The sequence below is a fragment of the Dietzia sp. 2505 genome (assembly GCF_040546785.1).
Lineage (GTDB): Bacteria > Actinomycetota > Actinomycetes > Mycobacteriales > Mycobacteriaceae > Dietzia.
In genome coordinates, this window is the sequence record NZ_JBEPON010000001.1 from 398,959 (window position 1) to 456,629 (window position 57,671).

The following is a 57,671-nucleotide window of genomic DNA, read 5'->3' on the forward strand; positions in this document are numbered from 1 at the left end:
GGGTGGCCACGAGATCACCCACGAGGTCCTGCATCTGGAGCCGTGTGAGCGCGTCCAGCGCGGCGAAGGGTTCGTCGAGCAGGAGTAGGTCCGGCTCCCTGACCAGGGCTCGGGCCAGGGCGACGCGCTGTGCCTCGCCGCCGGAGAGTGTGGCGGGCCACTGGCCGGCGCGGTCGGCCAAGCCCACCTCCCCGAGTGCCCGCAGCGCGGCCGCTCGGGTGGAGGCCGACCGGCGCTGACCGAGGGTGACGTTTCCGAGCACCTTCTTGGACGGGATGAGCCGCGGCTCCTGATAGACGGTGGTCCGGGCGCGGGGGACGCGGATCTCGCCGGAGTCGGGGCCCTCGAGCCCGTCGAGCAGGCGGAGCAGGGTCGTCTTCCCGGTGCCGCTGGGGCCCAGCAGCACCACGAACTCCCCGCTGTGGATGTCGAGGTCGATGTCCTGCAGTACGACCTTGGCGCCGAAACTCTTGTTCAGGCTCCGCAGAGAGACGGCGACGGGGCGGCCTCGCCGCCGTTCCTGCGCGGTGTTCGCGGTGGGGGTGCGGTCGCGGAGCGGCGGTAGCTCTGTGCCGCTGCCCGAATCGACGCTGCCCGAATCGACGCTGCTTGAATCGACGCTGTTCGCGTCGGTGCCGACCGGGGTGACGCTCATCGGTTCGCCACCTGTCCCCGCCACGGCATGGCGGTCTTCTCGATGACCCGGACGACCGCGTCGAACGCCAGGCCCAGCAGGGCGTACAGGGCCACACAGAGGACCATGTAGTCGGTCCGGTTGTACTCCTGCGCCATGGTGGCGAGGTAGCCGATGCCCTCCCGGGTGCCGATCTGCTCGGCGGCGATGAGGCCGGTGATGCTGATGGAGAGGCAGATCCGCAGTGCCATGAGGATGCTCGGCAGCGCCGAGGGGAGGATGGCGCCGAAGATCAGCGCCGGTCCGGTGAGCCCGTAGCTGCGGGCGGCCTCGACCATCTTGCGGTCGACGTTGCGCACGCCCAGGTAGGTGTACGCGTACATCGGGCTCACGGTCGCCACTGCGATGAGGACGATCTTGAAGCCCTCGTCGATCCCGAACCACGCGATGAACAGCGGCACCAGGGCCAGGAACGGGATCGCCCGGTTGATCTGCATGGTGGCGTCGATGAGTTCCTCACCCAGGGCGTACAACCCGGCCAGGGCGCCGCACACCAGCCCGATCAGGACACCCAGGGTGACGCCGACCGCGGCGCGCTGGAAGGACGCGGCGGCGAAGGCGGCGAGCTCACCGGACTGGGTGAGCTCCACCCCGGCGGTCCACACCGAGGGAGGACCGGCCAGGATCTCTGGCGGGATGAGCCCGGCGGCCGAGCCGATCCACCACGCGGCGACGATCGCGGCCGGTACGGAGATCCGGAGGGTGAGCGAGAGCCACCACGGGCGGGGCGAGCTCGTCCGCACTTTGGGGGTCTCGACGGGGACCACGGATCGAGCCCGGCCTGTGTCCGCGTCTCCTGTAGACGCGGCGTCGACGGGGCCGTCCGAGACGACGGTGCTGGTCACTGTCCCTCTCCACGATCTATCCGGGCGGCCTGCTCGGGGGAGACGAGCGGACGCAGGTCGAGGAAGACGTCCTGCGCGGAGAGCTGATCCGGTGTGACGCCGTACTCGGTGAACACGCGGGAGACCTCCTCGAGCGCGGCGGCCTCGTCCTCACCCGGCGGGATCGGGGGCAGGGCCTGGCGACCGACGGCGATCGCGTCCTCCAGGCGGGTGCCGCTCAACGCGGTCGGGCCGGTGGTGGTGAAGACGTTCTGAAAGTCCTCCGGTTCGGAGGCCTGCCGGATCACCAGGTCCTGCAGGTTCTCGAGGAACGCGGCCACCACATCGGGGCGCTCCTCGGCCACTGAGCCCCGGACGAGGAGGACCTTGCGGTCCTGCGAACCGAGGTCACCTTCGTTGACCAGTTCCACGGCGCCGTTCGCCTTGGCCTACTGGTAGGGGGCGTTGAACGAGGCCCAGGCGTCGACCTGTCCGGTGGAGAACGCCGAGGCGCCGTCCTTGATCTGCAGCGGCACCCGCTCGACCGAGTCGACGGGGACGCCGGCCTGTTCCAACGCGAGCAGAGTGAGGTACTCGCCCTTGGCGGCAGGATTCACGGCGACCCGCTTGCCTTCGAGGTCCTCCACAGACTCGATGCCGGAATCCGGGCGGGCGATGATGCCGCTCTGATCCTGGCCGCCCTGCTCGGCGGCAGCGACGATCCGGAGGTCGACTTCCTTGGATAACGCACCGACGACGGGGCTGAACGCGCCTTCCGACACATCGAGTTCACCGGTGCTGAAGAGCTTGAGGTTGGCGCTCACGCTGGGAGCCGCCTCAACCCACTCCACACGCGCCCCGAGCGGCGCGAGCGCCTCGTCGAAGCTGCCGTCTCGCTTGCCCACGGCCAGGGGCCCCGCGTTGGCTCCGTCGGTGACTTTGAGGACGAACGTCTGGCCCTCGGCAGCGTCGCCCTCGGCGTCGCCGCCACAGGCCGCCGTCATCATCAGCATCGGGGCGACAGTGAGAACAGCGAGGCGGCGGAGGGGTTCGGCGAACCGTGTCATGACGAAACTCCTGGATGAGTGGGTGATCGAGTGGGCCGAACGCTAGCGACGAACAGCTGAGTCCAGAAGGGACGCGATCTGTCCGAACGAAAGATTTGACTCGCGTTCCCCACATCGAGTACTCCCGCAGTGGGTCTCGCATGCGCCGCCCTGACGATGGTTCGCGACGTGCTCAGGGTGAGGAGTGTGGCCCGGGGAGTTGGACATCGACCGCAGCGTGGGCTCGGGAGCAAGGTGTCCACCGTCTCCCAGCTCCGGGAGATCGGCCCGTACCGGGAGGACTACCTGAACCTCGACGCCGCCTGATCGTGCACCGCGTGAACAAGGTCACCACGGGCAACCAGGTGATTCGCCCGCGCGAGACCACCGTGGGCACCGGGGGTGTCGAAGGACGACGTCGAGGAGCTCGGTTGTACCCGACCGGCATCAACAGAACACATGGCTAGGGTGGGCGGATGGACGCCGACATCAACTTCTACTTTGACCCGGTCTGCCCTTTCGCCTGGTTGACCAGCAAATGGGTGCGCCAGGTGCAGGCGCAGCGCGACTACACCGTCGACTGGCGGTTCATCTCGTTGCGCCTGGTCAACGCCGAGGTCGACTACGACGCGCACTTCCCTCCTGAGTACGAAGCCGGCCATACCGCCGGGCTGCGGCTCCTGAGGGTGGCGGCTCGTGCGCGAGCCGAGCATGGCCGGGCGGCGATGGCCCCGCTGTACGCGGCCTTCGGGGCGCACATCTTCGATACCGCTCCGGACGCCGGCGATGACCGCAGCGAGGGCGAGGAGCGTGAGCGGCGCGGGACTCCCGAGTTCGCCGAGCGCATCCTCGCCGACGCTGGTCTGCCCCTCGAGCTGGCGGACGCGCTCGACGACGACTCGTGGGACGCCGAGATCCGCCAGGAGACCGACGAGGCGCTCTCGCTGACGGGCAAGGACGTGGGCACGCCCATCATCCACTTCGAGCCACCGACCGGCGTCGCCTTTTTCGGGCCCGTGATCAGTCGGCTGCCCCACGAGGACTCGGCAGCCGAGCTGTGGGACCACGTGGTCGGGCTGGCCCGCTTCCCGGGTTTCGCGGAGCTCAAGCGCAGCCTGCGTGAGCTGCCACAGCTGGCCGCGCTCGGAGTCGACGCCGACACGGTCGGCACGCAGGAGGACTGGCACGGCGGCAGCCGGCGTCAGAAGAAGTGACCCGGTTGAAGAGGGTGGAGATATGAGCGGAACCGGCATCCGCAGTCACCGCGAGTCCGTCACCGTCGAGGCGTCGGCCGAGACGCTCTACGACGTGGTCTCCGACATCACCCGTACCGGCGAGTGGAGTCCGGTCTGCACCTCGTGCAGGTGGGACGACCAGGCCGAGGCCGGTCGGGTCGGTGCCTGGTTCACTGGTCACAACGAGCTCCCGCACCGGACGTGGGAGACCCGGTCGGTGGTGGTGGCGGCCGAGCATGGGCGCGAGTTCGCCTGGGTCGTGGGCGGCAGCTTCGTCCGTTGGGGGTTCACTCTCGCCCCCGCGCCGACAGGGACGTTGCTCACCGAGTCCTGGGACTTCCTGCCCGGCGGGATCGCCATGTTCGAGGAGAAGTTCGGTGACCGGGCGCCCGCTGAGATCACCGACCGCACGCAGCAAGCTCTCGACGGCATCCCGAAGACGCTCGCGGCGATCAAACGGATCGCCGAGTCGTCCACCGGTGCGAGGGGGTCAGCCCGGCCATGAACTGGAGGTCCCGCCCCGGGCGGGACGTCATCGGACCCGCTCAGCGAGTTCACGACCAGTGTCCTCAACGATCTTGACCTGGTCCGGAACCGACCGCCCCGGCGTTCCCCCCGGCACCTGGGGCTCAGGAGTTGCGTGTGGGAGTCCGGGACCGTAGCTCTCCGGCGAAGGTGGCCCGGTAGTCGCTGGGTGTGACCCCGACGGTTCGTCGGAATTGTGTGCGGAAGTTGCTGGGCGTACCGAAGCCGACGTGGCGGGCGATGTGTTCGACTCGTCGATCCGTCGTCTCCAGGAGTTCCTGGGCATGGCGGATGCGTACGCCGGTGAGCCACTCGATCGGACTCTGCCCGGTCTCGCGTTGGAAGCGCCGGTTCAGGGTCCGCACACTGCTGTGGGCCGCCTCCGCGATGTCGGAGAGCGTCAGCGGGAGATGGGCGTTGTTCTCGATCCAGATGAGGACGCCGTCGAGGGAGTCGGTCCGATACGTCGGTGGATTGCGCAGGATGAACTGGGCCTGGCCTCCGCTGCGGTGGAGGGGTGCAACGGCGAGACGGGCGGCGTGTGCGGCGACGGCCGTGCCGTGGTCGCGGCGGATCATGTGCAGACACAGGTCGATTCCCGCGCTGGCGCCGGCCGAAGTGAGGATCTGGCCGTTGTCGATGTAGAGCGCATCCGGTTCGACGGTGACTCCCGGATACTGGTGGGCGAACAGTTCGGTGGCCAGCCAGTGTGTGGTTGTGCGCGTGCCGTCGAGGAGGCCCGCATCAGCGAGGACGAAGGCGCCCACGCAGATCGATGCGATCCTCGTCCCCTCCGATGCCGCGGCCCGCAGAGCGTCACGGAGCTCCGGCGCCACCGGAGCGTCCGGGAGGTTCCTGCCGGGGACGACGATCGTGTCGGCTCTGGCCAGAGCATCCAGTCCCTCGCCGGGGGTGATGCGCATCGGCCCGGCATCCACGTCGTGTCCGGGGCCGGCGACGACGACCCGGTACGCCATTCGACCGTCGGGGAGTACGGCGCGGCCGAAGGTCTCGACGACCGTGGCCAGATCAAACGCGATGACGTCAGGGAGTGCGACCACCGCGACCGTGTGCATTCGCCAAGAATACCTGCGCTTATGTGGTCGACATTGGACGCGGGAAGGGGGTGGCCAGATAATGGTGAAAGATGGCCGTGAAGCCACTCGTGCGAGAGATCTCCCTGGACCAGAGTTGACCCGGTGCGGCAACCCTTGCCGCGCGGAAGGGGTACCTCAGCCATGCGTGCTGCCGCACAGATCGTCCTGTTCGACGGGTTTGATCCACTGGACGTGATCGCTCCGTTCGAGGTCCTCTCCGCAGGAAGCGACGAACTGGGGGACGAGTTCGACGTCGAGCTCGTCTCGGCGGAAGGTGCTCGAACGGTGGTGTCGGGGACACGCGGGCTCACGCTCGGCGCCACCGGCCGGCTCGATCCGTCCCGGCCGGGGATGGTCATCGTTCCGGGTGCCTCAGGTCCGGTCGACGGTGACCCTGACGACGGGGTCGAGACGATCCCCGTTCTGCTCTCCAGGTTTGCCGCCGGCCCCGGGCTGCCGTTGATCGACCAGGCGATGAGGAACCCACTGGTGCTCGTGGCCACCGTGTGCGGCGGGTCGCTGGCTCTGGCGATGGGAGGCCTCCTCGAGGATCGGAACGTCGTCACCCATTCGCTCGGTATGGACGTGCTCGACGCGACCGGTGCGCGGCCGGTCCGCGCCCGGGTCGTCGACGACGGCGACGTCGTGTCGGCAGGAGGCGTCACCTCCGGCCTCGACCTCGGGCTGTACCTGCTCGAACGTGAATACGGACCGCAGATCGCCCGCGCCGTCGAAGAACTCTTCGAGTACGAGCGCCGCGGCACTGTGTGGCGGGATCAGCCCCGCGTCCCCGCCACTCGCTGACCACCCCGACACGCCCGGACAGGACCACACCATGACAAGCGCGCTCACGGGGACCTGGGACCTCGCACTCGGGACCCCCATCGGCACCCTCCGCGTCACCTATCGTTTCATCGAAGGATCTTCCGGGCTCACCGGTGAGGCCTCGAGCACCGACGAGACCGTCGAACTCGAGGACATCCGCCTCGACCCGATCAGCGGCCACGCGACCTGGCGACAGCGCATCAACAAGCCGATGCGATTGACTCTCGACTTCGATGTCATGGTCGAGAGCGATCGCCTCAGCGGCCACTCTCGAGCCGGCCGCCTGCCCCGAACCCGCGTCACCGGACACCGGAGCGCGGCGTGACCGGCCTTCTGCTCTTCGTCCACATCCTGGGGGCGATCCTGGCCATCGGTCCCGTCGCCATCGCGGCGAGCATGTTCCCGCCCGCCGCGCGAGCTGCCCACGCCCAGCCTGCCGCCCCGGCCAGGGGAGCGGTGACGGCCACCCTCCATCGCATCACCCGCGTCTACGCCGTCATCGGGATCATCGTGCCCGTCGCCGGGTTGGCGCTGGGTGTGAGACTCGGAGTGCTCGGGCAGGCCTGGCTACTGGTCTCGATGGCCCTCACCGCCGGGGCCGCTGTTGTGCTGATCCTCGGCATCCTGCCCAGGCAGAAGCGACTTCTCCCAGCGGGCCAAGGACCCAACGCCACAACGGCCACGGACGACGTCGACCGGACCTCGAAGCAACTCGCGATGCACACGGGGATATTCAACGTGCTCTGGGTGATCGTCCTGGCACTGATGATCTACCGGCCGGACTTCACCGCCGGAGCCTGATGGCCAGCTACACAGCTGTAGCGACTATCGGCGTCCCGGTCGGCCGCACGCTCGGGAACAGGGTGTACACCTCCGCGACCGAGCGGCCCGCCGCCATCACCGTCGCGTCGGGTCGCACGATGGCCGCTCGTGCGTGGTGGGCGCCCAACCACTGCCCGAGGGGACTGTCGGGCGCCACGACGACTGTGGTCCCGCCCCGACGCCGGATCTCGAACTCCTGCTCGGGGGTGGGTGCTTTCACGGTGATGATCCGGAAGCCCGCCGTGTCATCGTCGAGGCGGCGTCCGTCCGCGGTCACCACGGCGTTGGGCGCGAGCCGCCCGGCCAGGCCGGCTGCGCCCTGAGCCGTCACCCAGCGCGGAATCCCGGAGCCCACCGCCCCGCGTCGGACGTAGCAGGACGGCCGGAGTGCGGGGGTCGTGCTGTCGGTCAGTCTCGTCGCCAGTCCCGGAAACCCCGCGAGTACGGGCGCGATCGTGCGGCGGAGTACATCGCCGCCGTGACCACCGCCGGTCATGGCGGCCCCCGTCACCATCGCCAGGCGGATGAGACCGGTGCAGTGGGGGATGCGCTCCCGCTCATAGGAATCGAGGGTCGATGACGGCGCCCCGTCCTCTAGGACGGCGGCGAGCTTCCAACTGAGGTTCGCCGCGTCGCGCAGACCCGCGCCCATCCCCTGACCGATGAACGGTGGCGTCAGATGCGCCGCGTCACCGAGGAGGAAGACCCGGCGATCACGCCAACATCGGGCGACCCGCGCCTGAAAGGTGTACTCGGCTGACCGGACCAGCCGCAGGTCTGCCGCGTCGACACCCTCGAGCCAGGGCCGCAGGAGCGGTACAACCGCGTCGTAGTGGGCGTAGTCCTCGGCCGTCTCGTGGTCGAGTAGTTGGAACTCCCAGCGGTAGCGGGTCTGGCCGACGCGCATGTAGGTGGCCGCTCGGTGGGTGTCGCACACCTGTGCCACGCCGTCCCACTGGCGTAGATCGGCCGGCGTCTCGACGTCGATGACGAGCCACCGCTGGCTGAACCCCAGATCTCGCCACTCGGACGAGATCGCCGAACGGGTGATGCTGCCGGCGCCGTCGCAGCCGAGCAGGTAGCTTCCCCGGAACGTGATCGGCTCACCCGTGTCGCGGTCGGTCGCCGAGACCGTGACTCCCGTATCGGATTGATCGATACCGCTCACCTCGACCCCGGAGCGGAAGGTGACGAGGTCCGCGCGGCGGGCGACGGCGCTACGGAGGAGTTCCTCGAGTCGGGGCTGATCGAACATGGACGCCGCAGGGAAACCGTTCACGCCCACGCCCGGGTCGCGGGGGAATTCGGCGATGACCTGCAACGACGAGGTCACCAGACGCAGGCCCAGGGCAGGGCGGGAGATCTCCGCGAACCTCGGACCGAGCCCGAGTCGCGCGATGATGCGGTACACCTCGTCGTCGAGGTGTACGGCACGCGGCTGCGGGTAGATCGCGTCCCACCGCTCGAGGAGGATCGACGGCACCCCGAGGTCGGCGAGCATCGCCGCCGCGGCGAGACCCGTCGGTCCGGCACCGACGATGAGAACGGGTGCATTGTGTCGGCTCATCGGGTCCCACTCTGTTCCAGTGCACGTGTGGCGGAGTGCGCGGCACCGACGCCGACGACGACGGCGGGGACGGTGGCTGTCCAGCCATCACCGGCACGCCGGTGAGCCCGGTAGGCACCGCCCATCAACGTGCAGACCGCGACCGCGGCCGCCGTACCGACACGCGGGTGGCGCCGCCCGAGCAGGATCCCGGCCACGCCAGCGAGCTCGCAGGCACCGACGATGCGGAACGCCCGCTCGGAGAATCTCAGGTGACGTGCTCGTTCCGTCATGGGTGCGAGCGCGAGGACCTTCGCGGCGCCGGTGGCGGTGAGCACGAGCGCGACACCACGCGCCGCGAGGGTGTGGGTATCGGTCATGCGGGGGTGCGCCCGTCGGCCGGCGCCCACTGCCAGTGGATCGCGTAGCTGTCGAGGACCCGGGCTGCGGTGTCGACGTCACCGGGCCGCTGCACCACGGCCACGATCGAACCGTCGACGATCCGAGCGTCCACCGATGTGGGTGCCCCGGCGTCGGTGAGCGCCGCGGTGAGCGCGGTCTCGGTGGCGAGGGCTCGCAGCGCGAGCTTGTAGGGCTTGCCCACATCGGTGACCGGCAGCGAGTCGATGATCGTGACCTCTCTAGGGGCGGCCGCGGACTCGGAGACCCGTTCGGTCGCCCACGCCTGCAGGTCACCGCCGGACACCGTGGCGCCGTCGCGGACGGTGACATAGCCGACGGGGACCTCGCCCGCGTGCACGTCGGGACGACCGACGACCCCGGCGTCGGTGACATCGGGGTGCTCGAGAAGAGCGTCCTCGACCGCGCGGGGATCGATGTTGTGCCCGCCGCGGATGATGAGGTCCTTGGCGCGGCCGGTGAGCGTCACGAAACCGCGATCATCCACGGATCCCAGGTCACCGGTGTCCAGCCACCCGTCGCGAACAGACCCGCCGTCATCGAGATCGAACCCGTTGTCGGTGCGGCCGCGGACGTAGCCGGCGAACACGGTGGGGCCCGACACGACGAGCCGCCCGACGGTGCCGGCGGGTAGTTCCTGCCAGTGCTCGTCGACGGCGCGGATCTGCTGATAGGGCAGGCGTTGCCCGACCGAACCGGCGGGCTGGCCTTCGAAGAAACTGCGAACGCTGGCGCAGGTCGCCTCCGTGAGTCCGTAACCCTCGAGCAGGGGGACTCCCGTATGGGACTCGAACCCCTCACGCACCGCGGGCGGCAGCATGGACGCGCCGACCAGGCACGCTCGCAGACTGGAGATGTCGGCGTCGACCCGGCACTGGGCGAGCACCGAGTACACCGTGGGGACGGCGCTCATCGCGGAGATCTCGTGCGCCTGGACGAGCTGCCAGAACACGCCGTAGAGGGCGAGGTCGCGGTACCCCAGCGGTCCCGCCCACACGACGGTCTGGCCGCGCAGCATCGGGGCGAGAACGGTGACGATCAACGCGTTGACGTGGAACAGCGGGAGCGCGGCAAAGACGACGGAGTCCTCGTCGAGCACGGTGTTCGCCGCGATCATCCACGCATTGGAGACCTCGTTGCGGTGCGAGTGACCGGCCAGCTTGGGCACGCCGGTGGTCCCACCGGTGTGGAACAGCGCGGCGAGGTCGTCTGCACTGCGGTCCTCCTCGACCGCGACGCGGGGGAGCTCGGCCGCATCGAGGTAGGCGACTGTGACGTCGCCCAGGTCGGGCACCTCGGGGTCGGTGTCGGCTCCGGTGGGGCGCAGGAGGAACACCGTGTCGATCCCGGTGGCGGCCACGATGTCGGTGAGTCCCGAGAAGACTGCGGGGTCGAGGTCGGGGCCGGCGGCGACGAGGACCCTCGAGCCAGATCTAATGATCAGTTCGGCCACGTGGTCGGAATTCATGGCCGGGTTGATCTGGGCGGCGACGCCTGCGCGCTGTGCCGCGAAGAGCACCTCGATCAGCTCGACGCAGTTCGGCGCCAGCAGGGCGACCGCGTCCCGGCCGCCGACCCCCGCGGCGCGGAGAGCGGCGGCATGTCTGTCGACGGCGTCGAGCAACTGGGCGTACGTGCGGTCGGTGGTCTGCTGCCACCGGGTCGCGTCGGGCATGACGCGCAGCGCGGTGCGTTCAGGCCACTGCTCGGCCGCGCGGGTGAGGACCGCGTACGTCGATGCCGGCAACCCGCGGGCGTCGAGTGGTGTCTGTTCGATCAGTGCGACGTCGTCGGGGGTGTCGTAGGCCGGCCACAACGATGCCGATGAGGTGGGGGCGATCACGCGTAGCGCACCACGTTCCGCTGCACGCCGAGGTCCAGCGTCCCGTCGCCCGTACGGACCGACGTCTCGACGATGTCGCCGTCCTGCAGGTACTTCGGGTTACCGGCCTGGCGCTTGAAGAACGCCTTCCACTTCAGGTGCGGCGGGAGCAGCGCTCCGATCATCTCGATGGGTTTCGCGGGTGCGGTCAGTGCGGTGCCTCCGGGGGTGCCGGTCAGGAGAAGGTCGCCGGCATCGACACGCTGGAACCTGTTCAGGGTCCGCACCGCCTCCAGGGGGCTGTAGATCATGTCGGCGACCGTGCTGTTCTGACGCGTGACCCCGTTCACCCGCAACTGAAGGGTGAGGGTGGAGAACCTGTTCCACTCGCCGGGCTCCAGCAACACCAGGACGGGACCGACCGGGGTGAAGCTCGGGTAGGACTTCGCCTCGTAGAATTGCGTTTTGGGCAGCTGCACGTCGCGGGCTGACACGTCGTTGGTGATCACGAGGCCAGCCACGGCGTCGGCGAGGGTCGCCTCGTCGATGGTGGTTCCGACGGGAAGGCTGGCCCCGAAGACCAGGCCGATCTCGACCTCGTAGTCCAACAGCTGCACGTGCGCGGGCTTGATGATGTCGTCGTTCGGCCCCACGATCGATCCAGAGGCCTTGCGGAAGAACGTCAGCGGGACCTTGTCGGGGTTCATGCCGGAATCGCGGACGTGCGAGACGTAGTTCGTCATCTGCGCGATCACTCGACACGGTGCTGTCACCGGAGACCGTAGTCGCAGGCTCGCCGGGTCGACGACCTCGCCGCTGTCGGTCGTGGCCAGGACGACCGCCTGACGATCCGCGATCAGCTCGGCGGTGGTGGTCGCCTGCGTGTCGATGCGACGGGCGCCGGTGGGCACCAGCACCCACCACGCGTCAGCGGTACGGAGGACGGACAGGCTCATGTGCGGGCTACTTTCATCAGGCCGAAGAGGCGTTGGACATCGAATTCGTTGTCGGACTCGTGCAATGCCGAGAGAATGGAGGTCAACTCGCGCAGTGCGGCGCGGCCCGGCTTGATACCCAGGAAGTCCGCGGTCGCCGGCGGGCCCCACTGGTTGAGGCCTGATGCCGTCATCGGGGCCCAGCCGGCGTCGACCGTGCTGTCGAAGTGGTCACCGTCGGTGAAGTGTTCGACCAGGAACCCGTCCGGATCGCGCCAGTAGTCGAAGAGCTGACTGCCCTGGATGTGGCGACCCAGCCCCCACGAGTGGTCGTAGCCCCGGTCGAGGAGGTACTCGCTCCCGGCGGCCAGGGCATCCAGATCGCAGACCTGGTAGGCGGAGTGGACGTATCGGTCGGCGGGACCGAGCGTCAGGGCCAGGGTGTGGTGGTCGGCGACATCTCCGCCACGGTCGCACCGGATGAAGCTCATCACGGGTCCGCGTTCGCGCTGGCCGGGGTAGTACAGGAAGTCGCTCACGATCATTCCCAGGTTGTGCAGGTACCAGTTGAGCGACGACAGGTAGCGCGTCGACGACAGCACGACGTGGCCGAGGCGCTCGACGACCGCCGGAGAGCGCGGGGGTCGCTGAGTGCTGTTGACGCGGGTCCGGTCCCGTTCGAAGTTGAACGGGTTGCGGACGCTCTGCAGGGGCAGCGCCGGCCACTCGGTGACTCCTGAGACCACCCGCACGCGGCAGCCGCTGGGATCCCGGGTGGTGACCGCACACCCTCCGAGGGCGTCCCCGAGGGGCTCCACGGGCCGCCCCCATTCGGAGGCCAGAGTGTGGACGTCGGCGGCGTCGGCGGCGTGGAAGGCCGCCCCGGTGAACGCTGTCCGCGCTGCTCGACGGACGATGACACACGGCGGCCCCGCGAGGGCGCCCCGCAGATGCAGCTCATCGGGTGTCTGGAAGGTGGGGGTGAACCCGAAGTCCACGGCGAACGCGGCGGTGCGCACGAGATCGGGTTTGTCGAACTCCAACCAGGCGATGTCGTGGGCCTTCACGACCGGATTCGGTCGGCGCCCGGGGTGTTCCCCGGGCAGGGCGCCCTGATCGGCGTGCAGGCCCTCGTGCACGTCATGGTTGACCGGCATCTCGACTCCCGTCGTATCGATTGACGATATCGTCATATACGCCGCACGCGTCAGTCAAGTCCGTTGACGAATTCGTCACGGGTGCGTATGGGACCATGTGACCCATCGTGGAAGGAGAATGCGATGGCCCAGGCTGATCCGGGCGTTCTCACGCGGGCTCAGAGACGCAAAGCCCAGACCCGGCGGTCCCTCATCGGTGCCGCCCAGCAGTTGATGGCGCAGGGTCGGACCGCGGTGTCGGTCCTCGACATCACCACGATGGCCGACGTCGGCAACGGCTCGTTCTACAACCACTTCGCCACGAAAGAGGAGCTGTTCGAGGCCGCGGTGATGTCCGTCGTCGAGGACCACGGCGAACTACTGGACTCCTTCACCGAGGGGATGAGCGATCCGGCGCACATGTTCACGCAGAGCTTCCGCCTGACCGGTCGTCTGCACCGCAGGTACCCCGAATTGAGCAGAGTCGTGGTCAACCACGGACTGTCGGTCCTCTCCACCGCCGACGCGGGCTTGCTTCCCCGCGCGCGTCGCGATATCGAGGCCGCGGTCGCCGCCCGGCGGTTCGTCACCACCGACATCGACGTGGCCCTGACCGTCGTCTCCGGGTCCGCGCTGACGCTGGCGTTGCTGCTGCACGACCAGCCCGAACGCGACGACGCGGCCACGACCGACGCCGTCACCGCCCACGTCCTGCGCGCCCTGGGTGTGAGTGAGGACGAGGCCGCGGCGCTCATCGCTCTTCCATTGCCGGCCTGGGACTGATCTCACCGGATCTCCCGGGCGTGGCGTGACGAGGCGGGTCAGGTGGCGGTCGCCGCGACCCGCACCATCTCATCGACCGACACCAGTTTGCGGCGACGGCGGCCGTCGATGCGCCCGGCCGCCCGTTCGTGGTCGTCGATCGCGGCCCACCCGGCTGCGTCGATCCGGTGGCCGTGGCGCTCGGCGATCAGAGCGTCGATGTCGTCCTCACCGATCGCGGGAGGTGGCAGGCGGCCCTGAGTCCAATCGGTGATGATGGCCTCGGCGGTCTGCAGACCACACTGCCTGTTGGCGCCGATCCCGCCTCGCGCGCCGCGCTTGATCCACCCCGCGACGTACATTCCGGCCACCAGGGATCCGTCGTCGATGACGCGACCGCCGTCGTTGGGGATGACGGCGGCACGGGAGTCGAACGGTAGTCCGGAGATCGGATCTGCGCGATACCCGATCGACCGGATCACCGTGGACGCGGGCACGGTCGTCTCCGGGCCCGTCGGGACGACGCGACCGGTGCCGTCGGTGCGGTACGCCATGCGCGTGACCCGCACTCCTGACACGCCGTGGTCGTCGCCGAGGATGGCGGCGGGGGAGGACAGGTAGCGGAACGCGACCGTGCGCGCCGCGCCCGTCGGTGTGCGGGCGGCGTAGCCGCGGGCGAGACGCAGCTTTGTGGAGGTGGTGGGGTCCAGCGTTCCCGCCTGTTCATCCCGGTGGGTCTGCGGGTCGAGAACCAGGTCAGCCGGATCCACTACGACATCCACACCGGAGAGCGAGGCGAATGCCTGGAACTCGGAGTTGGTGTACGCGGCGTGGGCCGGACCGCGTCTGCCCAGGATGCTCACGTGCCGCACCGTCGACTGTTGAAGAGCGCGCAGCGCGTGATCGGCGATGTCTGTCCGCGCCAGTTCATCGGGATCTGTCACGAGGACCCGTGCCGCATCGAGGGCCACGTTGCCGTTACCCACGATCACGACGGACTTGCCGCTGAGGTCGATGTGGTCGTCGGCATGGTCGGGGTGGCCGTTGTACCAGGCCACGAAATCCGTGGCGGCGAGTGATCCGGGCAGGTCCTCGCCGGGGATGCCCAGAGCGCGATCAGCGGCCGCGCCGGTGGCGACGATCACCGCGTGATACCTGGCGCGCAGTTCGTCGAGGGTGACGTCGACTCCCACGTCGACGTTGAGGAAGTACCGGAACGCCTCTCGCGCCGCGGTGGCGGCGAACGTCCGCTCGACGCCTTTGGTCGCTGCGTGATCCGGGGCGACACCCGCGCGCACCAGACCGTAGGGGGTGGGGAGGCGGTCGAACATGTCGACCGTGACGCCGCGGTGTCGCAGCAGTTCCCCCGATGTGTAGAAGGCGGCGGGCCCCGCACCGATGACCGCCACTCGGAACGGAAGCGGTCCGGAGTGTGATGCCGGACGGGGCGGCGTCCAGGCGCCGACGATCTCGCGTCCCCGGAAGTAGTCGGCATTCATCTCGGGAAAGGCCGAGTCCGGCGGTAGCAGATCGTCCGGAACGATGGCGTCGACGGGGCACTCGTCCACACACGCGCCGCAATCAATGCAGGCGGCCGGGTCGATGTGCAGCATCTCGGCCCGGGCGAACTCGGGCGACCCGGGTGTGGGATGAATACAGTTCACCGGACATACCGTGACGCAACTCGCGTCGTTGCAGCACGGCCGCGTGATGACATGGGCCACCGGTCATTCTCCTTGGATCGTCACGAACCGTCCGCCTGTGGCGGACGGCGTTCACTCAGCGGAACGAGGCGCGGAAGGACTCGAAGCCCTGAAGGCAGTTGTTGCGCAGCAGTTCCGGATCACTGACGCTGATGGAAGAGACACGCGGGACCATCGCGTGCAGCAGCGTCTGCATCTCCAGCTTCGCCAGCTGCATGCCGACGCAGGTGTGCACGCCGTGCCCCCATCCGACGTTGCTGCCGCGCCACTCCAGCGAGAATCTCTCGGGGTGGTGGAAGTGCCGCTCGTCGCTGTTCGCGGCGGCGAACACCACCGCGACACGGTCCTTCGGGCGCAGCTGGATCCCGCCGAACTCGGTATGCGCGGCGACTGATCGGGTGAACGACCTGACCGGCGACGCCATCCGCACCGCTTCCACCACCGCGGTCGGGATCAGGTCCGGGTCCCGGCGCAGCCGTTCCCAGAGCCCGGGGGTGGTCCCCAGGCTCCAGAGCAGTTGGCCGGTCGACAGGATCGTGGTGTCCAGACTCGGTGCGACGAAGTCGATGATCATGTTCTTCGCTTCGACCCGGCCGATCTCTCCCCGGTCAGCCGCATCGAGCACCGTCGACGCCCACCCGCCGGGGGTCACGTTCCGGCGGCCGACCGCCAACGTGTAGAGGAACAAGCCGAGCGATCCGCGTACGGAACCCCGCGCCCGGCGATTCGCCGAACCGAGACCGTCGAAGGTCGACTGGCCCCAGGTCAACATCTGCTCCGGGGTCACCTTCACGCCGACCAGCTCGGCGACCGCCTGCACCGGCAGGCGGGTCGCGAAGTCGGCGATGCCATCGAAGTGGTCCCGCGCCGACAGTCGGTCGACGGTGTCCGCGGCCTCCTGCTCCAGCGTGGGCAGCGACGGGCGTATCGCCCGCGAGGTCAGGGACTGCATGAGGATCATCCGGCGGTTCATGTGCGTGGCGTCGTCACTCGCGAGTGTGGTGTAGTGCCCGAGGGTGTTGGCGACCGGGTTGGCGCCCACGCCCCTGCCGCTACGGAAGGTCGCGTCGTCGCGTAGCGCCAGCCGCACGTCGTCGAACCGGCCGATCGCGAACATCCGATGACGCGGGAGCCATACGACGGGGCCGGCGTCCCGGATGCGGCGATACACCTCATGTGGCCTGTCGACCACCTCGTCGCCGTATAGATCGACGTCAACCACCGGCGCCCCACGATGGGTGGCGGTCCGGAGTGGGGGGTATCGGAGAGTCATCTGCCCGTCCTGGTGTCACGAGTCGCGCGGGCACGCGCCGCGCGAGTCGATTCCGTCATTACTGACGAAATCATCATCTAGTTGTATGGCAAAGGTCAAGTGATCTCCGCGGACACGACCGGAATGCCGCGACTGCGCGTACGGGCAGTGCGATCAGCTCAGCACGACGATCAGATCGCCGGCTTCGACCTGCTCGACTGTGTTGATGGCGATGCGGTCGACGGTGCCGCCTCCGGGGCTCGTGATCGCGGCCTCCATCTTCATGGCTTCGATGGTGGCGACGGTGCCGCCGGGTTCGATCTCGTCGCCGACTCCGACGGCGACGGTGACCACGCCGGAGAAGGGTGCGGGTATGTGGAGGGGGTTGCCGGGGTCGGCCTTTTCCGCGGCGGGTACATCGACGCCTACTGAACGGTCGCGGACCGGAACCGGCCGCAGCTGTCCGTTGATGATGCACATCACGGTGCGCATGCCGCGCTCGTCCGGTTCGCTGATGGCTTCGAGACCGATGAGGAGATCGACGCCGGGTTCGAGTGCGACGCGGTGTTCCTCGCCGTAGCGCAGGCCGTAGAAGAACTGGTTGGTCGAGAGCTGGGAGGTGTCACCGTACTGCTCGCGATGCTGCTCGAACTCCGCGGTCGGGCCGGGGAACAGCAGCCTGTTGAGAGTCTCCTGCCGGGTGCGGCCGGCCGTTCGCAGCGCGGCGGCGTCGGCATCAGATATCGGGGTCACCTCCGGCGCCGGCGGCCGCCCCTGGAGTGCGGTACTGCGCAGCGGTTCCGGCCAGCCGCCGGCGGGGTCCCCGAGCTCCCCACGCAGGAACCCGATCACCGAGTCGGGGATGTCGTAGGACTGGGGGTCCGCCGCGAAGTCGGCCGCGGAAATCTCGCGTCCGACCAGGGCGAGGGCGAGATCCCCGACGACCTTCGACGACGGGGTGACCTTGATCAGCCGGCCCAGCATGCGGTCGGCCTCGGCGTAAGCCTGTTCGACGGCTTCGAAACGGTCCCCGAGTCCGAGGGCCACGGCCTGTTGGCGAAGGTTGGACAACTGGCCGCCGGGGATCTCGTGCGTGTACACACGTCCGGTGGGAGCGGGCAGTCCGGATTCGAACGGCGCGTACACCTTCCGCAGGGCCTCCCAGTACGGTTCCAGATCGCATACCGCAGCGAGGTCCAGGCCGGTATCGCGGTCGGTGTGGGCGGTGGCGGCCACGATCGCCGACAGCGCCGGCTGTGAGGTGGTCCCCGCCATGGCGGCGCTCGCGCCGTCGACCGCGTCCGCGCCCGCCTCCCACGCGGCGAGGTAGGTCGCGAGCTGGCCCCCGGGGGTGTCGTGGGTGTGGACATGGATGGGCAGGTCGAACTCCGACCGCAACGCTGTCACGAGCTTCGTCGCGGCGGGTGCGCGCAACAGGCCGGCCATGTCCTTGATCGCGAGCACGTGGGCGCCGGCATCGACGATCTGCTCGGCCAGGCGGAGGTAGTAGTCGAGCGTGTAGAGGTCCTCGGACGGGTCGGCCAGGTCACCGGTGTAGGACATCGCGACCTCGGCGACCGCGGTTCCGGTCCCGCGCACGGCATCGATCGCCGGACGCATCGCGTCGATGTTGTTCAAGGCGTCGAAGATCCGGAAGATGTCGATACCCACGTCGGTCGCCTCGGCCACGAACGCTGAGGTCACGGCTGTCGGATACGGGGTGTAGCCCACGGTGTTCGCACCCCGCAGCAACATCTGCAGACAGATGTTGGGGATCGCCGAACGCAAATGCGCCAGCCGATCCCAGGGGTCCTCCTTGAGGAACCGCAACGCCACGTCATAGGTGGCGCCTCCCCAGCACTCCACCGACAACAGCTCCGGCGTCAGAGCGGCCACGTGCGGGGCGACCGCCAGGAGGCCCGAGGTCCGCACCCGGGTGGCCAGCAACGACTGGTGTGCGTCGCGGAAGGTGGTGTCGGTGAGCCCGAGCTGCGGGCGTGACCGCAGATCGGCCGCGAACCCCTCTGGCCCCAGTTCGAGGAGTCGTTGCCGCGAGCCCGGCGGGGGGGTGGTCAGTAACGAGGGGTCCAGATCGGGAAGCTTGTCTCCCGGGTATACCGGGGTGGGACGCTCTCCGTGCGGCCGATTGACCGTCACGTCCGCGAGGTAGTTCAGGATCTTCGTTCCGCGATCGGCCGACGGCCGCGCGGTCAACAACTCCGGACGGTCCTCGATGAACGAGGTCGTGGCCCGACCTGCCTGAAAGTCGGGGTCATCGAGAACGGCCTGCAGGAACGGGACGTTCGTGGCCACTCCCCGGATGCGGAACTCGGCGATCGCCCGGCGCGCGCGTGCGAACGCGGTCTCGAAATCCCGCCCGCGACACGTCAACTTCACGAGCATCGAGTCGAAGTGTGCGGACACCTCGGCACCGAGGGCCACACCGCCGTCCAGGCGTACACCCGCCCCGCCCGGGGCGCGGTAGGCGGCGATCCGCCCGGTGTCCGGTCGGAAGCCGTTGGTCGGATCCTCGGTGGTGATCCGGCACTGGAGTGCCGCGCCGCGGATCGTCAGCTGGTCCTGAGCGAGCCCGAGGTCCTCCAGCGACTCGCCCGATGCGATCCGCAACTGCGACTGCACCAGATCGACATCGGTGATCTCCTCGGTCACGGTGTGCTCGACCTGGATGCGCGGATTCATCTCGACGAATCTGTGCTGTCCACTCTCGTCCACCAGGAACTCGACCGTGCCGGCCCCCGAGTAGCCGATGTGGCGGGCGAACGCGACCGCGTCAGCGCAGATCCTCTCGCGCATCTCCTGTGTCAGGTTCGGCGCCGGGGCCAGCTCGATCACCTTCTGATGACGGCGCTGCAGACTGCAGTCCCGCTCGAACAGGTGGATGACCCCGCCCCTGGTGTCGGCCAGGATCTGGACCTCGATGTGTCGCGGGTTGATGACCGCTTGCTCGAGGAACATCGTCTGGTCGCCGAACGCGGACTCCGCCTCCCGCGATGCGGCGCTGATCGCGTCCGCCAACTCCTCGATCGTTCCCACACGACGCATCCCTCGACCGCCGCCACCGGCCACCGCCTTGACGAACACGGGGAAGGTCATGTCGCGCGCTGCCGCGACGAGCTCGTCGGGATCTGCTGAGGGCGCTGACGAGGCGAGTACCGGCAGGTCCGCCTCGCGCGCCGCGGCGACCGCACGCGCCTTGTTGCCCGCTAATTCCAGGACCGACGCCGGCGGACCGACGAACGCGATTCCCGCCGACGCGCACGCCGCCGCGAGATCCGGGTTCTCCGACAAGAATCCGTATCCCGGATAGATCGCATCCGCGCCGGACCGCTGTGCGACCGCGATGATCTCCTCGATCGACAGGTACGCCCGCACCGGATGGCCGGGATCCCCGATCTGATACGACTCATCGGCCTTCAGTCGGTGCGGGGAGTTGCGATCCTCGTGCGGGAACACCGCGACCGTCTTCGCGCCCAATTCGTATGATGCCCGAAAGGCGCGGATCGCGATCTCGCCGCGATTGGCCACCAGAACCTTGTGGAACATTCGACGTCCTCGCTTCTCGGATGTGCTCTCGGGCGTTCGAGGACACCGTAGGCCCCGTCGGCAATGGGCTTCCCCAAAACGTCAGGATTGACGGAATCATCATTCACGACTGCGTCCGAGTCAACCCTCACCCACCGTCGAGTTCTCGATGACTCCGGCTCAGCCGGCGGCCGCCGCATCCACCGCGCGGGCCTCGAGAGCGCGGGTGAGGTCCGCGTTCTGCTCGGCGAGGATCCGGCGCAGGGCGGCCGGGCGGGAGGTATCCGCGATCACGGCATCGAAGCGGGCCACGGTGTCGGCGTCCACCGACCACGCCGGGAACAACCCGGCGGCGACGGTCTTGGCGAGGTCACCGGACCGCGCCTTCCACAGTGCGGTCACGTTGTCGAGGTACCGCTCGCACAGGCCGGTGAGCAGGTGCTCCTGGCCCGGCAGGTCGATGCCCAGCAGGGTGGCGCGCACCAGGGCGTTGCTCGGCGCGTCGTCTCCGGTGGCGATGAGCAGCGACTCGGCCTCCTCCTTCGCACCGACAGTCGGCCGAGCGGCTCGGGCGGTCGCCGCCCGCCGGGCGCCCCCGGCGGTGTCGTCCGCCGCGAGTTCCTCGTCGATCCGGTCGGAGTCCTCGGCGCCCGCGGCCACGAGCGCGGTGAGGACGGTCCACCGCAGGTCGGTGTCGAGGGTCAGACCGGGCAGTCCCGCCTCGTCCGGTCCGGCGTCCAGGAGGGTCGCGAGAACGCGGGTCTGGTCGGCCCTCAGGGGGCAGCTGCACAGTGCGGCGAGGAACGCCAGCTGGTGATCCGACCCGGCCTCCGAGGCCCGGGCCGCCGTCAGCATCGCGTCGGAGAACTCCGGCCAACCGGTGGCGGCCGCCCAGTCCGGGTCGGCGTACCTCGACAGCGCGGACTGCGCCTGGGCCAGCACGCGCTGGACCACCCCGATGTGGGCCTCGCGCGGGGCCGCGCGGGTGACCACCTCGACGAACCGGCGAGCCGGGAGCCGGGCCTCCCGGGTCATCTCCCACAGTGCGGACCAGCACAGGGTCCGGGCGAGCGAGTCCGTCACGTCCTCGATGGAGTCCAGGACCGTGGACAGCGAACCCTCGTCCAGGCGCACCGAGCAGTACGTCAGGTCGGCGTCGTTGGGCAGGATCAGGTCGGGAACGGGAAGGCCGGCCATGTCCGGTACGGTCGTGCGCTCGGCGTCCACGTCGAGCTCCGCGAACGCGGTGCGCACAAGCGCTCCTGAGTCATCACGGCTGTAGAGGCCGACCCCGAGACGGTGGGTGCGCAGTTCCCCGGCTCCCGGGGCGGCAGGTCCCTGCACGACGGTCAGCTCGGAGATGGCCCCCTGGGTGTCGTCTGCGGTGTGCACCTCCACCGAGATCGGGTTGATGCCGGTGGTCCGTAGCCACTGGTCTGCCCAGTCGGACAGGTCGCGGCCGGAGGAGGCCTCGAGGGCCCGCAGGAGGTCGTCGAACTCGGCGTTGCCGAAGGCGTGCTCGGCGAAGTAGGTGCGCAGGCCCGCCAGGAACGGCTCGCGTCCCACGTACGCCACCAGCTGCTTGAGCACGGACGCACCCTTGGCGTAGGTGATCCCGTCGAAGTTGGCCTCGACCGTCTCCAGGTCCGTCATGTCGGCCGCCACGGGATGGGTGGAGGGCAACTGGTCCTGCCGGTACGCCCACGCCTTCTCCACGTTGGCGAACGTGGTCCACGCGTCGGTGTACTGCGTGGCATCCACCTGGGCCAGGACGGAGGCGAAGGTCGCGAACGACTCGTTGAGCCACAGGTCGTCCCACCAGCGCATGGTCACCAGGTCGCCGAACCACATGTGGGCCATCTCGTGCAGCACCGTCTCGTTGCGTCGCTCGTAGCGATACGCCGTGACCCGGGAGCGGAAGACATAGTCCTCGAGGAAGGTCACCGCCCCGGCGTTCTCCATGGCGCCCGCGTTGAACTCGGGCACGAAGATCTGGTCGTACTTGCCGAACGCGTACGGCATGCCGAACTCGCGGTGGTAGAACCCGAAACCCTCCTTGGTCTCGGCGAACAACCGATCGGCGTCGAGGTGCTCGGCGAGCGAGGCGCGACACAACAGCCGTAGTGGAATGGTCCCGTGTTCGTCGGCGTATGAGTCCTCGACCACGTGATAGGGGCCGGCGATCAGGGCCACGAGGTACGTCGACAGGATCTCCGTCTGCTCGAACCGGTGCACCACCGCTCCCGACTCGCCCGGGGACTCGCCGGCCGGGGTGTTGGCCACCACGACCCAGGAGGCGGGGGCGGTGACGGTCAGCGTGTAGCGCGCCTTGAGGTCGGGCTGGTCGAAGCAGGCGAACACCCGCTTGGCGTCGGCGGTCTGGAACTGCGAGTAGAGGTAGACCTCTCCGTCCACGGGGTCGACCATGCGGTGCAGCCCCTCGCCGGTGGAGGTGTACGCCAGATCGGCATCCACGACGAGCTCGTTGGTCGACTGCAGATCGGGCAGCGTCAGCCCCACCTCGTCGTCATAGTGCCCTGTCTCCAGGTCCCGTCCGTTCAAGGTCACCGACCGGATCCGTGCCGACCTCAGATCGATGAAGGTCTCCGCCCCGGGCCGGGAGCAGGAGAACCGGACAACCGTGCGGGACCGGAACGTCCCGGATCCCGGCGCGCCGGAGCCGTCGGTGAGGTCCAGGTCCACCTCGTAGGTGTCCACGTCGAGCAACTCCGCTCGTGCGGCGGCGTCGGAACGGGTGAGATTGAGCGAGCGCATCGGGAGGTCCTCGGTTCCTGGGCGGGGGTGGTGGCCCCAGTCCTACCACCCGGGGCGGGGTGGCAGTCGGGGACCCGGACGAGGAGGATGGGGTCATGACATCTTCTGGTTCCGCCGCCACCCGTTCCGTCGACTTCTGGTTCGACCCCCTGTGCCCCTTCGCGTGGGTCACCAGCCGGTGGATCCTCGAGGTGGAGAAGGTCCGCGACATCGAGCTGACCTGGAACGTCATGAGCCTGTCCGTCCTCAACGAGGGCCGCGACCTGCCCGAGGAGTACCTCGAATTGATGACGCACGGTTGGGGCCCGGTCCGGGTCGCGATCGCCGCCGCACAGCGTCACGGCCAGGAGGTCCTGGGCCGGCTGTACACCGAGCTCGGCACCCGCATCCACGACCAGGGACGGGGGATCGAGGACCCCACCGTCATCACCGAGGCGCTCGAGGCCGCCGGACTGGACGCGGGTCTCGCCGCCGCCGCGGCGACGGATGAGTACGACGACGAGCTGCGCGCCTCGCACCACCGCGGCATGGACCCGGTGGGCGACGAGGTCGGCACCCCGGTCGTGCACGTGGACGGCGTGGCCTTCTTCGGTCCCGTCCTCACGCGAATCCCGCGCGGCGAGGACGCGGGCAAGGTCTTCGACGGTGCCGCCCTGCTCGCCGAGTACCCCTACTTCTTCGAGCTCAAGCGCAGCCGCACCGAGGCCCCGCAGTTCGACTGAAGGCCCGGGGGTGCGGTGGGTGTCGAGCGTGGCAGAATCTCCGCCATGCGCATCTACCTGGGAGCGGACCACGCCGGCTTCGAGACCAAGAACGTCATCGCCGAGCACCTGAAGACCTCCGGCCACGAGGTGGTCGACTGCGGCGCCCACACCTACGACGCGGAGGACGACTACCCGGCCTTCTGTATCGACGCGGCTCGGAAGGTCGTGGCGGACCCGGGCAGCCTCGGGATCGTGCTGGGTGGTTCCGGCAACGGCGAGCAGATCGCGGCCAACAAGGTCCCCGGGGCCCGCTGCGCCCTGGCGTGGAGCGTCGAGACCGCGCGCCTCGCCCGTGAGCACAACAACGCGCAGCTGATCGGTATCGGTGGGCGCATGCACTCGCAGGAGGAGGCGCTGGCGATCGTCGACGCGTTCCTCGACCAGAGCTGGTCGGAGGCCGAGCGTCATCAGCGGCGCATCGACATCCTCGCCGAGTACGAGCGCACCCACGAGGCGCCGCAGGTCCCCGGGGTCTGAGCAGACGAGTGCTTGAGCGACACCGTGCTTGAACGTCACAGTGCCTGAGCTACACCGTGCCTGAGGGGCACACCCTCCACCGACTGGCCCGCCTGCACACCGAGTACTTCGCAGGCGGGCCCGTCCGCGTCTCCAGCCCACAGGGGCGGTTCGCGGACCACGTCGGCGTCGACGGGAGGGACTTCGACCACGCCTCGGCTGTCGGCAAGCACCTCTTCCACCACTACGAGGGCGGCCTTGCCGTCCACGTCCACCTGGGGTTGTACGGCTTCTTCGACACGCACCTCGTGCCACCGGGGGAGGAGCCGCCCGCGCCGGTGGGGCAGGTGCGGATGCGTGTCGGCGCGGTGCGTCCCGGTGTGGGACCGGAGGACTGCGCCGCCCACTACGTCGACCTTCGCGGACCCACGAGGTGCGAGGTCATCGACGAGGCGGGCGTGGCCGACGTCCGAGGCCGGCTGGGGCCCGATCCGCTGGACCCCGACGCCGGCCCGGACCGGGCATGGGCACGGATCTCCCGCAGCTCGCGCCCGATCGGCGCGCTGTTGATGGATCAGAAGGTGCTGGCCGGGGTCGGCAACGTCTACCGGGCCGAGGTGCTGTTCCGCGCCGGACTCGACCCGTTCCGTCCGGGGAGCCGGATCAGCAGGGAGCGGTTCGCGGCGATCTGGGACGACCTCGTCCGGCTCATGGCGGTCGGGGTGGAGGCCGGGGGGATCGTGACGATCCGACCGGAGCACGACCACGGCGACGTGCCCAGGCGGGGTGCGGACCGGCCGCGCAACTACGTCTACCAACGCGACGGGTGGGCCTGCCGGGTGTGTGGGGACGGGATCCGTTCCGCGGCCATGGAGGCCAGGACGCTGTTCTGGTGCCCGACATGTCAGGGGGGATGACGACGACGAGTCCCGCGGTATCGGGCGACGAGTCTCGGGAGTCGGTGGAGCGGGCGACGGGAATCGAACCCGCGTAGCCTGCTTGGAAGGCAGGGGCTTTACCATTAAGCTACGCCCGCGTCGGCGGCTGACCTGGGGTTTCCCCCTCATCTCGCTCGCGCTGAAACAACACTACCGGACCGGTGCGGCACCCCCAACTCCCGGCCCGCCAACTCGGAATCTGTCGTGATGGGGCACTGTCGTACACTGGGCGAGTTGGTTTGGCGGCCCGGCAGGTTTCCCGCGTACGGCGCGGGGTGGTCGGTCGCGCGACTCACCGGGATGTGGCGCAGCTTGGTAGCGCATCCGCTTTGGGAGCGGAGGGTCGCAGGTTCGAATCCTGTCATCCCGACCAGCGGAGCCCGAAACACGAACCCCCACACGAACTTCCTAGGAGATCATCACCGTGAAGAGCACTGTCGAGCAGCTGAACCCGACCCGGGTCAAGGTCACGGTGGAGGTGCCGTTCGCTGAGCTCGAGCCGGACTTCGCCAAGGCGTACAAGTCGCTCGCCGGCCAGGTCAACATCGCCGGCTTCCGCCCGGGCAAGGCCCCGGCCAAGCTCCTCGAGGCGCGCATCGGTCGCCCGGCGGTCCTGGAGCAGGTCATCAACGACATGATCCCGACCCGCTACGGCCAGGCCGTCGACGAGCACGACCTCAAGGTTCTGGCGCAGCCGGAGATCGAGGTGACCAAGCTCGAGGACGGCGACGTCGTGGAGTTCACCGCCGAGGTGGACGTGCGCCCGGAGATCACCCTCCCGACCTACTCTGACCTGGCGGTCACCGTGGAGGCCCCCGCCACCGACGACGCGGCGGTGGAGACCGAGCTCGACAACCTCCGCGCTCGCTTCGGCACCCTCAAGGGCGTCGAGCGCGGTGCCGAGAAGGGTGACTTCCTCTCGGTGGACCTGGCCGCCACCGTCGACGGCGAGCCCGTCGACGAGGCCTCGACCGAGGGCCTGTCCTACGAGCTCGGTTCCGGCACGCTCGTCGAGGGCCTCGACGACGCCGCCGAGGGCCTTAAGGCCGGCGAGTCCAAGGAGTTCACCTCCTCCCTCGTCGCCGGCGATCACGCCGGCAAGGAGGCGGTCATCACCGTGACCGTCCAGTCCGTCAAGGAGCGCGAGCTCCCCGACGCCGACGACGAGTTCGCGCAGATGGCCAGCGAGTTCGACACCCTCGACGAGCTCAAGGCCGACCTCACGGAGAAGGTGGCGCAGCAGGCCAAGGCCGGCCTCGCGGGCGAGATCCGCGACAAGGTCCTGGACGCGCTGATCGAGGCCACCGACATCCCGACCCCCGAGTCCCTCGTCGAGTCCGAGGCGCACGCGCAGATGCACCAGCTCATCGACCAGTTCGGTGGGGACCCGGCGATCCTCGACCAGGCCCTGGCCGCCGAGGGCACCGACCGCGAGACCTTCGAGGCCGAGACCCGCGAGGGCGCCGCGCGCGCCATCCGCAGCCAGCTCCTGCTGGACGCCGTGGCCGAGGACGCCTCGACCGAGGTCTCGCAGGAGGAGCTCACGCAGCACATCATGTTCCAGGCCCAGCGCTACGGCATGGATCCGAACCAGTTCGTGCAGCAGATCCAGCAGGCCGGCCAGCTCGGGTCGCTGTTCTCCGATGTGCGCCGCTCCAAGGCCCTGGCCGACGTCATCGTCCAGGCGAACGTCACGGACACCGAGGGCAACACGGTCGACACCACCGAGTTCTTCGGCTCGCGTGAGGAGGAGGCCACCGATTCCGCCGAGGGTGCGGACTCCGTCGAGGCCACCGAGGCCGAGGTCGAGGCCGCCGACGGAAAGGGCGACGACGCCTGACCGTCACCGCCTGAACCACCCCCGGAGCCGGGGACCATCCGACGGTGGTCCCCGGCTCCGTCGTTCGCGTCGACGGCGCCCGCGGCGGTGGCGGCGGACGGCGACGCTGAGAGCGAACACCCGCCCCGTCGGGACGGTTCCGTCGTGGGTGTTGGTTACTGTTTGACGTAACGGATACCCGGCCGCCGGACGGCCGGGCACCGCGGGAGCGGTGAGACGACCAGCGAAGGTAGGTACCCCGTGGCCCAGAACGGTTCAGCGGCACAGCCCGGTTCGACGCAGCCCGCCCTCAGCTCGCCCGGATCCCACGGGCTGACGCTCGGCGACTCGGTGTACGAGCGTCTCCTGCAGGAGCGGATCATCTTCCTGGGGTCCCAGGTCGACGACGACATTTCCAACCGCCTCTGCGCGCAGATCCTGCTGCTCGCGGCGGAGGACCCCACCCGCGACATCGCCATGTACATCAACTCGCCCGGTGGCTCCGTCACGGCCGGGATGGCGATCTACGACACGATGCAGTTCGTCGAGTGCGACGTGGCGACGTACGGCATGGGCCTGGCTGCCTCGATGGGCCAGTTCCTGCTGACCGCCGGAACCAAGGGCAAGCGCTACGCGCTGCCGCACGCCAAGATCATGATGCACCAGCCCTCGGCCGGCGTCGGTGGCTCGGCCGCCGACATCGCGATCCAGGCCGAGCAGTACGCCGCCACCAAGCGCGAGATGGCCGAGCTCATCGCCCAGCACACGGGCCAGTCGTTCGAGCAGGTCACCGAGGACTCGGACCGTGACCGGTGGTTCACCGCCGAGGCGGCCAAGGAGTACGGCTTCGTCGACCACGTGATCGCGCGCGCCTCCCAGACCGGCGGAACCTCGCCGTCGTGAACATCGAACCCGTCGCCCACGGGAGCGCTCCCGCAGCCCAGCCCGCCCCGCACACCACCACGGAGTCACCGATGACCTCACTGCCGACCTCGCGCTACATTCTGCCCTCCTTCGTCGAGCACTCGAGCTACGGCGTCAAGGAGTCCAACCCGTACAACAAGCTCTTCGAGGAGCGGATCATCTTCCTGGGCACCCAGGTCGACGACGCCTCGGCGAACGACATCATGGCCCAGCTCCTCGTGCTCGAGGGTCAGGATCCGGACCGCGACATCACCATGTACATCAACTCGCCCGGTGGGTCGTTCACCTCGCTGATGGCGATCTACGACACGATGCAGTACGTGCGTCCCGACATCGTGACGGTGTGCCTGGGGCAGGCGGCCTCGGCCGCCGCTGTCCTGCTCGCGGCGGGCACCAAGGGCAAGCGGGCCGCGCTGCCCAACGCCCGCATCCTCATCCACCAGCCCGCCACCGGTGGGATCCAGGGTCAGGTCTCGGACCTGGAGATCCAGGCCGCGGAGATCGAGCGCATGCGTCGTCTCATGGAGACCACGCTGGCCCTGCACACCGGCCACGAGGCGGACAAGATCCGCAAGGACACCGATCGCGACAAGATCCTCACGGCCGCGGAGGCCAAGGACTACGGGATCATCGACACCGTGTTCGACTACCGCAAGCTGTCGTCGACCAACTGACGTCCGGGCGGCGCGCCGTAGTGGGTAGCGGTGCGCCGTCAGGTCCAATGAACTGATCGCGCGGGGGGTCGGAATTGTCGGCCCTCCCGCGTACCGTCGACTACGGGGTGTGAATCCGGGCCCCTGGAATGCGAGGACGTAGAACTCATGGCACGTGTGGGTGAGAGCGGCGACCTGTTGAAGTGTTCCTTCTGTGGGAAAAGCCAGAAGCAGGTCAAGAAGCTGATCGCCGGTCCCGGGGTCTACATCTGCGACGAGTGCATCGAGCTGTGCAACGAGATCATCGAGTCCGAGGTCGAGGACTCGCAGGACTCGGCACTCGACGAGCTGCCCAAGCCGTCGGAGATCCACGCCTTCCTCGACGAGTACGTGGTGGGACAGGACGCCGCCAAACGGAACCTGGCGGTGGCCGTCTACAACCACTACAAGCGCATCCGCGTGGGGGCCTCCCTCGGTCGCGGTGACGCCGTCGAGCTGGCCAAGTCCAACATCCTCATGCTGGGTCCGACCGGGTGTGGAAAGACCTATCTCGCCCAGACGCTGGCCAAGATGCTCAACGTCCCGTTCGCCATCGCCGATGCCACCGCGCTGACCGAGGCCGGCTACGTGGGCGAGGACGTGGAGAACATCCTCCTCAAGCTCATCCAGGCCGCGGACTACGACACCAAACGCGCCGAGATGGGCATCATCTACATCGACGAGGTCGACAAGATCGCCCGCAAGGCCGAGAACCCCTCGATCACCCGTGACGTGTCCGGCGAGGGCGTCCAGCAGGCGTTGCTGAAGATCCTCGAGGGCACGCAGGCGTCGGTGCCCCCGCAGGGTGGACGCAAGCACCCGCACCAGGAGTTCATCCAGATCGACACGTCCAACGTGCTGTTCATCGTCGCCGGTGCCTTCCAGGGCCTGGAGAAGATCGTCGGTGACCGCGTGGGTCGCAAGGGCATGGGCTTCGGGGCCGAGGTGGCCAGCAAGAGCTCCCTGGACACCACGGAGAACTTCGCCGAGGTCATGCCCGAGGATCTGGTGAAGTACGGGTTGATCCCCGAGTTCATCGGGCGCCTGCCGGTCGTGGCGACGGTGACGAGTCTGGACCGCGAGGCGTTGGTCAACATCCTCAGCGAGCCCAAGAACGCGCTCGTGAAGCAGTACGCCCGGCTGTTCGAGATGGACGGCGTCGAGTTGGAGTTCACGACGGACGCCCTCGAGGCCGTGGCCGACCAGGCGATCCTGCGGGGCACCGGCGCCCGCGGCCTGCGCGCGATCATGGAGGAGGTCCTCCTCCCGGTCATGTACGACATCCCCGGACGTGACGACGTCGCCCGCGTGGTGGTCACCGGCGAGACGGTGCGCCACAACGTGCTGCCGACGATCGTCCCGTTCTCCGATGCCGAGCCCCGGGAGAAGTCGGCGTAGAGCCCGTCAGGTCGTGGTACGGCGTTCCAGCAGCGCCGACACCGCGAGGCCCAGGACGATTCCCCAGAACGGCGCGGAGATCCCCAGCAGGGACACGTCGGCCACCGTCACCAGCAGGCACACCAACGGCCCCATCGTGCGGTCGGTGCGGAACGCCGTGACGAACGCCGACTGCAGTGGCGCCAGCATCGCCAGCCCGCCGAGCGCCGCGACGAAGGCCGCGGGCGTCCCGACCATGAGACCGACGAACGCGGGGGAGAGCACCCCCACGACCAGGGCGAGCCCTCCAGTGCCGATCGCGGCCGCGTAGTGCCGACGGGGCTCGCCGGATGAGACGAGCAGCGCGTTGGTCGGTCCGGTCAGGCACGTGGAGACCGCGCCGATCGGGGAGACCAGCAGAGACCAGATCCCGCACGCCACGGCGCAGGCGTTCACCGGCGGATGGTGTCCCTTGGCACGGAGGACCCCGACCCCCTGGCCGTTCTGGACGACGAGCACGGTGATGGACAGGGGGACCACCAACTCCGTGAGGCCGCGGACGGTGAACTCCGGCCCCTGCACCATGGGGACGGCGAGCAGCCCGTCGTCCAGGACTCCCCGGGACAACCCGCCGTCGAGTACCACCGCGATGATCCCCACCAGCATCGCGGCGAGGATCGGCGGGATCACCCGGGCCACGCGCGGTACGGCCCCGACGGCGAGGAAGGCCAGCACCATGGGTAGGGCCACCGTGGCGGAGGCCCACACCGCGTCGACCAGGCCGAGACCGAACCGGAGGAACACCCCGGCCACCATGGCCATGATCAGGGGCATCGGTATCCAGTCCATGACCCTGCGCGCGACGCCACTGAGGCCGATCAGCAGGATCACCACACCTGTGACGACGTAGGCGCCGAGCACCTCGGACCAGCGCAGGTGGCCGAGTGAGTTGCCCACGATCACGGTGCCGGGGATGGTCCAGAAGAATGCCAACGGGGTCCGGTAGATCCAGCTCATGAGAATGGTGAGGATCCCGTTGGCGAAGAACACCCCGAAGATCCACGAGGACAGTTCCTGCGGGGTCAACCCGCCCTGTTCCCCCGCGGCCAGGATCACGGCGACGGGGCCGGTCGCGGAGAAGATCAACGCGATGAGGGCGTTGGCGCATTCTCTCGGGCCCAGGTCCGCGAGAACCCGCCGCGGCGAGGGCCGGCGGTGGTGGGGGATCTCGATCGGTAGCAGCGCGGCGGTCCGGGACGGGTCTCCCGCCGGGGCGTCGGTGTCCCGGCTCCACCCGTCGGTGGGGGCACTGTCGGTGGTCACGGGACTCCTGAATCGTCGGGGTCGGGACCGAACGGGTGGCGGGACCTGGCGACGTGGGCCGCCAACTCGGTGCGGCCGTTGATCCCGAGCTTCGAGTAGATGCGGGTGAGGTGGTACTGGATCGTCTTCACGCTGAGGAACAGCTCTTCGGCTGCCTGGGCGTTGGTCCGCCCCGCCGCGACGAGGGTCGCCACGGCCCGTTCCTGCGGGGTGAGGGTGGAGTTGCCGACCGCGCGGGCCACATCGACACCCCCGGCGCGGCGCTCCCGCTCACAGCGCTCGACGTAGGCGTGGGCGCCGAGTTGTTCGTAGAGGTCTCGGGCGGTCCCGAGGGCCAGGTGGGCCTCGCGGCGCCGGCCGGCCCGACGCAGTGTCTGGCCGAAGCCGAAGTGCATCTGTGCGGAGTAGTACGGCATCGCCAGTCCGTCGAGGTACTCCAGGCTCCGGTGGAAGATGCGGGTGCACTCCTCCACATCTCCGCGGACGGCGGCGATCCGGGAGCGGACGGCGCCGAGCCGGGCCTGGGTGGAGCGGTGGCCCAGCTCCACGGCCCGCTGTTCAGGGGGACCGATGAGCGCTTCGGCGTCCTCGAGCCGGCCGGCCAGGACGAGGGAGTGGGCGTAGAGATCGTGCCACGGCCAGAAGCCCGGCTGGTCGATGTCGTGCTGGAGGGACAGCACGTGCAGCGGTTCGGCGGCCCGCCGCACCGAGGTGTAGTCGCCGGCGGCGGCGGCGACCTGCATGCGCCCCATGGCGGAGGGGATGATCTGCACCGGGTAGGCGTCCGCGGTGGTGGTGAGGTGCCTCAGGTGCGCGGCCGCCCCCAGGTGGTCGCCGCGCATGGACCTCATGACGGCGCCGGACCAGTGGATCACCGGGGCGAGCAGGTCCAGTTCGAGGTCCTCGAGACGGCGGGCGGCGGTGTCGACGACCCGGAGCGCCTCGTCCCAGTCCCCCCGGAGCAGATGGGTGCGTGCGAGCCACGCTTGAGCCCACAGCGAGATCCGGGCGGAACCGGAGACGTCGGCCGTCGGCACGGCGGAGCCCAGGCGGTGGCGGGCAGTCTCGAGGTCGTCGTGGGCGAGCGCGATCCATCCGGAGGCCATCTCGAAGCGCTGTGCCACGGCGGGGGCGAGAGAACCGATCCGGTCCTCGTCGGCGACGCCCGCTCCCGGGGTGGCGTCGATCGCCTCGCCCAGGACGGTGATGGCCCGGGCCTCCTCGACCTCCGGTTGGTCGGCGTGGGCACCACCGATGACGACCCCGGCCCAGTGCCTCAGCTGGTCTGGGCGCCACAGGCACAGCGAGTGCACCACGAACTTCTGGGCGAGTGCGACAGGGTCGGGCGCGGTGACTCCGGGAGCACCGGACGACCTTGCGTCGAGGGCTCGCCGGAGGAGTGCCTCGGCCTCACCCGCGTGCCCCAGGTGGAGCGCGAGCGAACCGAGGACGGCATCGCGACGGGGGTCGGGCCGGACCCTGTCCAGCGTGTGGGACAGCGCGGCGGCCTCGCTGATCCGACCCGCCCCGAGGAGCGCGTCGATGCCGTCGATGTGGAGGCCCCGCGCCTCGTCGGGGTCCGCGGTGAGCGCCGCCGCCGTGAGGTAGGCGTGACCCGCGGCGCTCCAGTGTCCCGACCTGGCGTGCACCCCCGCACGCTCCCGGAGCATGCGGCAGAGTCCGGGATCCGGCCCGGTCGAGGTGGCCGCCAGGTGGTCCAGCGCGGCGTCGGGGTCCTCGAGCTCCGCGAGCCCGGCCGCGACGGTGTGTAGCGAGAGCAGTTCGCGGGGCGGGATACCGCGAAGGACCGCCGTACGGACGAGCGGCGAGCGGAACGTGAGCACGGCGGCGCCGGGGGAGAGGTCCACGCGGAGTATCCCGGCCCTGTGCGCGGCGTCGAGGGCGCCCAGCACCGTCCCGGTCTCGCCGGATCCACCCGATCGGGCCGCGACGAGCGCGGAGAGGGACTCCAGCAGGACGGGCGGGGGAAGGACGGCCGCGGCCTCGACCACTGCGCGGTCTCCGGGTTCCAGCCCCGCGAGCTGGGCCCCGGCCTCCAGCTCGACCGAGCCCGGCAGGGGCGGGGGTGAGAACGGGCTCGTCCACCAGGACTCGGAGGCCTCGTCGACGACCGCGGCGACCGCGTCGGCGGCACCCCCGGTGTAGTCCAGGATCCTGCGGGCCGCGGCGGCGGACGGTTCCCGCCCGGTGCGGGCTGCGGCCAGGGCGCGGATCTCGGAGTGGTCGAGCGCCCCGAGGTGCAGGGTCTCGCGGGCGAGAGTGGAACACAGGTCCGCGGACGGCCCCTCCGAGGGGTTCCCTGCGGTGAGGACCAGGAGGACTGCACCGTCGACGGAGGTCTCGAGAGCCGATCCGAGTGCGCGGAGGGATCCGGGATCGGCGTGGTCGGCGTCGTCGATCACGATGACCGTCCCGGCGCCGGCGGCCCCGAGCGCGGTGTCGAGCTCGTCGACCACTCGGGGCGCGGTCCGCTCGACCCCGGCCGGGCCGGGCGTCTCGCCGTCACCCGGCGCGGCGACCGGGGGCAGTCGCCGGAGGATCCGGTCGGCGATCACCCACGGGACGTCGTGTTCCCACGGCAACGCCCTGGTCAGAACCGTTGTTACTCCGGTGGTCCCCGTGAGCAGGGTGTCGACGAGGTGGCTCTTGCCCGCACCGTAGGGGGCGGTCACCAGGACCACCGACGACCCCCGGTCCACCACCGCGCCGTGAAGCTCGCGGAGTCGTCGCATCACGCGGTGGTGACCGTGACGGGGGAAGAGGGTGGGCATGGTGGTCATGACCTCAGCGTAGGTCGGCCGATGGGGTCTCGATCCGTTCCCGAGAACCGTCGGACCCGCCGTCGGGACCGGAGCCCATGATGGCGTCGGGGACCTGGGCGACCAGGCCCGGTGAGCGCGGGACGGCGAGGGTGATCACGGCCCCGACCAGGGCGACGCCCGCGAAAACGAGGAACGAGGTCTCCGCCTGGAGGCCCGCGGCGACGAGAAGGCCGCCGATGACCGGACCGAGGATTCCGCCCAGGCGCCCGAAACCCGCGCACCAGGCCACTCCCGCGGCGCGGGAACCGGTCTCGTAGTAGTTCGAGACGAAGCCGTAGACGAGTACCTGGGTCCCGATGGTGCCCATGCCGGCAGCGGCCACGAGCAGGATCATCAGCGCGATCGGCGGGGACAGGGTCACGGCGACCAGCGCGGACGTGGCCAGGAGGAAGGAGCAGGCCACGATCACTCGCGGGCCGTGTCGGTCGGCCAACCGCGATGCGGCCAGCCCGCCGGCGATGGCGCCGCCGTTGAGGACCAGCAGGAAGCCGAGGGAACTCCTGGCGTCGATGCCGTACGTCCCCATGATCGTCGGGAGCCAGGTGTTGAGCCCGTAGGTGAGGAGGAGCCCGGCGAAACTCATGAACCCGAGCAGGAGGGTGCCGAGTCGATAGGCCGGGGTCAGCAGCCCGGCGAATCCGGTGGGCGACGTTGCGGCGGTACCCGCTGCGCCGGGGCCGTCGGAGCTCTGGGTGGGGGCGTCGATGAAGGCGTGGACCGGCAATCCGCGGGCGGAACACAGCGCGACGGCCTCGTCGGTGCGCCCCCGCGAGGAGAGCCAGCGCGGCGACTCGGGCAGGGCGTACCACGCGTAGGGCAGGACGATGACGAGGGGCAGTGCGCCGATGAGGAACAGCCCCCGCCAGCCGATGTGGTCACACAAGAGCATCGCCAGGGCCGAGGCGAGGACTCCGCCGGCGGGGATACCGCTGTAGACCACGGCGTTGAACAGGTTCCGCCGCCCCGCGGGGGCGAACTCGGCGATGATCGCACCGGCGGTCGCGACGATCGCGCCGATTCCGAGGCCGGTGAGAAGGCGCAGGATCCCGAACGTCGTGATGTTCTGCGCGAACGAGGTGGCGGCCATGCCCACCGAGAACCAGGCGATCGAGCCGAGCATGATCCTCCGACGGCCAATGCGGTCTCCGACGGCGCCCGCGCTCAGCGCTCCGATCATGACTCCGACGAGGGCGTACGAACCCAGGGCGCCGGCCTGAGCGGCACCGAGGGGGCCGATCTGGCCGGGGTCCGCCATGAGTGTGGGCAGGATCGCGCCGTAGATAACCAGGTCGTAGCCGTCGAAGAGGATGGCCAGCGCGACGACGGCCAGTACCCCGTAGACGGTTCGCCGATGCGCGGGGGACTCCCAGACGTCGGCTGTGGTTGCGGTCTTCTCGGTCACGGTGGACCTCCGATGGGGGATGGGTGGGATGGGACAGGGGGAGCAGGGGCGGGACGGGCGGTCAGCCCTGGTCCCCGCCGGCGACCGGGAGGACCGACCCGGTGATGTACGACGCCTCGGGGGAGGCCAGGAAACAGATCGGGGCGGCCTGTTCGTGGAGGTCGCCGTAGCGACCGAGCGCGGTGGACTCGACGGTCTGGTCCACGATCTGCTGGTACCAGCGCTTCTCCTCGGCGGTGCGGGCGTCACCACCGCGGGAGATGCGGCGCTCCGGGGCGAGCGTTCCGCCGGGAGCGGTGGCCACCACCCGGATGCCGTGTGGGGCCGCCTCGAGCGCGAGCGCGGTGGTCAGTGCGTTCACCCCGCCCTTGGACGCCGCGTACGGGGCCCGGTTGACGCCCCGTGTGGCCACCGAGGACACGTTGACGATGGTTCCGGCCCCGACGGAGATCATCGACGGCAGGACCGACCGGCACATCCACAACGTGGGGAACAGCGAACGACGCACCTCCTTCTCGATCTGCTCGGGCGAGTACTCGTGGTAGGGCCGGGCCCAGATCGTGCCACCGACGTTGTTGATCAGTACGTCGATCCGACCGTGGGCCGAGAGGGCGGCATCGACCGCGAGGTGTGCGCCCTGGAATGTCTCGAGGTCGGCGACCACCGGGGTCACCCTGTGGCCGTCCGGCGACACGGCGGTCAGGTCCTCGACGACCTCGTCGACCGCCTCCGCGCGGTCGACGGCGGTGACCAGCCCGCCTTCCCGGACGACCCGGTCGGCGACCGCACGACCGATTCCCTGAACCGCTCCGGTGACCAGAACGGACAGCCCGTCGAAACGTCCGGGGGAGAGAACAGGTGGGACGGCGTCGTGGTCACCGACCGGGGCGCTCACGACGCCGCCTCGACGGACGTGTCGGCGAGCGCGGCCCGCATGGTCGCCTTGGCGTGTTCGGTGTGGCGCCGGATCAGGTAGCGTGCCGCGTCGCGATCCCCGTTCTCGAACGCGGCGACGATCTCGAGGTGCTCCGGCACGATGTCCTCGGACACCCAGCGGGCGTCCGGGAGGACACTGTTCATCACCCGGGTGACCTCCAGGATCCGGTAGGCCTGCAGGAGGGCCTCGTTGCCGGTGCAGCGGAAGAGGTACTCGTGGAACTGGCCGTTGGCAGCGGTGAATCGCGCCGGGTCGAGAAAGCGATCCCCCTGGATGTACTGGTTGGCCGACTCCGCCAGCATGCGGAACTCCGCGAGGCGGGCGGCGTCGAGTCGGCCCATGGTGAGCTCGACGGCTCCGAGTTCGAGCGCCATCCGGGCGTCGAACTGGGCGTCCGAGTGGGCGATCCCGGGATGCACCTCGCCGCTGACCACTCCGGTCGAGGACGTGATCGTCTCGGACCGCTCGCCGCCGGACAGCGACAGGGCGGACGATGTCGTCCGCGGGACCGAGGCCCGGGGCACGGACTGCATGGTCACGGGCCTGGGGACGTATCCCACCGGCCGGGCGGCGATGGGCGACACCTTCTCCTCGGCCGCCGGTCCCGGCGAGGACCCGGTGCCGGACACACCCGGGACACGGGACTCGAAAGCGACCGGTCTGGCGGCGATGGCCGGCTGCGGGTGCGCGGGACCGCGGGACCCGGCGCCGGCGGAGGGGAACAACCCCGGGGTGCGCGGGCGGAAACCCACGGGCCGCCCCGCGATCGGTGCTGCGGGGAGCGCGACGGCATCTCGGGTCGTGGCCACCGGCGCGGCCTCGAACCCTGGCTCCGCGGTGGCGTCGACGACGACGGGTGCGACTGCTGCAGGGGCGGTCGGTTCCGGGGTCTCAACGGGTGTTGCGGGTTCGACCGGGGCGCCCGGATCGGCCGCTCCGTCTGCGACCACGGTCGCCGGGGTGAACTTCTCGTAGTAGAAGTGTGTGACCTCGAGGCCCTCGGTATCCAGGAAGGCCCGGACGGACTCCACCATCGGCGGCGGACCGCACAGGTAGACGTCGGCCGTCCCGTCATGGAGGTGCTCGGGGCGGATTAACCCGGTGACATAGCCGGTGTTCGGGAACGCCGTGGCTGGGTCGGACACGACGAGGTCCCACGTCATCCCCGGCAACCGTGTCGCGTAGTCGTCGAGAAGATCGGTGTACACCACGTCGGTGTCGCGTGACGTTCCGTAGACCAGGTGCACGGGCCGGTCCCCGGAACCGGCGACGGCGAGGCTCTCCAGGATCGACAGGACGGGCGCCAGTCCGGTGCCCCCCGCGAGCAGAAGCAGCGGCCGCGGTGACTCGCGGAGGAAGAAGCTGCCCATCGGGCCCGTGAGGGCGAGTCGATCGCCCGCCGCGCACCGCTGCGCGAGGTACTCGGACATCGCGCCGCCCGGGGCGTACTTGATGAGAAACGACAGGCGGTCGTCGTCCGGCCCGGTCGAGAACGAGTACGAGCGGATCTGGTCCGTGCCGGGAACCGAGACGTTCACGTACTGGCCCGGCAGGAACGCCAGGGCTCCGCGGTCGTCGAGTTCCACGGTGAGCGCGAACGCGCCCTCGGCCAGGCGATCGACCGCCGTGACGGTTGCCGGGTGGGCCGCTGCGGTGGTCTTGGCCACGTCCGAGGTGGTGGGGATCTGGACCACCAGGTCCGAGCGGGGGACCATCTGGCACGGGAGGCAGTAGCCGGCCTCGGCCTCGGCCGCGGTGAGGGCGTCGTCGATGTAGTCGCCGCCGTCGAAGTCGCCCGACTCGCACAGCGACTTACACGTGCCGCACGCTCCGTCGCGGCAGTCGAGGGGGATGTTGATTCGGGCCTTGTACGAGGCGTCGGCGACGGTTTCCGACGGGCCGCATGTGATGAAGCGCGTCACACCGTCCTCGAAGCCCAGGGCTACCTGGTAACTCATGGGATCTCACTTCTTGTCGCTGGCATGATCGGCCGCACCGGGCGGCTCGGTGGTCGTCGGCGCCCCGATGGGGCGGGCTCGGTGGCTGCGCGGGTCACACCATGTAGATGTCCACGATGTGGTGGATGTAGTCGTTCTTGAGGACGACCTTCTTGTAGGTGATCAGCGGGGACTCCCCGGTGACGTCGAGGGTGTAGAAGGAGGTCCCGAAGTACTGGTCTGTGGCCTTGTAGCGGACGTACGAGGAGAGCCAGTTGAAGCGGACGTCGACCTCGCCGGGTCGCCTGTCCGTCACCTCGATGTTGCTGATGAGGTGGCCGGTGCGGGGTTCCGGGAGGGAGGTGGACGACGACCGGTCGGTACGGATGCGGAACACCCGGTCCTCGATGCCGGCCCGGTTGGGATAGAAGATGAGCGAGATCTCGGAGTAGGGGTCCGTGGTGAGCTCGCCGTCGTCGTCCCACGCGGGCATCCAGTACATCGCGTCTTCGCGATAGCACTCGATCCATTCTTCGAACTGCCGGTCGTCGAGAAGGCGGGCCTCGCGGAAGAGGAAGGCGGAGATCTCCTCGACGGAGATCGACGCCACTGGCCGCTCGGACACTGCCTTCTCAGACACTGTGGGTGTGGACATGATCGGTCCTTTCGTGGGCGTGGGAGGTCGCGGGTCAGATCAGAGGGAGGCGGACGCGGCGATGCCCGGCGTCACTCCGTCCTTCCCCGCAGTGGCGGCGTCCGCCTCGGCGGCGGCGCGCTCCTCTGCCTCCAGCGCGCGGCGCATGGTCTCGAGCCAGTACCCGTGCTGCACCGGGTACAGGCCCTCGTCCTCGGTCTTGGCACCGGAGGAGAGCACGTTCTTCATCCCCAGGCCTCGGGCGGTGGCGTCGGGGCCGGTGATCTGATGTGTGGATCCGCGGGTCATGTCGTTCCACGGTGCGGCGCCGGCCAGGTAGGTCTTCTGGCACGAGCGGAACTCCTCCAGGTCGTCCGGTGTCGCCATGCCGGTCGCGTTGAAGAAGTCCTCGTACTGGCGGATCCGGGCGGCGCGCGCCTCGGCGCTCTCGCCCTTGGGGGCGATGCAGTAGATCGTCACCTCGGTCTTGTCTACCGAGATCGGCTTGAAGTGCCGGATCTGACTGGAGAACTGGTCCATCAGGTAGACGTTGGGGTAGAGGCACAGGTTCCGGGAGGCCCCAACCATGAACTCCGCCTTCTTCTCGCCGATCTGTTCGGCCAGTTCGTCCCTGCGCTCCCACAGCGGACGGTCCTCGGGGTTGCCCCACCACATCCACAGCAGCAGGTGGCCGTGGTCGAACGACCAATAGCCGCCTCCCTGCTTGCCCCACGTGCCGGCGTCCATGGCCTTGGTCTCGTTCTTGGATTCCCCGGAGCCTCGTCGGGCGGTGGTGGCCGCGTAGTTCCAATGGGTCGCCGAGACGTGGTATCCGTCCGCGCCGTTCTCGGCCTGGAGTTTCCAGTTGCCGTCGAAGGTGTAGGTCGAGGACCCACGCAGTACTTCCAGGCCCTCCGGGGACTGGTCGACGAGCATGTCGATGATGGTCCGGCTGTCCCCGAGGTGCTCCTCGATGGGCAGGACATCGGGGTTCAGGCTGCCGAAGAGGAACCCGCGGTAGTTGGCGAACCGGGCCACACGCCGGAGGTCGTGGGAACCGCCCGTGTTGAACTGCTCCGGATAGCCGGCGTCCCGGGGGTCCTTGACCTTGAGCAGTTCACCGGAGTTGGAGAACGTCCATCCGTGGAATGGGCAGGTCAGAGTGGTGCGGTTGTCGGTCTTGCGGCGGCACAGCATCGCCCCGCGGTGCGAGCAGGCATTGATCAGGCAGTTGAGCTCTCCGTCCCTGCCGCGGGTGATCATGATGGGCTGGCGGCCGATGTCGGTGGTGAAGTAGTCGCCGACGTTCGGGATCTGGCTCTCGTGTGCCAGGTAGACCCAGTTGCCTTCGAAGATGTGCGTCATCTCGAGCTCGAACAGCTCCTCGTCGGTGAAGATGCGACGGTTCGCGCGGATGATGCCCTCGGCGGGACGGTCCTCGAGAGCGGTGTCGAGAGTGTGCTGCAGGTGGTCGAGTCGATCGGACATCGAGTGCTCCTTGCGGGGTCGGGGCGGGCCACCTCGAAGGTGACCTGGTGCCGTGATGACCCCCACGGTGCCCGAGTGTGGGGCGAGTCACACTAGGGGTTTGCCTAGTCGTGCCTAGGTGCCAGCTGTTCGCACCGCGAACAGCGAGGCCGCATCCGTACGCCCATCTGCGGAAACGTGCGCATGGGGTGTGCAAGGAGCCTAAAGGCGCCACTACGGATGTATAGTGAAGTGATTGACGACACACCTCAGGCGGGGGCACAGTGAGTGCATCGGCCGACGGGGATCCCGGATCAGGGCATCGTCCACCGGCCCGATCCAGTCCCCCCACTCACGCAGGGAGCGTCATGAGCACCACCGCTGTCCCCACCACCGCAGTCCCCTCCGCCTCCGGTTCCGGTAGCGCCGCCACCGACAAGTTCAAGGGCAACCGGGTCGGCTCCGACACCTCGCCCGAGCGCGCCGCCGCCATCTACAAGGACGTGCTGACCAAGCTGTCCGAGGTCATCTACCAGCACCAGGTGACCTACGACGAGTACCGCGTCCTCAAGCAGTGGCTCATCAGCGTCGGCGAGGGTGGCGAGTGGCCGCTGTGGCTCGACGTCTTCCTCGAGCACTTCATCGAGGACTCCAACAGCCGGATCTTCAACGGCACCAAGGGCTCGATCGAGGGCCCGTACTACGTGCCGGACGCCCCGAACCTCGGCGCCAAGGGCACCATGCCGATGCGTGAGGACGAGAAGGGCACCCTCCTGGTGTTCAAGGGCCAGGTCCGGGACCTGGACGGCGCCGGCATCGAGGGCGCGACAGTCGAGCTCTGGCACGCCGACTCCGATGGCTACTACTCGCAGTTCGACGACGGCTTGGGCATCCCGGAGTGGAACCTGCGCGGCACGTTCTCCACCGACGCCGAGGGTGGCTTCGAGATCACCACGATCCAGCCCGCGCCGTACCAGATCCCGCACGACGGTCCGACCGGCGAGTTCATCGCCAGCTACGACGGCCACCCGTGGCGTCCGGCGCACCTGCACCTCAAGGTGACGGCCCCGGGCAAGCGGCTCATCACCACCCAGCTGTACTTCCAGGGTGGCGAGTACGTCGAGGACGACGTCGCCGGAGCGGTCAAGCCCGAGCTCATCCTGAATCCCCGGCCGGGTGCCGACGGAACGGACGAGGTCACCTATGACTTCGTGCTCGACCCGGTCTCCGAGGCCCGCTACGTCGCCTGATCACATCCGATCCCGGAATCATCTCGCCCGCCCCGGTCGCCACCAGCGACCGGGGCGCAGGTGATCCCTCCCAGCTCACACCAAGTCGAGGACCGAACATGACCGACATGACCATCCGATCCGTCGAGACACGAATCCTCGACGTTCCGCTCATTCGCCCCCACAAATTCGCCACCACCACCACGACCGAGCAGTCCATCCTCCTGGTGTCGGTGACCACGGCTGACGGCGTCGTCGGCCACGGCGAGGGCGTGACCCCGGGCGGCCCATGGTGGGGCGGGGAGTCGGCCGAGACCATGCAGGTTCTGGTGGAGAAGTACCTCGCCCCCGTGGCCGTGGGTCGGCGCGTGGACGAGGTCCCGGCGGTCCTCGAGGCGATGGAGGGTGTGGTGGCCCGGGGACGCTTCGCCAAGGCCGCGCTCGAGATCGCGATGATCGACGCGTGGGCGCGCACTCTCGAGGTGCCGGTGCGGACCCTCCTCGGAGGCGCCGTCCGCGACTCCATCGAATGCACGTGGGCGCTGGGTGCCATGCCGCTCGAGGAGATGGTCGAGGAGATCGACGGGCTGCTCGCCGCGGACCGCCACCGCACCTTCAAGCTCAAGATGGGGGCCCTGGACCCGGCCGAGGACGTCGCGCGTATCGCCGCGCTCGCCGAGCGACTCGACGGCCGGGCCGGCCTGCGGGTGGACATCAACGCCCGGTGGGACCGGTTCACCGCCAACGTGCACCTCCCGGCGTTGGTCGAGGCGGGGATCGAACTGATCGAGCAACCGACCCCGACCGAGCAGATCGAGGTGCTCGCCGAGCTCAACCGCACGTTGCCCGTCCAGATCATGGCCGACGAATCAGTGCAGTCCCCTCACGATGCTCTCGAGGTCGTGCGCCGCGACGCCGCCGGGGTCATCGCCGTCAAGACCACCAAGCTCGGCGGACTGACCCGGAGCAAGGAGGTCGTGGCGATCGCGCGCGCGGCAGGCGTGGCCTGCCATGCGGCGACCTCGCTGGAGGGGCCCATCGGAACCATGGCGTCGCTGCACCTGGCGTGCGCCGAGCCGGGCTTCAACTACGGTTCCGAGCTGTTCGGCCCGCTGCTGTTGGCCGAGACCTACGTGACCACGCCGATCCGCTACGAGGCCGGTCGGGTCCACCTTCCGGACGGGCCGGGCCTGGGCGTGGAGATCGACCCCGACGCCGTCGAGAAGTTCACCCGACGCTGATCCCCTGACCCGCCGGCCGGCTGACCCGCCGGCCGCAGACCCACCGACCACCGAGAAGTAGAGGAGACTGCCGAGATGGCACTGTTCCACGTCCGCATGGACGTCAACATCCCCCGGGACCTGGACCCGAAGGTGCGCGAGGACACCGTCGCCCGCGAGAAGGCCTACAGTCAGGAGCTGCAGCGCGCCGGGAAGTGGCGGGAGCTCTGGCGCATCGTCGGCCAGTACTCCAACATCAGCATCTTCGACGTCGAGTCCGGCGACGAGCTGCACGAGTTGCTCTCGGGCCTGCCGCTGTTCCCGTACATGGACATCGAGGTCATGGCGCTGACGAGGCACCCCTCGCGCGTCGACGACTGACGTCCCGGCCGACCGGGCTCGGACGGGTGAACGGCCGACCCCTCCACGTCAAGATCATCGTCAAGAGCGTTCCGCACATTTCCACTCGAGCAATGTGTGCGGAACGCTCTTGACGATCCCGGAGGAGTCGGTCAGGCGCGCTCGAAGACCGCGGCAAGGCCCTGGCCGCCGCCGATGCACATGGTCTCCAGACCCCACTGGGCGTCGCGCCGAACCATCTCGTGGGAGAGCGTGGCGAGCATCCGGGCGCCGGTCGCGCCGACGGGGTGGCCGAGCGAGATCCCGGAGCCGTGGGGGTTGAGGCGCTCCGAGGCGGGGTCGATGTCCCACTCCCGCATGACGGACAGCGCCTGGGCCGCGAAGGCCTCGTTGAGCTCGATCACATCGATGTCCGCCAGCGTCAACCCGAGCCGATCGAGCGCCTTGGCTGTGGCGGGGACCGGGCCGATTCCCATCGTCTCCGGTGCGACACCGGCCACGGCCCAGGACGCCAGGCGGACGAGCGGGGTCAGCCCGAGCGAGGTGGCCCTGTCCGCCGTGGTGACCACACACATCGCGGCGCCGTCGTTCTGGCCCGAGGCGTTTCCGGCGGTGACGGTGGCCTCGGGGTCGGTCCGGCCCATGATCGCCCGGAGGCCCGAGAGCGCCTCGACCGTGGTGTCGGCGCGGGGGTGCTCGTCGGTGTCGACGACGAGGTACTCGCCCCTGCGCTGCGGAACGGTCACGGGGACGATCTCCTCGGCGAACACCCCGGAGCCCTGCGCGGCGACCGCGCGCTGGTGGGACTGCACGGCCAGCCGGTCCTGCTCCTCCCGGCTGATGCCGTATTCGCGGCGCAGGTTCTCGGCGGTCTCGATCATCCCGCCGTCGATGACGTGGGACCGGCCACCGACCGTTGTGCGGGCGCGGCCGAGGCGGTCGATCAGCGAGATGCCGTCGCCCTTGATTCCCCAGCGGGGCGAGGGCGTGGCGTAGAACTCCACCTGGCTCATCGATTCGACGCCACCGGCGATCACGAGGTCCACCCCGCCGGAGGCCACCTGTAGCGCGCCGGTGATCACCGCCTGGAGGCCGGAGCCGCAACGCCGGTCCAGCTGCATCCCGGGTACCTCGATGCCGAGCGGGGAGTCGAGGGCCGCGATCCGGCCGATGGCGGGACCCTCGCCTCCGGGCGAGCCCTGGCCCAGGATCACGTCGTCGACGTCCGCCCCTGTCAGTCCGGTGCGTTCGACGAGCGCGGTAAGTAGTGAGGTGGCCAGCGTGTTCGCGTCCAGATCGCGGAACACGCCGCCGAAGCGGCCGACCGGCGTGCGGAGGGGCTGGCAGATGACGACGTCGCGCATGGTTCTCCTGGTGGTAGCCGGGGTGGTGGGGGTGGGGAGCGGTCTCGGTCGGAACGGCTCAACGATTGACGGTCGCCAGGTCCGCGGACAGTGCCCGGGCCGCGTCCACGACCACGGGGACGAGCTCGTGGCGGAGCTGCTCGATCGAATACCGGGCGGCGTGTGTGGAGACGTTCAGCGCGGCCACGACCCGCCCGTGACGATCGCGGACCGGGGCGGCCAGCGACCTCAGGCCCGGTTCGAGCTCCTGGTCCACGAGCGCCCACCCGCGGTCGGCGACCGCCGCGAGTTCGGCGCGCAGTCCGGCCGGGTCCGCGATCCCGTGAGGGGTGCGTACCCGCAGATCGGTCGCCGCCAGGTGGTCGTCCAGCTCCTCCGGGGGCAGGGCCGAGAGCAGGACCCTGCCCATCGAGGTGGCGAAGGCGGGGAAGCGGGTGCCGATGGTGATCCCGATACTCATGATCCGGCGGACCTGGACACGTCCGACATAAACGATGTCGTGCCCGTCGAGGACGGCGATCGACGACGACTCGTCGAGTCGTGCGCTGAGCCGTTCGAGGTGCGGTTGGGCCAGATCCGTCAACGGCATGGCCGAGAGGTAGCTGTAACCCAGGTCGAGCACGCGGGGGGTGAGCCAGAAGGCCGACCCGGCGGTATCCACATAGCCGAGTTCGACGAGTGTGTGGAGGAACCGGCGAGCGGTCGCGCGGGTGAGTCCGGTGGTCCGGGCGACCTCGCTGAGGGTCTGCCGGGGGTGGTCGGCGTCGAATGCGGTGATGACGGCGAGGCCGCGGGCGAGGGACTGGACGAAGTCCGGGGACGGCGGCCGGTCGGGAGGGTTCCCGGACCCGGACCCGGACCCGGGCTCGGCCCCGGGGACGGACCCGGATCCGGGCTCGGCCCCGGGGACGGACCCGGATCCGGCGGCCTCGTCGTGGCCTTCCGCGGTCACGCGGGGCCGGCCGAGATCAGGTGCGAGCGCAGGACCTCGGAGACGCGCTCGGGCATCTCGACGGTGGGTACGTGGGCGGCGGGGGACAGGGTCACGAACTCGGCCCCAGGGATGCCGTCCGCGAGCTCGCGGACCACGTCGGGTGGTGTGGAGGGGTCCTCGTCCCCGGCCACCACGAGGGTGGGGCAGGTGATCCGGCCGAGGTCGGCGCGCCCGTCCCAGACAGACAGGGCGTCGCAGGCCGCGGCGTATCCCTCGGCGCTGGTCGCCAGGATCATCTCTCGGAGACCGGCCACCAGTGCGGGATCCTGCTCGGCGCGTCCGGCGGTGACCCACCGCGCCACCACCGCGTCGGCGACGGCCCCGGTACCGCCCTCGCGGACCGCGGCCGCACGCTCGGCCCATCCCGTGGGCTCGCCGAACCTGGCGGCCGTGCACAGCAGGGCCGTGGACCTGACGCGGGTGGGCTCGTGGACCGCGAGCCACTGGGCGACCGCGCCGCCCAGCGAGAGTCCGACCACGTGGAAGCGATCCACGCCCATGCCGTCGAGCAGGGCGAGGACGTCGCCGGAGAGATCGGCGATCGTGCACGGCCCCGCGACCACGTCAGAGCTTCCGTGGCCGCGATGGTCGACGGCGACGACCGTGTGATCTCGGGCGAGATCGCGTACCTGGGAATCCCACATCGACCGGTCCGACCCGAGGGATCCGAGGAGGACGACAACGGGGGCGTCCGCCGACTGTAGGCCGCTGACCTGGTGGGACAGTGTGGCTGGCATGGGGTGGGTCCTTTCTTGTGGCGCTACAGGGTCCGGCCGGGCCCGGGTGACGTGAACCACGATACGCCGCAAGTGTACGCAGGACGAACTGTTGTGCAACAAGCGAACAGAGTCTACGGTGTGTGACATGACCAACAAGATCTTCTCGTCGGCCGCCGCCGCGGTCGCGGACATCCCGGACGGCGCCTCCCTCGCCGTCGGGGGGTTCGGTCTGGTCGGCATCCCCGCCGTCCTGATCGATGCGCTCCTCGACCAGGGGGCCACCGACCTGAGCACCGTGAGCAACAACTGCGGTACGGACGGCTTCGGCCTCGGCAGGCTGCTGGAGGCCCGCCGCATCTCCCGCACCACGGCCTCGTACGTGGGGGCCAACAAGGAGTTCGCCAGGCAGTACCTGAACGGCGAGCTCGAGGTTGAGCTGACGCCGCAGGGCACACTCGCCGAGCGGATGCGATCCGGTGGGGCGGGCATCCCCGCCTTCTACACGCCGGCCGGCGTCGGGACGATGGTCGCCGACGGCGGACTACCACTGCGCTACGACGGCGACGGAGGAGTGGCCGTGGCCTCCGATCCCAAGGAGGTGCGCGAGTTCGACGGGGTGCGGTACGTCCTCGAGCGGTCGATCGTCACCGATTTCGCGCTCGTCCACGCCCACCGCGCGGATACCGCAGGGAACCTGCAGTTCAGCGGCACCGCCCGGAACTTCAACCCGGACGTCGCGATGGCCGGCCGCGTCACGATCGTCCAGGCCGAGGAGATCGTCGCGGCCGGCGAGATCGACCCGGCCGATGTCCACCTCCCCGGGATCTTCGTCCAGCGGCTCGTCGAGGTCGGACGGCAGGAGACCGGCGTGGAGATCGAGAAGCTCAGCAGCAGGGGAGAGGACCGGAGATGAGCTGGACCCACGAGCAGATGGCGGCACGCATCGCCACCGATTTCGTCGACGGGCAGTACGTCAACCTGGGGATCGGGATGCCGACCCTGATCCCGGACCACCTACCGTCGGGCGTCCAGGTCACTCTCCATTCGGAGAACGGGATCCTGGGTGTGGGCCCGTACCCGACGCCCGAGCAGCTCGACCCGGAGATGATCAACGCCGGCAAGGAGACCATCACCGCGGCTGCGGGGGCGGCGTTCTTCTCGTCGTCGGAGTCGTTCGCGATGATCCGGGGCGGAACGGTCGACGTCGCCGTGCTCGGCGCCATGCAGGTCTCACAGACCGGGGACCTGTCCAACTGGATGATCCCCGGCGCCATGGTCAAGGGCATGGGCGGGGCCATGGATCTGGTCCACGGCGCCGGCCGGGTGGTCGTGATGATGGACCACGTCACCCGCAAGGGCGAGGCCAAACTGCTGGCGGAGAACTCCCTGCCGTACACCGGGCGCGGATGCGTCCAGCGGGTCGTCACCGACCTGTGCGTCCTCGACATCTGTCCGGAGGGGTTCCGACTCGTCGAACCCGCCCCGGACGTCACGATCGAGGAGATCCGCGCCAAAACGGGCGCCGAGGTCCACACCTAGCCGGGCCTCCCGCGCGGCACGACCCGACACCCGGCCGCGCGTCACCGATCGGCCCCGGGGCGAACAACGGGTGTACGGCGGCTCGGGCGGTCAACAGGGTGCCGGTTCCTCACTACTGTGGGGACCGACCCCGTCGTCGCCGCAGGAAGGTCCCCGCGCATGAGCTCCACCGCCCCGGTCACCGTCACCGTCACCGGTGCCGCCGGAAAGATCGCCTACTCGTTGCTCTTCCGGCTGGCGTCCGGCCTGGTCTACGGCCCCGACACCCCGGTCCGCCTGCGACTGCTGGACATCCCGTCGGCCGTCACGGCCGCCGAGGGCGTGGCGATGGAGATCGAGGACTGCGCTCTGCCGCTGGTCGACTCGATCGACATCACCGACGACGCCACCGCGGCGTTCGATGGCGCCAACGCCGCGTTCCTCGTCGGGGCCATGCCTCGGGGCAAGGGCATGGAGCGCTCCGACCTGTTGAGCGCGAACGGTGCCATCTTCCGCGACCAGGGACGCTCGATCAACGCCGGGGCCGCGGACGACATCCGCGTGGTGGTGGTGGGCAACCCGGCCAACACCAACGCCTACATCGCTCACCAGCACGCCCCGGACGTCCCGGCCGGTCGGTTCACCGCCCTCATGCGGCTCGACCACAACCGGGCGTTGAGCCAGCTCGCCACCCGCCTGGGCGCCCCCGTCGCCGAGCTCGACGGGGTGGTGGTCTGGGGCAACCACTCGGCCACCCAGTTCCCGGACGTCTCCTATCTCACCCGCGCCGGCGCGCCCGTGACCGCCGGCCTCGAGCAGGACTGGCTGACCGACACCTTCATCCCGCGGGTCGCGAACCGGGGAGCCGAGATCATCTCCGTCCGCGGTTCGTCCTCCGCGGCATCGGCGGCCGGCGCCGCGGTCGACCAGATGCGCGACTGGGTCCACGGGACCCCGGGGGAGAGCTGGACCACGGTCGCGCTGCCCTCCGAGGGGCAGTACGGCACAGTCGCGGGCGTGGTCACCGGTCTGCCCTGCCGCAGCCACGGCGGGGAATGGGAGGTCGTCGAGGGTCTGGGGATCGATGACTTCCAGCGCGCCCGCATCGACGCCTCGGTGGCCGAGTTGATCTCCGAGCGCGACGCCGTGCACGCCCTCGGCCTGACCGACTGACCCCGGGGGCGGGGCCCGGGCGGCGTGTGTGGGGTCCCGGCGCCGACGGCCTACGATGGTCGGGTGACGACTGCAGCGACTCCCGGCCCCGAGACCGACCGCGCGGACTTGCTCCCCGCCTCCTGGAACCCCGGCGAGGTCGAGTCCGAGCTGTACCAACGCTGGGTCGACGCCGGCTACTTCGAGGCGGACCCCTCCAGCGACAAGCCCGCGTACTCGGTGGTACTCCCGCCGCCTAACGTCACCGGCAACCTGCACATGGGCCACGCGCTCGACCACACCCTCATGGACGTGCTCACGCGTCGCAAGCGCATGCAGGGCTTCGAGGTGCTGTGGCTGCCGGGTATGGACCACGCGGGGATCGCCACCCAGACGCTCGTGGACCGCAAGCTCGTCGCCGAGGGGATCGACCGGCACGAGATCGGCCGCGAGGCCTTCGTCGAAAAGGTCTGGGAGTGGAAGGGTGAATCCGGCGGGACGATCGGCGAGCAGATGCGCCGGCTCGGGGACGGGGTCGACTGGTCCCGCGAGCGGTTCACCCTCGACGAGGGACTGTCCCGCGCCGTGCAGACCATCTTCAGAGAGCTCTACGACCAGGGCCTGATCTATCGTGCGGAGCGCCTGGTCAACTGGTCGCCGACCCTCCAGACCGCGATCTCGGACATCGAGGTCAAGTACGCGGATGTCGAGGGCGAGCTGGTGAGCTTCCGCTACGGCTCGATGGACGATTCACAGCCGCACCTGGTGGTGGCCACGACCCGGCTCGAGACGATGCTGGGCGACACGGCGATCGCCGTGCACCCGGAGGACCCGCGGTACGCCCACCTCGTTGGCTCCGAGATCGAGCACCCGTTCCGCGGGGGCTGGACCATGCGCGTCGTGGCGGACGACCACGTGGACCCCGAGTTCGGGACGGGCGCCGTCAAGGTCACTCCCGCGCACGACCCCAACGATTTCGCGATCGGCCAGCGCCACGGGCTCGAGATGCCCACGATCATGGACGCGGCCGGCCGCATCGCCGACACGGGGACCCGCTACGACGGGATGGACCGGTTCGAGGCGCGCAGGGTGATCCGCGAGGACCTCGCCGCCCAGGGCCGGATCGTCGAGGAGGTGCGCCCGTACCTGCACTCCGTCGGACACTCGGAGCGATCCGGCGAGCCGATCGAGCCCCGGCTGTCCCTGCAGTGGTGGGTCAGGGTCGAGGAACTGGCCCGGATGGCCGGCGACGCCGTGCGCGACGGTGACACGGTGATCCACCCGAAGAGCCAGGAACCGCGTTGGTTCGACTGGGTCGACGACATGCACGACTGGTGCATCTCCCGCCAGCTGTGGTGGGGCCACCGCATCCCCATCTGGTACGGGCCGGATGGCGAGGTGGTCTGTGTGGGCGTGGACGAGGAGCCGCCCGCCGGGTACACGCAGGACACGGACGTGCTCGACACGTGGTTCTCCTCCGGACTGTGGCCGTTCTCGACCATGGGCTGGCCCGACCGGACAGCCGACCTGGAGCGGTTCTACCCCACGTCCGTGCTGGTCACGGGGTACGACATCCTGTTCTTCTGGGTGGCCCGGATGATGATGTTCGGCACCTTCGTGGGTCGCACCCTGACGGGCGAGACGTCCGCCCCGGGGAAGGTCCCGTTCACCGACGTGTTCCTCCACGGGCTCGTCCGCGACGAGCACGGCCAGAAGATGTCCAAGTCCAAGGGCAACGGTATCGACCCGCTCGACTGGGTGGACCGCTTCGGCGCCGACGCCCTGCGCTTCACCCTGGCCCGCGGCGCCAACCCCGGCGGCGACCTGTCCGTGGGCGACGACGCCGCCCAGGCCTCGCGCAACTTCGCCACCAAGCTCTTCAACGCGACGCGGTTCGCGCTGATGAACGGCGCCAGGGTGGGCGAGCTCCCTGATGCGTCCGCGCTCACCGACGCCGACCGGTGGATCCTCCGGCGACTCGGCGAGGTGCGCGTGTCGGTCGACGACGCCCTGGACCGCTACGAGTTCTCCAAGGCCTGCGAGGCCCTGTATCACTTCGCGTGGGACGAGGTGTGCGACTGGTACCTGGAGCTGGCCAAGGTCCAGTTCGGCAGCGACGACGAGGCGCGCGGTTCCCAGCGGGCCGATCACACGCGTCTCGTGCTGGGACACGTGCTCGACGTGCTGCTGCGGATGCTGCATCCCGTCATCCCGTTCGTCACCGAGGTGCTGTGGACGGCCCTGACCGGACGCGACTCCGTGGTGATCGCGGACTGGCCCTCCGACGTGGCCCCGGCAGAGGGGGCCACGGAGTCCGTGCGCCGGGTGGCCGACGCCCAGACCCTCGTCACCGAGATCCGCCGCTTCCGCTCCGACCAGGGTCTCAAGCCCGGCCAGCGGGTGCCCGCACGCGTCACCGGGGTCGACCGGGCGGATCTGCCCGCCGACCTGCTCGACCAGGTGGCCTCGCTCGCGCGGATCACCCCGGCCGGGGACGACTTCACCGCCTCCGCCTCGCTGGAGGTCCGGCTGGGGCTGTCCACGGTGGGGGTCGAGATCGACACCTCCGGGACCATCGACGTGGCCGCCGAGCGACGCCGCCTGGAGAAGGACCTCGCGGCCGCGCGCAAGGAGCTGGAGACGACCGGTGCCAAGCTGGGCAACGAGGCGTTCCTCGGCAAGGCCCCCGACCACGTGGTGGACAAGATCCGCGCGCGCCGGGATCTCGCCGAGACCGAGGTCAGCCGGATCTCCGCCCGACTCGAGGGCCTCCCGGCCGGGAGCACCGCCTGATGGCGGGCCATCGGTGGCTCGAGCCCCACGACCCGGACGAGGGTTGGGACACCCCCACGGAGGAGGACGTCGCCGAGATGCTCGGTGAGGAGGGCCTGGTCTCCGGGGTCTCCCTCGGCGGTCCCCTGCCCGGTGACGAGGACGGTGAGGACCACCAGGAGCCGCGCCCGATCCCGGAGGTCGGCAGCCCCGAGTGGCAGGCCGACACCGCAGAGCTCGCGGCGGTCGAGGAGGAACTGGCCACCCGGTGGCCGGAGACCCGCCTCGAACCGAGCCTGGACCGGATCGCGGAGCTCACCGGCGTCCTCGGGGATCCGCAGCACGCCTACCCGGTCGTCCACGTGGCGGGGACCAACGGCAAGACCTCGGTCACCCGCATGATCGACGCCCTCCTTCGGGCACTGCACCAGCGCACCGGGCGCAACACCAGCCCGCACCTGCAGACCGTCACCGAGCGCATCGCCCTGGACGGCGAGCCCGTCCCGGCTCGCCTGTTCGTGGACACCTACCGGGAACTGCAGCCGTACCTGGAACTGGTGGACCAGCGGTCCGAGGCCGGTGGTGGACCCCGGATGAGCTACTTCGAGGTGATCACCGCGATGGCCTTCGCGGCCTTCGCCGACGCCCCCGTGGACGTCGCCGTGGTGGAGACCGGGATGGGCGGGACCTGGGACGCCACCAACGTGGTGCGGCCGGCCGTCGCCGTCGTCACCCCTGTCGGTCTGGACCACACCGACTACCTGGGCGACGACCTGGCGACCATCGCGGGGGAGAAGGCCGGGATCATCCAGCCGGGAGCCGAGGACGACCTGCTCCCGAGGGACCCGGTCGCCGTGATCGGCCGCCAGGAGCCCGAGGCGATGGAGGTGCTGTTGCGTCGCGCGGTCGAGGTGGGCGCGGTGGTGGCGCGTCTCGGCTCGGAGTTCGACGTGGTCGACCGTCGTCTCGCGGTGGGCGGTCAGCAGCTCACCCTGCGTGGTCTCGGGGGCGAGTACCCGGAGGTGTTCCTGCCGCTGTTCGGCGAGCACCAGGCCGAGAACGCCGCCACTGCCCTTGCCGCCGTCGAGGCGTTCTTCGGAGCGGGCCCCGACCGGTCTCTGGACCCCGAACTCATCCGCGCCGGTTTCGCCGCCGTGGACAACCCCGGCCGGCTCGAGCGCCTCAGCTCGAGCCCGACGGTGCTGGTGGACGCCGCGCACAACGGACACGGCGGGCGCGCACTCGCCGAGGCGGTGACCTCGGAGTTCGACTTCCGCCGGCTCGTCGCCGTGGTCGCCATGCTGGACGGCAAGGACGCCGACGCCTTCCTCGCGGCCATCGAGCCGGTGGTCGACGAGGTCGTCATCACCAGGACCGGGTCGCCGCGCGCGATGGCGCTCGACGATCTCGCCCGCATCGCCGAGGACCGGTTCACCGCCCAGCGGGTCCACGTTGTGGACACCCTGCCCGATGCGATCAGCGCCGCGCTGGACCTGGTGGGGGTCCCCGACCCGACCGCCGACGACGACGTCTCCGGAGTCGGCGTGCTGGTGACGGGATCGGTGCTGACCGCGGGGGCCGCCCGCAGCCTGTTCGGAAAGGACGCACAGTGACCGACCCCGGTTCAGCCGAAACCAGCTCAGCCGACACCGGTTCCGCCGACCCGGCGGCGAGCGCCCACGAACCCTCGGTGGACCCGTGGAAGGGACTGCGGGGGATCATGGCCGGGACCCTGATCCTCGAGGCGATCGTGATCGGCCTGGTGCTCACGGTGATCGCGAGGGTCGACGACGGGGAGCACTTCCAGCCCTGGAAGGTGTGGTTCGTCAGCGTGCTCGCCGTGGCGATGGTCGTGGCCAGTGGACTGCAGCGGCGCCCCTGGGCGATCCCGTTGAACCTCACCCTCGCCGGACTGGCGGTGGCGGGGTGGGCCGTGCACTGGTCGATGGGCGTGTGCGGCCTGATGTTCGCCGCGGTGTGGGCGTACATCCTCTATCTGCGGCGGGACCTCTCCCGGCGTATGGCGGGCGGGTACCTGCCCAGCCAGCACGACTGACGGGTCCCCGGTACTTGTAGCATTGCGGCCGTGACCGAGAGAACTTTCTTCCTCATCAAGCCCGATGGCGTCCAGCGAGGCCTGACCGGCACCATTCTCGCGCGTATCGAGGCCAAGGGCCTCAGGCTCGTGGCCATGGACATGCGCCGGGTGCCACAGGAAACCGCGGCCGCGCACTACGCCGAGCATTCCGAGCGTCCGTTCTACGGCGACCTGCTCGAGTTCATCACCTCCGGACCGGTCGTGGCCGGTGTCGTCGAGGGTCCGCGCGCGATCGCCGCGTGGCGCCAGCTCGCCGGCGGGACCGACCCGGTGGAGAAGGCCGCCCCCGGGTCCATCCGCGGTGACTACGGCCTGGAGACCCAGTTCAACCTCGTCCACGGGTCGGATTCCGAGGAATCCGCGGCACGTGAGATCGAACTGTGGTTCCCCGGACTCTGACCTGACCCCATCACCAGCGATCGCGGTTCACCACCGGAGATCGCGCCGGACGCGCCCGTCGGTTCCCTGACCGACGGGCGCGTTCGTCGTCTCACCTCGCCCGCGCGGCGACGCTTCGCCGGCGGGTGTGGGACAATGGCCGGAGCCCACATTCTTGGCGAGCGGACCTCCAGTTCGCCCCGGATCGGGCGCCCGCCCTCCGCGGCCCGGATCACACCGGGATCGCGGACCACAAGACATAGCCCCACCCGAGGTGGGGCCCAGAGAGAAATGCCGACCCCGTGCGGCGGCGTGGGTCACCGGAGCACTCCGGTGACGTGATCGCGCCCGGAGTCCGGCCAGAGGAGACACGTGTCGGATTCGAACCTGACCATCGACGATCTCAACGCGCTTCCGGAGAAGATGCGCGCGCACGCGGCCGCCAAGGCCGTGGGGATGACCAGCAAGGAGTTCCTGGCCGCCATGGCCGGCATCGGCGTGGAGGTCAAGAGCGCCCAGTCCGGGGTGACGCGCGAGGTGCTGCTCACGTGGTTCGCCAGCCGCGGGTACGGCGGCGCCACGACGTCCGAGACGGTCACCGCCAGCGAGGACGCCCCGGTGGAGAAGCCCGCCCGCGCAGCACGGGGCGAGAAGGCTCCGGCGAAGAGGACTCCCGCCAGGAAGGCGGCTGACGAGAAGGCTCCCGCTCAGAAGTCGCCCGCGGACAAGGCTCCCGCCGAGAAGGCGGAGACCGAGAAGCCCGCCAGGAAGGCGGCTGCCGAGAAGGCCCCCGCCAAGAAGGCGCGCAAGGCGGCGGCGGGGAAGGCGGCGCCGGATGCCACCGCAGAGCCCACCCCGGAGAAGAAGTCCGGGACTGAGGCGCCCGTTCGTCGGCCCCTGCCGGAGATGTCGATCGTCACCGGTGAGGTGGGCGCGGCCGAGTCCGGGAACCGCCGCCGGTCCACCGCGACACCCTCGTTCTCCCCCCTGTTCCTCTCACCGGACGAGGCCGCCGCCAAGGCCGAGCGGGAGCGCCCGGCGCGCACGAGGTCCGCGGCGTCCGACACCGCCCGGACCGGCCCCACAGACTCCACGCAGGCCCCCGAGGTCACCGACACCCCTGCGGTCACCGACGAGGTCACAGAACCCGCCGACGGCACCGACACGTCTGACGTCACCGACACCTCCGACGACCAGAACGACTCCGGCGACGGCGGTGGACGTCGCCGCCGTCGTGGCCGTCGTGGCCGCGGTCGTGGTCGTGGCGAGAACACCGACGAGCAGAACAACGAGACCGACCGGGCCGACGGGGACCCGGAGGGTGCCGACGCCGCCGACGACCGGGTCGACCAGGACGAGTCCGGCGGCGGGGGCTCCGGCCGAGACGACTCCCGTCCCGACACCGACACGTCCGATCGCGCCGAGGGGCGGACCGGGTCGGGGGACGACTCCTCTGATGACGACTCGGACGACTCCGACGGGTCACCGTCCGGTTCGCGCCGGCGTCGCCGTCGTCGTCGTCGTGGAGGGGGTTCGGGCAGCGACGACAGCCAGGCCTCCGGCGACGACTCGTCCGACACGGACACCCAGGAGCAGCGCGAACCTCGGCGTCGCCCCGCGCGTGGGGGTCAGGCCGCCGGCTCGGGCTCGTCGAACGACGAGGTCCAGGGCATCAGCGGTTCGACCCGGCTCGAGGCCAAGCGCCAGCGCCGCCGCGACGGGCGCGATGCCGGACGCCGCCGCCAGCCCATCCTCTCCGAGTCCGAGTTCCTCGCCCGTCGCGAGTCCGTCGACCGCGTGATGGTGGTCCGGGAGAAGAGGCGCGGCGACGGCAAGGGGATCATGACCCAGGTCGGCGTGCTGGAGGACAAGGTCCTCGTGGAGCACTTCGTCACCACCGAGTCCGCGCGCTCCATGGTCGGCAACGTCTACCTCGGCCGCGTCCAGAACGTTCTTCCGAGCATGGAGGCCGCGTTCGTCGACATCGGCCGCGGTCGCAACGGCGTCCTGTACGCCGGTGAGGTCAACTGGGAGGCCGCCGGACTCGGCGGGAAGGCCCGGCGGATCGAACAGGCGCTCCGGCCCGGCGACATGGTCCTGGTGCAGGTCACCAAGGACCCCATCGGCCAGAAGGGCGCCCGCCTGACCACGCAGATCTCGCTGGCCGGTCGGTTCCTGGTGTACGTGCCCGACGGCAACTCCACCGGCATCTCCCGCAAGCTCCCCGACACCGAGCGGCGCCGACTCAAGGCGATCCTCAAGGACGTCGTCCCCGAGGGGTCGGGCGTGATCATCCGGACCGCGGCCGAGGGGGTCAGCGAGGAGGAGATCGGTCGGGACGTCGAACGACTGGCCGCCCAGTGGACCGAGATCGCCGAGGCCTCCGCGAAGCGGACCTCTGCGGGTGCCGGCACACCGATCGCCCTGTACGAAGAGCCCGACCTGCTGGTCAAGGTGGTTCGCGACCTGTTCAACGAGGACTTCTCCTCGTTGGTGATCCAGGGCGACACCTCGTGGGACACCGTGCACGACTACGTCTCGAGGGTCGCGCCGGAGATGACCGAGCGGCTCGAGCGGTACGACAACCCCGACGTCGACGTGTTCGCCACCCACCGCGTGGACGAGCAACTGGCCAAGGCGCTCGACCGCAAGGTGTGGCTGCCCTCCGGTGGTTCGCTGGTGATCGACCGCACCGAGGCCATGACGGTCATCGACGTCAACACCGGTAAGTACACCGGTTCGGGCGGCAACCTCGAGGAGACCGTCACCAAGAACAACCTCGAGGCGGCCGAGGAGATCGTCCGCCAACTGCGCCTGCGCGACGTGGGCGGGATGGTGATCATCGACTTCATCGACATGGTGCTCGAGGCCAATCGCGATCTCGTGCTGCGGCGGCTCACCGAGGCGCTGGGGCGCGACCGCACCCGGCACCAGGTCTCCGAGGTCACCTCCCTGGGGCTGGTCCAGCTCACCCGCAAGAAGTTGGGCACGGGTCTGGTCGAGGCGTTCTCCACGCCCTGCGAACACTGCCAGGGACGAGGCCTGATCGTGCACGCCGACCCGGTCCACACCGAGTCGCACAACGCCGACGAGCCCGGTTCGCGTCGCGGCCGCAAGCGCGGCGGTAAGGGATCGGACTCGGATCAGTCCGACTCCCAGGCCTCCTCGTCGTCCGCCCCCAGGCAGGCGCCCAAGAAGGACGGTCCCGCACCGGCCGCGCACCCGGCCGCGCTCGCGATCGCCCGCCAGGAGGCCGAGCAGGCGGCCGCCGAGAAGGCAGGCCGTGCGGAGGTCGCCACCGCGGATCCCGCCGCACCGGCAGCCACCGCATCCGAGTCCTCCGCACCCGTTAGCACCGCATCCGGGTCCTCCGCACCCGCGCCGACCGCGGG

General features: G+C 69.7%; 46 protein-coding genes, 2 tRNA genes and 1 pseudogene (2 of these 49 only partly in view). 25 read left to right on the plus strand and 24 right to left on the minus strand.

Features of this window, described 5'->3' with window-relative positions; genetic code table 11:
• The 3 genes and pseudogenes from ABIE38_RS01800 to ABIE38_RS18090 all read right to left on the minus strand — a co-directional run.
• Positions 1-655, minus strand: the 5' portion of a protein-coding gene (locus ABIE38_RS01800; protein ID WP_354053738.1) for an ABC transporter ATP-binding protein. 212 nt of this gene lie to the left of the window's left edge; only the first 655 of its 867 coding nucleotides appear in the window; it begins with the start codon at positions 653-655; its stop codon lies beyond the left edge, outside the window.
• Entirely contained in the window at positions 652-1,461 is an 810-nt protein-coding gene (locus ABIE38_RS01805; RefSeq protein ID WP_354054065.1) for an ABC transporter permease, read from the minus strand. Before ABIE38_RS01805 ends, ABIE38_RS01800 begins: the two co-directional genes overlap by 4 nt.
• A 74-nt stretch (positions 1,462-1,535) precedes the next feature.
• Positions 1,536-2,585, minus strand: a pseudogene (locus tag ABIE38_RS18090) (NrtA/SsuA/CpmA family ABC transporter substrate-binding protein).
• A gap of 455 nt (positions 2,586-3,040) precedes the next feature.
• Here ABIE38_RS18090 and ABIE38_RS01820 point away from each other — a divergent pair.
• Complete coding sequence (locus tag ABIE38_RS01820) at positions 3,041-3,778, plus strand: mycothiol-dependent nitroreductase Rv2466c family protein (RefSeq protein WP_354053741.1); 738 nt, start codon at positions 3,041-3,043, stop codon at positions 3,776-3,778.
• A 22-nt stretch (positions 3,779-3,800) separates the two neighbouring features.
• A complete protein-coding gene (locus tag ABIE38_RS01825; protein WP_354053742.1) occupies positions 3,801-4,304 on the plus strand; it encodes an SRPBCC family protein in 504 nt (167 codons plus the stop codon).
• Positions 4,305-4,428: 124 nt separating this feature from the next.
• Here the strand turns inward: ABIE38_RS01825 and ABIE38_RS01830 are convergent, their stop codons facing one another.
• On the minus strand, positions 4,429-5,400 hold the full coding sequence (locus ABIE38_RS01830; protein ID WP_354053743.1) for a GlxA family transcriptional regulator: 972 nt from the start codon (positions 5,398-5,400) through the stop codon (positions 4,429-4,431).
• A 162-nt stretch (positions 5,401-5,562) separates the two neighbouring features.
• Between ABIE38_RS01830 and ABIE38_RS01835 the strand changes: the two genes are divergently transcribed.
• The 3 genes from ABIE38_RS01835 to ABIE38_RS01845 are packed head-to-tail and all read left to right on the plus strand — an operon-like array spanning position 5,563 to position 7,047.
• The gene (locus tag ABIE38_RS01835; protein ID WP_354053744.1) at positions 5,563-6,225 is read left to right on the plus strand and encodes a DJ-1/PfpI family protein; all 663 of its coding nucleotides are present in this window, start codon (positions 5,563-5,565) and stop codon (positions 6,223-6,225) included.
• Between the two features lie 31 nt (positions 6,226-6,256).
• The gene (locus ABIE38_RS01840; RefSeq protein WP_354053745.1) at positions 6,257-6,571 is read left to right on the plus strand and encodes a hypothetical protein; all 315 of its coding nucleotides are present in this window, start codon (positions 6,257-6,259) and stop codon (positions 6,569-6,571) included.
• Complete coding sequence (locus ABIE38_RS01845) at positions 6,568-7,047, plus strand: DUF2269 family protein (RefSeq protein WP_354053746.1); 480 nt, start codon at positions 6,568-6,570, stop codon at positions 7,045-7,047. Before ABIE38_RS01840 ends, ABIE38_RS01845 begins: the two co-directional genes overlap by 4 nt.
• A gap of 7 nt (positions 7,048-7,054) precedes the next feature.
• Here the strand turns inward: ABIE38_RS01845 and mhpA are convergent, their stop codons facing one another.
• From mhpA to ABIE38_RS01870, 5 genes are read right to left on the minus strand one after another with little or no spacing between them, the layout of a single operon-like run.
• Positions 7,055-8,635: a bifunctional 3-(3-hydroxy-phenyl)propionate/3-hydroxycinnamic acid hydroxylase MhpA gene (mhpA, locus tag ABIE38_RS01850; RefSeq protein WP_354053747.1), complete on the minus strand. Its 1,581-nt coding sequence runs from the start codon at positions 8,633-8,635 to the stop codon at positions 7,055-7,057.
• Positions 8,632-8,994 carry a DoxX family protein gene (locus ABIE38_RS01855; protein WP_354053748.1) on the minus strand — a complete coding sequence of 121 codons (363 nt, stop codon included), beginning with the start codon at positions 8,992-8,994 and terminating at the stop codon, positions 8,632-8,634. Before ABIE38_RS01855 ends, mhpA begins: the two co-directional genes overlap by 4 nt.
• Positions 8,991-10,877 (minus strand): acyl-CoA synthetase, encoded by a 1,887-nt coding sequence (locus ABIE38_RS01860; RefSeq protein WP_354053749.1) that lies wholly within the window; start codon positions 10,875-10,877, stop codon positions 8,991-8,993. Before ABIE38_RS01860 ends, ABIE38_RS01855 begins: the two co-directional genes overlap by 4 nt.
• A complete protein-coding gene (locus tag ABIE38_RS01865) occupies positions 10,874-11,812 on the minus strand; it encodes a fumarylacetoacetate hydrolase family protein (RefSeq protein WP_354053750.1) in 939 nt (312 codons plus the stop codon). The genes ABIE38_RS01860 and ABIE38_RS01865 overlap by 4 nt, the downstream gene beginning before the upstream one ends.
• Positions 11,809-12,948, minus strand: coding sequence for a VOC family protein (locus ABIE38_RS01870; protein ID WP_354053751.1), 1,140 nt, complete (start codon positions 12,946-12,948; stop codon positions 11,809-11,811). Before ABIE38_RS01870 ends, ABIE38_RS01865 begins: the two co-directional genes overlap by 4 nt.
• A 123-nt stretch (positions 12,949-13,071) precedes the next feature.
• Here ABIE38_RS01870 and ABIE38_RS01875 point away from each other — a divergent pair, with 123 nt between their 5' ends.
• Entirely contained in the window at positions 13,072-13,710 is a 639-nt protein-coding gene (locus ABIE38_RS01875; protein ID WP_354053752.1) for a TetR/AcrR family transcriptional regulator, read from the plus strand.
• Positions 13,711-13,748: 38 nt separating this feature from the next.
• On the opposite strand, the gene ABIE38_RS01880 is transcribed toward ABIE38_RS01875, so the two are convergent.
• The 4 genes from ABIE38_RS01880 to pepN all read right to left on the minus strand — a co-directional run bounded on the left by ABIE38_RS01880 (position 13,749) and on the right by pepN (position 22,962).
• Positions 13,749-15,353, minus strand: coding sequence for an FAD-dependent oxidoreductase (locus ABIE38_RS01880; RefSeq protein WP_502914699.1), 1,605 nt, complete (start codon positions 15,351-15,353; stop codon positions 13,749-13,751).
• Positions 15,354-15,468: 115 nt separating this feature from the next.
• The gene (locus ABIE38_RS01885) at positions 15,469-16,665 is read right to left on the minus strand and encodes a cytochrome P450 (protein WP_354053754.1); all 1,197 of its coding nucleotides are present in this window, start codon (positions 16,663-16,665) and stop codon (positions 15,469-15,471) included.
• Between the two features lie 153 nt (positions 16,666-16,818).
• On the minus strand, positions 16,819-20,208 hold the full coding sequence (locus ABIE38_RS01890; protein ID WP_354053755.1) for a pyruvate carboxylase: 3,390 nt from the start codon (positions 20,206-20,208) through the stop codon (positions 16,819-16,821).
• 159 nt (positions 20,209-20,367) lie between these two features.
• Positions 20,368-22,962, minus strand: coding sequence for an aminopeptidase N (pepN, locus tag ABIE38_RS01895; RefSeq protein ID WP_354053756.1), 2,595 nt, complete (start codon positions 22,960-22,962; stop codon positions 20,368-20,370).
• Positions 22,963-23,057: 95 nt separating this feature from the next.
• Between pepN and ABIE38_RS01900 the strand changes: the two genes are divergently transcribed.
• Genes ABIE38_RS01900 through ABIE38_RS01910 form a run of 3 tightly spaced genes read left to right on the plus strand, consistent with a single transcriptional unit; the run spans position 23,058 to position 25,099 of the window.
• A complete protein-coding gene (locus ABIE38_RS01900) occupies positions 23,058-23,684 on the plus strand; it encodes a mycothiol-dependent nitroreductase Rv2466c family protein (protein ID WP_354053757.1) in 627 nt (208 codons plus the stop codon).
• Between the two features lie 45 nt (positions 23,685-23,729).
• Entirely contained in the window at positions 23,730-24,203 is a 474-nt protein-coding gene (locus tag ABIE38_RS01905; protein WP_354053758.1) for a ribose-5-phosphate isomerase, read from the plus strand.
• 56 nt (positions 24,204-24,259) lie between these two features.
• Positions 24,260-25,099 carry an Fpg/Nei family DNA glycosylase gene (locus ABIE38_RS01910; RefSeq protein ID WP_354053759.1) on the plus strand — a complete coding sequence of 280 codons (840 nt, stop codon included), beginning with the start codon at positions 24,260-24,262 and terminating at the stop codon, positions 25,097-25,099.
• 45 nt (positions 25,100-25,144) lie between these two features.
• On the opposite strand, the gene ABIE38_RS01915 is transcribed toward ABIE38_RS01910, so the two are convergent.
• Positions 25,145-25,218 (minus strand) — tRNA-Gly (locus ABIE38_RS01915).
• Positions 25,219-25,416: 198 nt separating this feature from the next.
• Between ABIE38_RS01915 and ABIE38_RS01920 the strand changes: the two genes are divergently transcribed.
• The 5 genes from ABIE38_RS01920 (at position 25,417) to clpX (ending at position 29,953) form a co-directional block, all read left to right on the plus strand.
• A tRNA-Pro gene (locus ABIE38_RS01920) sits at positions 25,417-25,493 on the plus strand.
• 51 nt (positions 25,494-25,544) lie between these two features.
• Entirely contained in the window at positions 25,545-26,960 is a 1,416-nt protein-coding gene (gene tig / locus ABIE38_RS01925) for a trigger factor (RefSeq protein WP_354053760.1), read from the plus strand.
• Between the two features lie 240 nt (positions 26,961-27,200).
• The gene (locus tag ABIE38_RS01930) at positions 27,201-27,842 is read left to right on the plus strand and encodes an ATP-dependent Clp protease proteolytic subunit (RefSeq protein WP_107748149.1); all 642 of its coding nucleotides are present in this window, start codon (positions 27,201-27,203) and stop codon (positions 27,840-27,842) included.
• Between the two features lie 71 nt (positions 27,843-27,913).
• On the plus strand, positions 27,914-28,537 hold the full coding sequence (locus ABIE38_RS01935) for an ATP-dependent Clp protease proteolytic subunit (protein WP_179526200.1): 624 nt from the start codon (positions 27,914-27,916) through the stop codon (positions 28,535-28,537).
• Positions 28,538-28,684: 147 nt separating this feature from the next.
• Positions 28,685-29,953, plus strand: a complete 1,269-nt coding sequence (gene clpX, locus ABIE38_RS01940) for an ATP-dependent Clp protease ATP-binding subunit ClpX (protein WP_354053761.1) — start codon at positions 28,685-28,687, stop codon at positions 29,951-29,953.
• Positions 29,954-29,959: 6 nt separating this feature from the next.
• On the opposite strand, the gene ABIE38_RS01945 is transcribed toward clpX, so the two are convergent.
• The 7 genes from ABIE38_RS01945 to benA all read right to left on the minus strand — a co-directional run bounded on the left by ABIE38_RS01945 (position 29,960) and on the right by benA (position 40,496).
• Positions 29,960-31,255 carry a benzoate/H(+) symporter BenE family transporter gene (locus ABIE38_RS01945; protein WP_354053762.1) on the minus strand — a complete coding sequence of 432 codons (1,296 nt, stop codon included), beginning with the start codon at positions 31,253-31,255 and terminating at the stop codon, positions 29,960-29,962.
• Positions 31,252-34,056 carry a helix-turn-helix transcriptional regulator gene (locus ABIE38_RS01950; RefSeq protein ID WP_354053763.1) on the minus strand — a complete coding sequence of 935 codons (2,805 nt, stop codon included), beginning with the start codon at positions 34,054-34,056 and terminating at the stop codon, positions 31,252-31,254. Before ABIE38_RS01950 ends, ABIE38_RS01945 begins: the two co-directional genes overlap by 4 nt.
• 4 nt (positions 34,057-34,060) lie before the next feature.
• Entirely contained in the window at positions 34,061-35,500 is a 1,440-nt protein-coding gene (locus tag ABIE38_RS01955) for an MFS transporter (protein ID WP_354053764.1), read from the minus strand.
• Positions 35,501-35,561: 61 nt separating this feature from the next.
• Positions 35,562-36,395, minus strand: coding sequence for a 1,6-dihydroxycyclohexa-2,4-diene-1-carboxylate dehydrogenase (locus ABIE38_RS01960; RefSeq protein ID WP_354053765.1), 834 nt, complete (start codon positions 36,393-36,395; stop codon positions 35,562-35,564).
• Positions 36,392-38,395: a benzoate 1,2-dioxygenase electron transfer component BenC gene (gene benC / locus ABIE38_RS01965; protein ID WP_354053766.1), complete on the minus strand. Its 2,004-nt coding sequence runs from the start codon at positions 38,393-38,395 to the stop codon at positions 36,392-36,394. Before benC ends, ABIE38_RS01960 begins: the two co-directional genes overlap by 4 nt.
• A gap of 94 nt (positions 38,396-38,489) precedes the next feature.
• A complete protein-coding gene (benB, locus tag ABIE38_RS01970; RefSeq protein WP_354053767.1) occupies positions 38,490-39,029 on the minus strand; it encodes a benzoate 1,2-dioxygenase small subunit in 540 nt (179 codons plus the stop codon).
• A gap of 39 nt (positions 39,030-39,068) precedes the next feature.
• Positions 39,069-40,496: a benzoate 1,2-dioxygenase large subunit gene (gene benA, locus ABIE38_RS01975; RefSeq protein ID WP_354053768.1), complete on the minus strand. Its 1,428-nt coding sequence runs from the start codon at positions 40,494-40,496 to the stop codon at positions 39,069-39,071.
• Positions 40,497-40,843: 347 nt separating this feature from the next.
• Here benA and catA point away from each other — a divergent pair, with 347 nt between their 5' ends.
• The 3 genes from catA to catC all read left to right on the plus strand — a co-directional run bounded on the left by catA (position 40,844) and on the right by catC (position 43,305).
• Positions 40,844-41,725 (plus strand): catechol 1,2-dioxygenase, encoded by an 882-nt coding sequence (catA, locus tag ABIE38_RS01980; RefSeq protein ID WP_354053769.1) that lies wholly within the window; start codon positions 40,844-40,846, stop codon positions 41,723-41,725.
• Positions 41,726-41,823: 98 nt separating this feature from the next.
• Positions 41,824-42,945, plus strand: coding sequence for a muconate/chloromuconate family cycloisomerase (locus ABIE38_RS01985; protein ID WP_354053770.1), 1,122 nt, complete (start codon positions 41,824-41,826; stop codon positions 42,943-42,945).
• 75 nt (positions 42,946-43,020) lie between these two features.
• Positions 43,021-43,305 (plus strand): muconolactone Delta-isomerase, encoded by a 285-nt coding sequence (gene catC / locus ABIE38_RS01990; RefSeq protein WP_354053771.1) that lies wholly within the window; start codon positions 43,021-43,023, stop codon positions 43,303-43,305.
• Between the two features lie 131 nt (positions 43,306-43,436).
• Here catC and ABIE38_RS01995 read toward each other — a convergent pair whose 3' ends face one another.
• The 3 genes from ABIE38_RS01995 to pcaD all read right to left on the minus strand — a co-directional run bounded on the left by ABIE38_RS01995 (position 43,437) and on the right by pcaD (position 46,379).
• A complete protein-coding gene (locus tag ABIE38_RS01995) occupies positions 43,437-44,648 on the minus strand; it encodes an acetyl-CoA C-acetyltransferase (protein ID WP_354053772.1) in 1,212 nt (403 codons plus the stop codon).
• A 58-nt stretch (positions 44,649-44,706) separates the two neighbouring features.
• The gene (locus ABIE38_RS02000; RefSeq protein WP_502914707.1) at positions 44,707-45,426 is read right to left on the minus strand and encodes an IclR family transcriptional regulator domain-containing protein; all 720 of its coding nucleotides are present in this window, start codon (positions 45,424-45,426) and stop codon (positions 44,707-44,709) included.
• 170 nt (positions 45,427-45,596) lie between these two features.
• Positions 45,597-46,379 (minus strand): 3-oxoadipate enol-lactonase, encoded by a 783-nt coding sequence (pcaD, locus tag ABIE38_RS02005; protein WP_354053774.1) that lies wholly within the window; start codon positions 46,377-46,379, stop codon positions 45,597-45,599.
• Between the two features lie 127 nt (positions 46,380-46,506).
• On the opposite strand from pcaD, the gene ABIE38_RS02010 reads away from it, so the two are divergent.
• The 8 genes from ABIE38_RS02010 to ABIE38_RS02045 all read left to right on the plus strand — a co-directional run.
• Positions 46,507-47,274 (plus strand): CoA transferase subunit A, encoded by a 768-nt coding sequence (locus ABIE38_RS02010; RefSeq protein ID WP_354053775.1) that lies wholly within the window; start codon positions 46,507-46,509, stop codon positions 47,272-47,274.
• On the plus strand, positions 47,271-47,900 hold the full coding sequence (locus tag ABIE38_RS02015; RefSeq protein WP_354053776.1) for a 3-oxoacid CoA-transferase subunit B: 630 nt from the start codon (positions 47,271-47,273) through the stop codon (positions 47,898-47,900). Before ABIE38_RS02010 ends, ABIE38_RS02015 begins: the two co-directional genes overlap by 4 nt.
• Positions 47,901-48,059: 159 nt before the next feature.
• The gene (locus ABIE38_RS02020; protein ID WP_354053777.1) at positions 48,060-49,052 is read left to right on the plus strand and encodes a malate dehydrogenase; all 993 of its coding nucleotides are present in this window, start codon (positions 48,060-48,062) and stop codon (positions 49,050-49,052) included.
• A gap of 63 nt (positions 49,053-49,115) precedes the next feature.
• Positions 49,116-51,824 carry a valine--tRNA ligase gene (locus ABIE38_RS02025; RefSeq protein WP_354053778.1) on the plus strand — a complete coding sequence of 903 codons (2,709 nt, stop codon included), beginning with the start codon at positions 49,116-49,118 and terminating at the stop codon, positions 51,822-51,824.
• Positions 51,824-53,416 (plus strand): bifunctional tetrahydrofolate synthase/dihydrofolate synthase, encoded by a 1,593-nt coding sequence (gene folC / locus ABIE38_RS02030; protein WP_354053779.1) that lies wholly within the window; start codon positions 51,824-51,826, stop codon positions 53,414-53,416. The genes ABIE38_RS02025 and folC overlap by 1 nt, the downstream gene beginning before the upstream one ends.
• A complete protein-coding gene (locus ABIE38_RS02035) occupies positions 53,413-53,859 on the plus strand; it encodes a DUF4233 domain-containing protein (protein ID WP_502914700.1) in 447 nt (148 codons plus the stop codon). The genes folC and ABIE38_RS02035 overlap by 4 nt, the downstream gene beginning before the upstream one ends.
• 30 nt (positions 53,860-53,889) lie before the next feature.
• Complete coding sequence (ndk, locus tag ABIE38_RS02040; protein WP_179524932.1) at positions 53,890-54,300, plus strand: nucleoside-diphosphate kinase; 411 nt, start codon at positions 53,890-53,892, stop codon at positions 54,298-54,300.
• 351 nt (positions 54,301-54,651) lie between these two features.
• Positions 54,652-57,671, plus strand: partial view of an Rne/Rng family ribonuclease gene (locus tag ABIE38_RS02045; RefSeq protein ID WP_354053780.1) — the 5' portion only. 580 nt of this gene lie beyond the right edge of the window; only the first 3,020 of its 3,600 coding nucleotides appear in the window; the start codon lies at positions 54,652-54,654; the stop codon falls past the right edge of the window.

Excerpts from the sequence above, each read along its gene's own strand:
- ABIE38_RS01820 (WP_354053741.1), top strand. The coding sequence starts at position 3,041 with ATGGACGCCGACATCAACTTCTACTTTGACCCGGTCTGCCCTTTCGCC.
- ABIE38_RS01825 (WP_354053742.1), top strand. The coding sequence starts at position 3,801 with ATGAGCGGAACCGGCATCCGCAGTCACCGCGAGTCCGTCACCGTCGAG.
- ABIE38_RS01830 (WP_354053743.1), bottom strand. The coding sequence starts at position 5,400 with ATGCACACGGTCGCGGTGGTCGCACTCCCTGACGTCATCGCGTTTGAT.
- ABIE38_RS01835 (WP_354053744.1), top strand. The coding sequence starts at position 5,563 with ATGCGTGCTGCCGCACAGATCGTCCTGTTCGACGGGTTTGATCCACTG.
- ABIE38_RS01840 (WP_354053745.1), top strand. The coding sequence starts at position 6,257 with ATGACAAGCGCGCTCACGGGGACCTGGGACCTCGCACTCGGGACCCCC.
- mhpA (WP_354053747.1), bottom strand. The coding sequence starts at position 8,635 with ATGAGCCGACACAATGCACCCGTTCTCATCGTCGGTGCCGGACCGACG.
- ABIE38_RS01855 (WP_354053748.1), bottom strand. The coding sequence starts at position 8,994 with ATGACCGATACCCACACCCTCGCGGCGCGTGGTGTCGCGCTCGTGCTC.
- ABIE38_RS01865 (WP_354053750.1), bottom strand. The coding sequence starts at position 11,812 with ATGAGCCTGTCCGTCCTCCGTACCGCTGACGCGTGGTGGGTGCTGGTG.
- ABIE38_RS01870 (WP_354053751.1), bottom strand. The coding sequence starts at position 12,948 with ATGCCGGTCAACCATGACGTGCACGAGGGCCTGCACGCCGATCAGGGC.
- ABIE38_RS01875 (WP_354053752.1), top strand. The coding sequence starts at position 13,072 with ATGGCCCAGGCTGATCCGGGCGTTCTCACGCGGGCTCAGAGACGCAAA.
- ABIE38_RS01885 (WP_354053754.1), bottom strand. The coding sequence starts at position 16,665 with ATGACTCTCCGATACCCCCCACTCCGGACCGCCACCCATCGTGGGGCG.
- ABIE38_RS01890 (WP_354053755.1), bottom strand. The coding sequence starts at position 20,208 with ATGTTCCACAAGGTTCTGGTGGCCAATCGCGGCGAGATCGCGATCCGC.
- pepN (WP_354053756.1), bottom strand. The coding sequence starts at position 22,962 with ATGCGCTCGCTCAATCTCACCCGTTCCGACGCCGCCGCACGAGCGGAG.
- ABIE38_RS01900 (WP_354053757.1), top strand. The coding sequence starts at position 23,058 with ATGACATCTTCTGGTTCCGCCGCCACCCGTTCCGTCGACTTCTGGTTC.
- ABIE38_RS01905 (WP_354053758.1), top strand. The coding sequence starts at position 23,730 with ATGCGCATCTACCTGGGAGCGGACCACGCCGGCTTCGAGACCAAGAAC.
- ABIE38_RS01935 (WP_179526200.1), top strand. The coding sequence starts at position 27,914 with ATGACCTCACTGCCGACCTCGCGCTACATTCTGCCCTCCTTCGTCGAG.
- clpX (WP_354053761.1), top strand. The coding sequence starts at position 28,685 with ATGGCACGTGTGGGTGAGAGCGGCGACCTGTTGAAGTGTTCCTTCTGT.
- ABIE38_RS01950 (WP_354053763.1), bottom strand. The coding sequence starts at position 34,056 with ATGACCACCATGCCCACCCTCTTCCCCCGTCACGGTCACCACCGCGTG.
- benC (WP_354053766.1), bottom strand. The coding sequence starts at position 38,395 with ATGAGTTACCAGGTAGCCCTGGGCTTCGAGGACGGTGTGACGCGCTTC.
- benB (WP_354053767.1), bottom strand. The coding sequence starts at position 39,029 with ATGTCCACACCCACAGTGTCTGAGAAGGCAGTGTCCGAGCGGCCAGTG.
- benA (WP_354053768.1), bottom strand. The coding sequence starts at position 40,496 with ATGTCCGATCGACTCGACCACCTGCAGCACACTCTCGACACCGCTCTC.
- catA (WP_354053769.1), top strand. The coding sequence starts at position 40,844 with ATGAGCACCACCGCTGTCCCCACCACCGCAGTCCCCTCCGCCTCCGGT.
- ABIE38_RS01985 (WP_354053770.1), top strand. The coding sequence starts at position 41,824 with ATGACCGACATGACCATCCGATCCGTCGAGACACGAATCCTCGACGTT.
- catC (WP_354053771.1), top strand. The coding sequence starts at position 43,021 with ATGGCACTGTTCCACGTCCGCATGGACGTCAACATCCCCCGGGACCTG.
- ABIE38_RS01995 (WP_354053772.1), bottom strand. The coding sequence starts at position 44,648 with ATGCGCGACGTCGTCATCTGCCAGCCCCTCCGCACGCCGGTCGGCCGC.
- pcaD (WP_354053774.1), bottom strand. The coding sequence starts at position 46,379 with ATGCCAGCCACACTGTCCCACCAGGTCAGCGGCCTACAGTCGGCGGAC.
- ABIE38_RS02010 (WP_354053775.1), top strand. The coding sequence starts at position 46,507 with ATGACCAACAAGATCTTCTCGTCGGCCGCCGCCGCGGTCGCGGACATC.
- ABIE38_RS02015 (WP_354053776.1), top strand. The coding sequence starts at position 47,271 with ATGAGCTGGACCCACGAGCAGATGGCGGCACGCATCGCCACCGATTTC.
- ABIE38_RS02020 (WP_354053777.1), top strand. The coding sequence starts at position 48,060 with ATGAGCTCCACCGCCCCGGTCACCGTCACCGTCACCGGTGCCGCCGGA.
- folC (WP_354053779.1), top strand. The coding sequence starts at position 51,824 with ATGGCGGGCCATCGGTGGCTCGAGCCCCACGACCCGGACGAGGGTTGG.